The sequence below is a fragment of the Streptomyces sp. NPDC023527 genome (genome assembly GCF_055560115.1).
Window position 1 is genome coordinate 1 of record NZ_JBVHJJ010000022.1, and the last position, 52,294, is coordinate 52,294.

The 52,294-nt window shown below is 71.7% G+C and carries 57 protein-coding genes; 34 read left to right on the top strand and 23 right to left on the bottom strand.

Features of this window, described 5'->3' with window-relative positions; genetic code table 11:
• Positions 1-241: 241 nt before the first annotated feature.
• On the bottom strand, positions 242-649 hold the full coding sequence (locus ACZ303_RS31240; protein WP_467343859.1) for a VOC family protein: 408 nt from the start codon (positions 647-649) through the stop codon (positions 242-244).
• Between the two features lie 71 nt (positions 650-720).
• Positions 721-1,608, bottom strand: coding sequence for a KPN_02809 family neutral zinc metallopeptidase (gene ypfJ / locus ACZ303_RS31245; RefSeq protein ID WP_467343860.1), 888 nt, complete (start codon positions 1,606-1,608; stop codon positions 721-723).
• A gap of 240 nt (positions 1,609-1,848) precedes the next feature.
• Here ypfJ and ACZ303_RS31250 point away from each other — a divergent pair, with 240 nt between their 5' ends.
• The 3 genes from ACZ303_RS31250 to ACZ303_RS31260 all read left to right on the top strand — a co-directional run bounded on the left by ACZ303_RS31250 (position 1,849) and on the right by ACZ303_RS31260 (position 4,932).
• Positions 1,849-3,447 (top strand): ABC-F family ATP-binding cassette domain-containing protein, encoded by a 1,599-nt coding sequence (locus tag ACZ303_RS31250; RefSeq protein ID WP_467343861.1) that lies wholly within the window; start codon positions 1,849-1,851, stop codon positions 3,445-3,447.
• A 345-nt stretch (positions 3,448-3,792) separates the two neighbouring features.
• Positions 3,793-4,014 carry a helix-turn-helix domain-containing protein gene (locus ACZ303_RS31255; RefSeq protein WP_181143599.1) on the top strand — a complete coding sequence of 74 codons (222 nt, stop codon included), beginning with the start codon at positions 3,793-3,795 and terminating at the stop codon, positions 4,012-4,014.
• A 126-nt stretch (positions 4,015-4,140) separates the two neighbouring features.
• A complete protein-coding gene (locus ACZ303_RS31260) occupies positions 4,141-4,932 on the top strand; it encodes an enoyl-CoA hydratase/isomerase family protein (RefSeq protein WP_467343862.1) in 792 nt (263 codons plus the stop codon).
• A gap of 46 nt (positions 4,933-4,978) precedes the next feature.
• On the opposite strand, the gene ACZ303_RS31265 is transcribed toward ACZ303_RS31260, so the two are convergent.
• The 3 genes from ACZ303_RS31265 to ACZ303_RS31275 are packed head-to-tail and all read right to left on the bottom strand — an operon-like array spanning position 4,979 to position 7,314.
• Positions 4,979-5,743, bottom strand: a complete 765-nt coding sequence (locus ACZ303_RS31265; protein WP_467343863.1) for a hypothetical protein — start codon at positions 5,741-5,743, stop codon at positions 4,979-4,981.
• Positions 5,744-5,791: 48 nt separating this feature from the next.
• Positions 5,792-6,601 carry a hypothetical protein gene (locus ACZ303_RS31270; RefSeq protein WP_467343864.1) on the bottom strand — a complete coding sequence of 270 codons (810 nt, stop codon included), beginning with the start codon at positions 6,599-6,601 and terminating at the stop codon, positions 5,792-5,794.
• 44 nt (positions 6,602-6,645) lie between these two features.
• A complete protein-coding gene (locus tag ACZ303_RS31275; RefSeq protein ID WP_467343865.1) occupies positions 6,646-7,314 on the bottom strand; it encodes a hypothetical protein in 669 nt (222 codons plus the stop codon).
• Between the two features lie 202 nt (positions 7,315-7,516).
• Here ACZ303_RS31275 and ACZ303_RS31280 point away from each other — a divergent pair, with 202 nt between their 5' ends.
• Genes ACZ303_RS31280 through amaP form a run of 5 tightly spaced genes read left to right on the top strand, consistent with a single transcriptional unit; the run spans position 7,517 to position 9,742 of the window.
• Positions 7,517-7,939 (top strand): Asp23/Gls24 family envelope stress response protein, encoded by a 423-nt coding sequence (locus tag ACZ303_RS31280; protein ID WP_467343866.1) that lies wholly within the window; start codon positions 7,517-7,519, stop codon positions 7,937-7,939.
• Positions 7,940-7,949: 10 nt separating this feature from the next.
• The gene (locus ACZ303_RS31285; RefSeq protein ID WP_467343867.1) at positions 7,950-8,141 is read left to right on the top strand and encodes a hypothetical protein; all 192 of its coding nucleotides are present in this window, start codon (positions 7,950-7,952) and stop codon (positions 8,139-8,141) included.
• Between the two features lie 26 nt (positions 8,142-8,167).
• On the top strand, positions 8,168-8,509 hold the full coding sequence (locus ACZ303_RS31290) for an Asp23/Gls24 family envelope stress response protein (protein WP_467343913.1): 342 nt from the start codon (positions 8,168-8,170) through the stop codon (positions 8,507-8,509).
• On the top strand, positions 8,506-9,138 hold the full coding sequence (locus ACZ303_RS31295; RefSeq protein WP_467343868.1) for a DUF6286 domain-containing protein: 633 nt from the start codon (positions 8,506-8,508) through the stop codon (positions 9,136-9,138). Before ACZ303_RS31290 ends, ACZ303_RS31295 begins: the two co-directional genes overlap by 4 nt.
• 7 nt (positions 9,139-9,145) lie before the next feature.
• Positions 9,146-9,742 carry an alkaline shock response membrane anchor protein AmaP gene (amaP, locus tag ACZ303_RS31300; protein ID WP_467343869.1) on the top strand — a complete coding sequence of 199 codons (597 nt, stop codon included), beginning with the start codon at positions 9,146-9,148 and terminating at the stop codon, positions 9,740-9,742.
• Positions 9,743-9,757: 15 nt separating this feature from the next.
• Here amaP and ACZ303_RS31305 read toward each other — a convergent pair whose 3' ends face one another.
• Genes ACZ303_RS31305 through ACZ303_RS31315 form a run of 3 tightly spaced genes read right to left on the bottom strand, consistent with a single transcriptional unit; the run spans position 9,758 to position 13,469 of the window.
• On the bottom strand, positions 9,758-11,542 hold the full coding sequence (locus ACZ303_RS31305) for a glycoside hydrolase family 15 protein (protein WP_467343870.1): 1,785 nt from the start codon (positions 11,540-11,542) through the stop codon (positions 9,758-9,760).
• Positions 11,543-11,571: 29 nt separating this feature from the next.
• Positions 11,572-12,405, bottom strand: a complete 834-nt coding sequence (locus ACZ303_RS31310) for an SURF1 family cytochrome oxidase biogenesis protein (RefSeq protein WP_467343871.1) — start codon at positions 12,403-12,405, stop codon at positions 11,572-11,574.
• Between the two features lie 53 nt (positions 12,406-12,458).
• Positions 12,459-13,469 (bottom strand): DEDDh family exonuclease, encoded by a 1,011-nt coding sequence (locus ACZ303_RS31315; RefSeq protein ID WP_467343872.1) that lies wholly within the window; start codon positions 13,467-13,469, stop codon positions 12,459-12,461.
• Between the two features lie 406 nt (positions 13,470-13,875).
• Between ACZ303_RS31315 and ACZ303_RS31320 the strand changes: the two genes are divergently transcribed.
• Positions 13,876-14,763: a sterol desaturase family protein gene (locus tag ACZ303_RS31320; RefSeq protein WP_467343873.1), complete on the top strand. Its 888-nt coding sequence runs from the start codon at positions 13,876-13,878 to the stop codon at positions 14,761-14,763.
• Positions 14,697-15,473, top strand: a complete 777-nt coding sequence (locus ACZ303_RS31325; RefSeq protein WP_467343874.1) for a lysoplasmalogenase — start codon at positions 14,697-14,699, stop codon at positions 15,471-15,473. The genes ACZ303_RS31320 and ACZ303_RS31325 overlap by 67 nt, the downstream gene beginning before the upstream one ends.
• Here ACZ303_RS31325 and ACZ303_RS31330 read toward each other — a convergent pair.
• Positions 15,434-16,981 (bottom strand): S8 family peptidase, encoded by a 1,548-nt coding sequence (locus tag ACZ303_RS31330; RefSeq protein ID WP_467343875.1) that lies wholly within the window; start codon positions 16,979-16,981, stop codon positions 15,434-15,436. The genes ACZ303_RS31325 and ACZ303_RS31330 overlap by 40 nt on opposite strands.
• 549 nt (positions 16,982-17,530) lie before the next feature.
• On the opposite strand from ACZ303_RS31330, the gene ACZ303_RS31335 reads away from it, so the two are divergent.
• The 3 genes from ACZ303_RS31335 to moaA all read left to right on the top strand — a co-directional run bounded on the left by ACZ303_RS31335 (position 17,531) and on the right by moaA (position 20,668).
• The gene (locus ACZ303_RS31335) at positions 17,531-17,911 is read left to right on the top strand and encodes a DUF485 domain-containing protein (RefSeq protein ID WP_467343876.1); all 381 of its coding nucleotides are present in this window, start codon (positions 17,531-17,533) and stop codon (positions 17,909-17,911) included.
• Positions 17,908-19,551 carry a solute symporter family protein gene (locus tag ACZ303_RS31340; protein ID WP_467343877.1) on the top strand — a complete coding sequence of 548 codons (1,644 nt, stop codon included), beginning with the start codon at positions 17,908-17,910 and terminating at the stop codon, positions 19,549-19,551. Before ACZ303_RS31335 ends, ACZ303_RS31340 begins: the two co-directional genes overlap by 4 nt.
• 127 nt (positions 19,552-19,678) lie before the next feature.
• Positions 19,679-20,668: a GTP 3',8-cyclase MoaA gene (gene moaA / locus ACZ303_RS31345; RefSeq protein WP_467343878.1), complete on the top strand. Its 990-nt coding sequence runs from the start codon at positions 19,679-19,681 to the stop codon at positions 20,666-20,668.
• A gap of 22 nt (positions 20,669-20,690) precedes the next feature.
• On the opposite strand, the gene ACZ303_RS31350 is transcribed toward moaA, so the two are convergent.
• Entirely contained in the window at positions 20,691-21,473 is a 783-nt protein-coding gene (locus ACZ303_RS31350) for a LysR family transcriptional regulator substrate-binding protein (RefSeq protein ID WP_467343879.1), read from the bottom strand.
• 58 nt (positions 21,474-21,531) lie between these two features.
• On the opposite strand from ACZ303_RS31350, the gene ACZ303_RS31355 reads away from it, so the two are divergent.
• Positions 21,532-21,936 (top strand): DUF5997 family protein, encoded by a 405-nt coding sequence (locus ACZ303_RS31355; RefSeq protein ID WP_467343880.1) that lies wholly within the window; start codon positions 21,532-21,534, stop codon positions 21,934-21,936.
• A 26-nt stretch (positions 21,937-21,962) separates the two neighbouring features.
• On the opposite strand, the gene ACZ303_RS31360 is transcribed toward ACZ303_RS31355, so the two are convergent.
• Together ACZ303_RS31360 and ACZ303_RS31365 are read right to left on the bottom strand one after the other, a co-directional pair.
• On the bottom strand, positions 21,963-22,187 hold the full coding sequence (locus tag ACZ303_RS31360; protein WP_467343881.1) for a hypothetical protein: 225 nt from the start codon (positions 22,185-22,187) through the stop codon (positions 21,963-21,965).
• A 228-nt stretch (positions 22,188-22,415) separates the two neighbouring features.
• On the bottom strand, positions 22,416-22,802 hold the full coding sequence (locus tag ACZ303_RS31365; RefSeq protein WP_467343914.1) for a DUF3099 domain-containing protein: 387 nt from the start codon (positions 22,800-22,802) through the stop codon (positions 22,416-22,418).
• Positions 22,803-23,024: 222 nt separating this feature from the next.
• Here ACZ303_RS31365 and ACZ303_RS31370 point away from each other — a divergent pair, with 222 nt between their 5' ends.
• Entirely contained in the window at positions 23,025-23,303 is a 279-nt protein-coding gene (locus tag ACZ303_RS31370; protein WP_467343882.1) for a GlsB/YeaQ/YmgE family stress response membrane protein, read from the top strand.
• Between the two features lie 75 nt (positions 23,304-23,378).
• Here ACZ303_RS31370 and tyrS read toward each other — a convergent pair whose 3' ends face one another.
• The 3 genes from tyrS to ACZ303_RS31385 all read right to left on the bottom strand — a co-directional run bounded on the left by tyrS (position 23,379) and on the right by ACZ303_RS31385 (position 28,110).
• Positions 23,379-24,803, bottom strand: a complete 1,425-nt coding sequence (gene tyrS / locus ACZ303_RS31375; RefSeq protein WP_467343883.1) for a tyrosine--tRNA ligase — start codon at positions 24,801-24,803, stop codon at positions 23,379-23,381.
• 107 nt (positions 24,804-24,910) lie between these two features.
• A complete protein-coding gene (locus tag ACZ303_RS31380) occupies positions 24,911-26,320 on the bottom strand; it encodes a metallopeptidase TldD-related protein (protein ID WP_467343884.1) in 1,410 nt (469 codons plus the stop codon).
• A gap of 254 nt (positions 26,321-26,574) precedes the next feature.
• Positions 26,575-28,110, bottom strand: a complete 1,536-nt coding sequence (locus ACZ303_RS31385; protein ID WP_467343885.1) for a TldD/PmbA family protein — start codon at positions 28,108-28,110, stop codon at positions 26,575-26,577.
• A 206-nt stretch (positions 28,111-28,316) separates the two neighbouring features.
• On the opposite strand from ACZ303_RS31385, the gene fabG reads away from it, so the two are divergent.
• The 7 genes from fabG (at position 28,317) to ACZ303_RS31420 (ending at position 33,094) form a co-directional block, all read left to right on the top strand.
• Complete coding sequence (gene fabG, locus ACZ303_RS31390; protein WP_467343886.1) at positions 28,317-29,021, top strand: 3-oxoacyl-[acyl-carrier-protein] reductase; 705 nt, start codon at positions 28,317-28,319, stop codon at positions 29,019-29,021.
• Between the two features lie 5 nt (positions 29,022-29,026).
• Positions 29,027-29,797, top strand: a complete 771-nt coding sequence (gene fabI / locus ACZ303_RS31395; RefSeq protein WP_467343887.1) for an enoyl-ACP reductase FabI — start codon at positions 29,027-29,029, stop codon at positions 29,795-29,797.
• Between the two features lie 243 nt (positions 29,798-30,040).
• On the top strand, positions 30,041-30,379 hold the full coding sequence (locus ACZ303_RS31400; protein WP_467343888.1) for a hypothetical protein: 339 nt from the start codon (positions 30,041-30,043) through the stop codon (positions 30,377-30,379).
• Between the two features lie 130 nt (positions 30,380-30,509).
• Positions 30,510-31,799 (top strand): CynX/NimT family MFS transporter, encoded by a 1,290-nt coding sequence (locus ACZ303_RS31405; RefSeq protein ID WP_467343889.1) that lies wholly within the window; start codon positions 30,510-30,512, stop codon positions 31,797-31,799.
• A 20-nt stretch (positions 31,800-31,819) separates the two neighbouring features.
• The gene (locus ACZ303_RS31410; RefSeq protein WP_467343890.1) at positions 31,820-31,936 is read left to right on the top strand and encodes an SGM_5486 family transporter-associated protein; all 117 of its coding nucleotides are present in this window, start codon (positions 31,820-31,822) and stop codon (positions 31,934-31,936) included.
• A gap of 166 nt (positions 31,937-32,102) precedes the next feature.
• Entirely contained in the window at positions 32,103-32,315 is a 213-nt protein-coding gene (locus ACZ303_RS31415; protein ID WP_467343891.1) for a hypothetical protein, read from the top strand.
• Positions 32,316-32,575: 260 nt separating this feature from the next.
• On the top strand, positions 32,576-33,094 hold the full coding sequence (locus tag ACZ303_RS31420; RefSeq protein WP_467343892.1) for a SixA phosphatase family protein: 519 nt from the start codon (positions 32,576-32,578) through the stop codon (positions 33,092-33,094).
• Between the two features lie 77 nt (positions 33,095-33,171).
• Here ACZ303_RS31420 and serB read toward each other — a convergent pair whose 3' ends face one another.
• Both serB and ACZ303_RS31430 read right to left on the bottom strand, forming a co-directional pair.
• Positions 33,172-34,404, bottom strand: coding sequence for a phosphoserine phosphatase SerB (gene serB, locus ACZ303_RS31425; RefSeq protein WP_467343893.1), 1,233 nt, complete (start codon positions 34,402-34,404; stop codon positions 33,172-33,174).
• A 104-nt stretch (positions 34,405-34,508) separates the two neighbouring features.
• A complete protein-coding gene (locus tag ACZ303_RS31430) occupies positions 34,509-36,170 on the bottom strand; it encodes a streptophobe family protein (protein ID WP_467343894.1) in 1,662 nt (553 codons plus the stop codon).
• A gap of 233 nt (positions 36,171-36,403) precedes the next feature.
• Here ACZ303_RS31430 and ACZ303_RS31435 point away from each other — a divergent pair, with 233 nt between their 5' ends.
• Positions 36,404-38,992, top strand: coding sequence for an ABC transporter ATP-binding protein/permease (locus ACZ303_RS31435; RefSeq protein ID WP_467343895.1), 2,589 nt, complete (start codon positions 36,404-36,406; stop codon positions 38,990-38,992).
• Positions 38,993-39,065: 73 nt separating this feature from the next.
• Here ACZ303_RS31435 and ACZ303_RS31440 read toward each other — a convergent pair whose 3' ends face one another.
• Together ACZ303_RS31440 and ACZ303_RS31445 are read right to left on the bottom strand one after the other, a co-directional pair.
• Positions 39,066-39,773, bottom strand: coding sequence for a transglycosylase SLT domain-containing protein (locus ACZ303_RS31440; RefSeq protein ID WP_467343896.1), 708 nt, complete (start codon positions 39,771-39,773; stop codon positions 39,066-39,068).
• Between the two features lie 341 nt (positions 39,774-40,114).
• Positions 40,115-40,816 carry a nitroreductase family protein gene (locus ACZ303_RS31445; protein WP_467343897.1) on the bottom strand — a complete coding sequence of 234 codons (702 nt, stop codon included), beginning with the start codon at positions 40,814-40,816 and terminating at the stop codon, positions 40,115-40,117.
• Positions 40,817-40,978: 162 nt separating this feature from the next.
• On the opposite strand from ACZ303_RS31445, the gene ACZ303_RS31450 reads away from it, so the two are divergent.
• From ACZ303_RS31450 to ACZ303_RS31465, 4 genes are all read left to right on the top strand, one after another.
• Positions 40,979-42,187 carry a GAF domain-containing sensor histidine kinase gene (locus tag ACZ303_RS31450; protein ID WP_467343898.1) on the top strand — a complete coding sequence of 403 codons (1,209 nt, stop codon included), beginning with the start codon at positions 40,979-40,981 and terminating at the stop codon, positions 42,185-42,187.
• The gene (locus tag ACZ303_RS31455; RefSeq protein WP_467343899.1) at positions 42,180-42,833 is read left to right on the top strand and encodes a response regulator; all 654 of its coding nucleotides are present in this window, start codon (positions 42,180-42,182) and stop codon (positions 42,831-42,833) included. Before ACZ303_RS31450 ends, ACZ303_RS31455 begins: the two co-directional genes overlap by 8 nt.
• Positions 42,834-42,986: 153 nt before the next feature.
• Positions 42,987-43,226: a chaplin gene (locus ACZ303_RS31460; RefSeq protein ID WP_467343900.1), complete on the top strand. Its 240-nt coding sequence runs from the start codon at positions 42,987-42,989 to the stop codon at positions 43,224-43,226.
• Positions 43,227-43,402: 176 nt separating this feature from the next.
• Complete coding sequence (locus ACZ303_RS31465; RefSeq protein WP_467343901.1) at positions 43,403-43,642, top strand: chaplin; 240 nt, start codon at positions 43,403-43,405, stop codon at positions 43,640-43,642.
• Between the two features lie 76 nt (positions 43,643-43,718).
• Here ACZ303_RS31465 and ACZ303_RS31470 read toward each other — a convergent pair whose 3' ends face one another.
• Positions 43,719-44,525, bottom strand: a complete 807-nt coding sequence (locus ACZ303_RS31470; RefSeq protein WP_467343902.1) for a hypothetical protein — start codon at positions 44,523-44,525, stop codon at positions 43,719-43,721.
• A 104-nt stretch (positions 44,526-44,629) separates the two neighbouring features.
• On the opposite strand from ACZ303_RS31470, the gene ACZ303_RS31475 reads away from it, so the two are divergent.
• The 4 genes from ACZ303_RS31475 (at position 44,630) to ACZ303_RS31490 (ending at position 47,853) form a co-directional block, all read left to right on the top strand.
• Complete coding sequence (locus ACZ303_RS31475) at positions 44,630-45,439, top strand: ABC transporter ATP-binding protein (RefSeq protein WP_467343903.1); 810 nt, start codon at positions 44,630-44,632, stop codon at positions 45,437-45,439.
• A 70-nt stretch (positions 45,440-45,509) separates the two neighbouring features.
• Positions 45,510-45,932 (top strand): NfeD family protein, encoded by a 423-nt coding sequence (locus tag ACZ303_RS31480; RefSeq protein WP_467343904.1) that lies wholly within the window; start codon positions 45,510-45,512, stop codon positions 45,930-45,932.
• Between the two features lie 109 nt (positions 45,933-46,041).
• Complete coding sequence (locus tag ACZ303_RS31485) at positions 46,042-46,998, top strand: SPFH domain-containing protein (RefSeq protein WP_467343905.1); 957 nt, start codon at positions 46,042-46,044, stop codon at positions 46,996-46,998.
• A gap of 84 nt (positions 46,999-47,082) precedes the next feature.
• Positions 47,083-47,853: a sulfite exporter TauE/SafE family protein gene (locus ACZ303_RS31490; RefSeq protein WP_467343906.1), complete on the top strand. Its 771-nt coding sequence runs from the start codon at positions 47,083-47,085 to the stop codon at positions 47,851-47,853.
• Between the two features lie 47 nt (positions 47,854-47,900).
• Here ACZ303_RS31490 and ACZ303_RS31495 read toward each other — a convergent pair whose 3' ends face one another.
• Together ACZ303_RS31495 and ACZ303_RS31500 are read right to left on the bottom strand one after the other, a co-directional pair.
• Positions 47,901-48,416: an HNH endonuclease gene (locus ACZ303_RS31495; protein WP_467343907.1), complete on the bottom strand. Its 516-nt coding sequence runs from the start codon at positions 48,414-48,416 to the stop codon at positions 47,901-47,903.
• 384 nt (positions 48,417-48,800) lie between these two features.
• Positions 48,801-49,340 carry a YbhB/YbcL family Raf kinase inhibitor-like protein gene (locus tag ACZ303_RS31500; RefSeq protein WP_467343908.1) on the bottom strand — a complete coding sequence of 180 codons (540 nt, stop codon included), beginning with the start codon at positions 49,338-49,340 and terminating at the stop codon, positions 48,801-48,803.
• Between the two features lie 82 nt (positions 49,341-49,422).
• On the opposite strand from ACZ303_RS31500, the gene ACZ303_RS31505 reads away from it, so the two are divergent.
• Positions 49,423-49,875: a guanyl-specific ribonuclease gene (locus tag ACZ303_RS31505; protein ID WP_467343909.1), complete on the top strand. Its 453-nt coding sequence runs from the start codon at positions 49,423-49,425 to the stop codon at positions 49,873-49,875.
• Positions 49,872-50,303 carry a barstar family protein gene (locus tag ACZ303_RS31510; RefSeq protein ID WP_467343910.1) on the top strand — a complete coding sequence of 144 codons (432 nt, stop codon included), beginning with the start codon at positions 49,872-49,874 and terminating at the stop codon, positions 50,301-50,303. Before ACZ303_RS31505 ends, ACZ303_RS31510 begins: the two co-directional genes overlap by 4 nt.
• Positions 50,304-50,331: 28 nt before the next feature.
• On the opposite strand, the gene ACZ303_RS31515 is transcribed toward ACZ303_RS31510, so the two are convergent.
• Entirely contained in the window at positions 50,332-51,114 is a 783-nt protein-coding gene (locus ACZ303_RS31515) for a sporulation protein (protein WP_467343911.1), read from the bottom strand.
• A gap of 82 nt (positions 51,115-51,196) precedes the next feature.
• On the opposite strand from ACZ303_RS31515, the gene ACZ303_RS31520 reads away from it, so the two are divergent.
• Complete coding sequence (locus ACZ303_RS31520) at positions 51,197-51,859, top strand: DNA-3-methyladenine glycosylase (RefSeq protein ID WP_467343912.1); 663 nt, start codon at positions 51,197-51,199, stop codon at positions 51,857-51,859.
• Positions 51,860-52,294 lie beyond the last annotated feature (435 nt).

Sequence of the window (52,294 nt, forward strand, 5' to 3'; positions counted from 1 at the left end):
GGGGGGGGGGCGGGGGGGGGGGGGGGGGGGGGCCCCCCCCCCCCCCCCCCCCCCCCCCCACCCCCGCAGGCCCGACCCCGACCAGCCACAAGCCCCGCGCAGCGGACACGGCCCCGCGCAGCGGACACGGCCCCGCGCAGCGGACACGGCCCCGCGCAGCGGACACCGCAGCGGACCCCGCCCCGCGCAGCGGAAACCGCACCCGCACGAGGGCAAACAGAGGAACCCAGAACCGCGAAGCTCACCCCGTAGGGACATACGTGCCGAAGCTCCAGACGTTGCCCTCCGTGTCCCGCGCCATGTAATCCCGCGAGCCGTACTCCTGGTCCGTCGGAGGCGTGAGGATCTCCATGCCGGCCGCCAAGGCCCGCCCGTGGTGGGCGTCGACGTCCTCGACGACGACGTACACCCCGACCGGGCCGCTCTCGCGCATCGCCTCGGCGAAGACCCCGACCCGGCCCTTCGAACCGAGCATCACCGTGCCGTTGCCGTAGGAGAGTTCGGCGTGCAGGACCGTGCCGTCCTCGCCCTCGTACAGGGCGGTCTGGGTGAAGCCGAACGCCTCGGTCAGCTGCTTGATCGCCCCCTTGGCGTCGCGGTACAGCAGCGTCGGGTAGAAGCGCGGTGTCTCCGGCCGGATGCCTGCCATGACGGTCACTCCTTTGGATCGCGGTCCGGGGGGGAAGGGCTCAAGATCAGAGGCCAGGGCCAGGCGCGACGTCAGCGGAACGTGTCGCAGCGCGTCAGGTCGCCCGTGGTGTAGCCGGTGGTGAACCACTGCTGTCGCTGCGCGGCCGAGCCGTGCGTCCAGCTCTCCGGGGTGACCCGGCCCTGGAAGCGCTCCTGGATCCGGTCGTCGCCGACGGCGGCGGCCGCGGACAGGCCGTCGTCGATGTCCGCCCGCGTCAGCCGCTCGATCAGCGGCCGTCCGGTGGACTTCTCGGGGGTGGTGGTGGCGTGCTCGGCCCAGACCCCGGCGTAGCAGTCGGCCTGGAGCTCGACCTTGACGGAGTTGCTCTCCGCGCCGGTCAGCCGGTCCTGGGAGCGGCCGAGGGTGCCCATGAGGTTCTGGATGTGGTGTCCGTACTCGTGGGCGACGACATACGCCTGGGCGAAGGGCCCGCCGCTCGCCCCGAACTTGCTCCGCAGGTCGTCGAAGAACCCCAGGTCCAGATAGACCTTCCGGTCTCCGGGGCAGTAGAAGGGGCCGACGGCGGACGTCGCCGAGCCGCAGGCGGTGTCGACCCGGCCGGTGAAGAAGACGGTGGAGGCCGGCGTGTAGGTGCGGGAGCGGCGGGCGAATTCCTGGGTCCAGAAGGACTGGGCGCTGTTGACCACGGCGACGATCCGGCAGTCCTCCTTGGTGTTGGCGTCCCGGCCGGTGCGGCAGTGCTGGGAGACCTGAGCGTCCGAGGAGGACGTCGTCGTGGGGGCCGGACCGGAACTGAGCCCGAGCTCCTGGGGGCCGATGCCGAAGAACAGCCCGAGCACCAGGGCGACCAGGCCGACGATCCCGCCACCGATGGTCATTCCGCCGCCGGGAATGCCGCCACCACGGGCGTCCTGCACCTGGGAGGTGTCCAGCTCCGCGTCGTCGTCGAACTGCATACCCCACCGCCTTCCCCTCCCGAGTATCGGCGACCCCTCCGGCCGCCGCCCCCGGAAATCGGCTTGCGCTCCACCGTTAGACTGGTCCGTATGGCATTCCTCCTCGTGCATTAGACGGCGTCGGCCCTCCGGCGCCCCCGCCCCCTCGTAGGCCCAGGTCAGGCCATTACGGGGCGTGCCCGCGCGCCGCTGTGTTCACCCCTGTCCCCACCGCCGTCCCACCGCCCAGGAGTAATTCCCGTGATCACCGCCTCCGGCATCGAGCTGCGCGCCGGCGCCCGCGTCCTCATCGAGTCGGCCTCCTTCCGCATCGCCAAGGGCGACCGCGTCGGCCTCGTCGGCCGCAACGGCGCCGGCAAGACCACCCTCACCAAGTGCCTCGCCGGTCAGGGCATGCCCGCCGGGGGCACCATCACCCGCTCCGGTGAGGTCGGCTACCTCCCGCAGGACCCGCGCACCGGCGACCTCGACGTCCTCGCCCGCGACCGCATCCTCTCCGCCCGCGACCTCGACTCCGTCCTGCGCAAGATGCGGGAGAACGAGGAGCGCATGGCGAACGGCAAGGGCGCCACGCGCGAGAAGGCGATGAAGAAGTACGAGCGCCTGGAGACGGAGTTCCTGACCAAGGGCGGTTACGCCGCCGAGGCGGAGGCCGCGACCATCGCCGCCAGCCTCGGACTGCCCGACCGGATCCTCGGCCAGCCCCTGCACACCCTCTCCGGCGGTCAGCGCCGCCGCGTCGAGCTGGCCCGGATCCTCTTCTCGGACGCCGACATCCTGCTCCTGGACGAACCGACCAACCACCTCGACGCCGACTCGATCGCCTGGCTGCGGGACTACCTGAAGACCTACCGCGGCGGCTTCATCGTGATCTCCCACGACGTCGACCTCGTCGAGACCGTTGTCAACAAGGTCTTCTACCTGGACGCGAACCGCTCGCAGATCGACGTCTACAACATGGGCTGGAAGCTCTACCAGCAGCAGCGCGAGGCCGACGAGAAGCGCCGCAAGCGCGAGCGGCAGAACGCCGAGAAGAAGGCCGCCGCGCTGAACTCGCAGGCCGACAAGATGCGCGCCAAGGCGACCAAGACCGTCGCCGCGCAGAACATGGCCAAGCGCGCCGAGCGGCTGCTCTCGGGCCTGGAGGCGGTGCGCGCCTCCGACAAGGTCGCCAAGCTCCGCTTCCCGGAGCCCGCGCCCTGCGGCAAGACCCCGCTGACGGCCGAGGGCCTGTCGAAGTCCTACGGCTCGCTGGAGATCTTCACCGACGTCGACCTGGCCATCGACAAGGGCTCACGCGTGGTCATCCTCGGCCTCAACGGCGCGGGCAAGACCACGCTGCTGCGGCTGCTCGCCGGCGCCGAGAAGCCCGACACCGGCCAGGTCACCCCCGGCCACGGCCTCAAGCTCGGCTATTACGCCCAGGAGCACGAGACCCTCGACCCGGACCGCACGGTGCTGGAGAACATGCGTTCTTCCGCGCCCGACCTCGACCTCGTCGAGGTCCGCAAGACGCTGGGCTCCTTCCTCTTCTCCGGCGACGACGTCGACAAGCCCGCCGGTGTGCTCTCCGGCGGCGAGAAGACCCGGCTGGCCCTGGCCACCCTGGTCGTCTCCTCCGCCAACGTCCTCCTGCTGGACGAGCCCACCAACAACCTCGACCCGGCCAGCCGCGAGGAGATCCTGGGCGCGCTGCGCACCTACAAGGGCGCCGTGGTGCTGGTGACGCACGACGAGGGCGCCGTCGACGCGCTGGAGCCGGAGCGCATCATCCTGCTCCCGGACGGCGTCGAGGACCTGTGGGGCCCGGACTACGCGGACCTGGTCGCCCTCGCCTGACGGGTGCGTGATCAGTACCGTCCCGATCATTCGGCCGATGGGTGATCCATCATCTGAGTGAGTAGGGCTCGTACCCCACTGCCACCCCTCGCTCCGGCGCACGCCCCGTGCCATGCGCCGGGGCGTTCGTACCGAGAAGCCCCGGTGCCCCGCCTGACCTGCCGGTTCACCCGGCCACCCGTACGGCCGTACGAGCCGAACTCTTCGGAATTGCCTGTTCCAAGCCCTGCCGGCGCCGGAAATCGGCGAAACCTCATCCCATCGACCTTGTCGAATGGGTGGCCAGGAGGCCGTGTAGGGGTGATCATGAGAGACAAGAGGCGCATCTCCCATGAGGAGGCACGGGTGGCCGAGACTCTGAAGAAGGGCAGCCGGGTAACCGGCGCCGCGCGCGAAAAGCTCGCGGCAGACCTGAAAAGGAAGTACGACTCCGGTGCGAGCATCAGGGCGCTGGCCGAAGAGACCGGTCGCTCCTATGGCTTCGTACACCGGATGCTCAGCGAATCCGGCGTGATCCTCCGTGGTCGCGGCGGAGCGACGCGCGGCAAGAAGGCCGCCTCGGCCTGACGCCACGCACCCAAGGGCACCGTCGGTTATGGGCAGTGCCACCCGGTCGGTCGAGCAGGCGACCGGGTGGTTACTGTGCAGTAGTCAGCAAGCGACTGCAGCCGGTACCAGCCGATCGGAGCCCCGATGACCGCCCTCAAGACCCTGCTCGACCAGGACGGCGTACAGCTCACCGTGGATGACGCGGTGGCCACCGTCTCCCTCACCAACCCCGCCAAGCGCAACGCTCAGTCGCCCGCGCTGTGGCGGGCGCTGGCCGAGGCCGGGCGGCTGCTGCCGGGCAGCGTGCAGGTCGTGCTGCTGCGTGGCGAGGGCAAGTCCTTCTCCGCGGGACTCGACCGGCAGGCGTTCACCCCCGAGGGTTTCGAGGGCGAGCCGTCCTTCATCGACCTGGCGCGTGGCACGGACGAGGCCCTCGACGCCGAGATCGCCACGTACCAGGAGGCGTTCACCTGGTGGCGCCGCAATGACATCGTCTCCATCGCCGCCGTACAGGGCCATGCGATAGGCGCGGGCTTCCAGCTCGCCCTCGCCTGCGACCTGCGCGTCTGCGCGGAGGACGCGCAGTTCGCCATGCGCGAGACCAGCCTGGGCCTGGTTCCCGACCTCACCGGCACGCACCCCCTGGTGTCGCTCGTCGGCTACGCCCGCGCCCTGGAGATCTGTGCCACGGGCCGCTTCGTCCAGGCCCGCGAGGCCGAGCGCACGGGCCTCGCCAACCTCGTCGTACCGGCCGCGGAGCTCGACGCCGCCGTACAGGACCTGGCCGCCGCCCTGCTCGCCGCCCCGCGCGACGCCGTCATCGAGACCAAGGCGCTGCTGCGCGAGGCCGCGGGCCGGACGTTCGACGCCCAGCGCACCGCCGAACGCGCCGCGCAGGCACGCCGGCTGCGGGACCTGGCCGGGCTCGGCGAGTGACCCCCGGCGGGGGCCGTCCCGTACGGCCCCCGCGCGGCCCCGCCGCTCAGCCCCGCACGCGGACGCCGTAGCGGGTGCGCAGCACGTGCAGCTCCCAGACGGAGACGGCCGTGACGGACAGCGGTCCCCCGAGGAAAGCGGCCAACTGCACGAGCAATGGCCCGTTCGGCAGCCCGTCGCCGAGCTGGACCATGTTGAGCACCCATACGAGCACGGCGGTGAGGACGGCGGGCAGAGCGGCGTGGACGTCGGCCGTGTTGAAGGCGTAGCGGGCGGCGGCGCCGGAGGAGAAGACGAGGAAGGAAGCCGCCCAGATCGTGAACGGCACGCCCATGACGAAGATGGCCAGGGAGATCACCGCCTGGATGACGAAGACCCCCTGGAGGGCCTTGAGCAGCAGGGCCAGGACCGCGAATGCGGCGATCGTGCCGAGCGGTATGCCCAGGTACCAGCCGATGGCCTTGAGCGGGTAGCGCAGCCGGGAGCGCAGCGCGGGGCGGTGCTGCGGCGGCGCGTACCAGATGAAGCCGGCGATGACGAGCGGGCCGACGACTATCAGCACCAGCGGTGCCATGAACAGCTTGGTGAAGCCGTCCTCGAAGACGGCGCTCCAGCCGCCGTCGACCCCGTAGGTCGCGATCAGCAGGAATGTGGTGATGGCGCCGGTGATGGCCCGTGCCTTCTGGACGCGGCCGATGACCGGGTCGGTGACCCGGCCGGGGCTGGGAGCGGCGAAGATGCCGGTGGCGCGGTTGCGGGCGTTGCTTATGAGGCCCAGGCAGCCTGCGCTGCCCAGTTCTGCCAGTGACATGACACGTTCTCCCCGTTGAAGATCTTCGCGCGGAAGCTTAACCGGGCCTTATTCCGCGGTGTGACCGGTGCGGGGACCGCGGACGCGCACGCCGTAGCGGGTGCGCAGGAAGTACAGCTCCCAGGCGGAGACGGCGGTGACGGAGAGGGGACCGCCGAGGAGGGCGGCGATCTTTATGGAGAGGGGGCCGTTGGGGAGGCCGTCACCCATCGAGAGGAGGTTGAGCGTCCAGACGCAGATGACCGTGAAGACCGCGGGCAGCATGGGGTGGACGTGGCCGGTGTTGAACGCGTGTCGCGCGACGGCGCCGGAGGCGAAGAACATGAAGGTGACCAGCCAGAGGAGCGCCGCGAACAGGACGATCCTCAGCGCGATGCCGAGAAGCCAGCCCTTGATGCCGCCGACGGTGCGGGTGGAGAAGCTCCCCACCTCCAGTAGCGCTGTGAAGCAGCCGTACGCCGCCAGGGCGCCCAGGACCCAAAGGACGACGGCCTTCAGCGGATAGCCCAGGCGGGAGCGGAGCAGCGGGCGTTTCTCCCGGGGCGCGTACCAGATGAAGCCGACCAGTACGAGCGGTCCGGCCGCCAGCAGGACCACCGGCGCGAGGAAGAGCTTGCTGACGCCGTCTTTGAAGGCGGCGCTCCAGCCGCCGTCCACGCCGTACGTCCAGAGCATGAAGAAGGTCGCCACCGCGCCGAGGACTGCCCGGAGGACCTGGACGGCCGTGATGGCTTCGTCCTCGATGCGCTCGGTGGGGCTGGTGACGGCGAAGCGGGCCAGTGCGTGGGCGCTGGTCCAAAAGGCTCCCGCGCACCCGCCGTTGTCCTCCGTCTGTCCAGCCTGTCGGCCGTCTGCCACGAGGCCCCTCCCCGGGGACCTGCTGGTGCGTCCCGCTGTCTTGATCAGGTAGACGGGGATTCTATCGTTGTGACCATGACAGCCACCGTGGACGGTGGGCGTGTGACCTGCAACGATGCCGCACGTACGGCTCGGGCCACGTCCAGCGCGCGGCGCTCCGCCGTGACGGTGATGTCCACCTGGACGTGGTCACCCCGGGCCCGCGAGGTCGCGTGGGAGACACCCGGCACGGAGCGGGCCGCCCGGACGAGGGGGTCCTGGTCGGTCGGCGGAGGAGGGGCGGGGGCCTTCTTCTCCGGTTCGCCGCGGAGTGGCCTGGCTTCCAGCAGTTCCGTCAGGCGGAGGTCGGTCGACTCGACCAGCAGGCCCAGTCTCTCCGCGGCGGTGTGCCTCAGCACCGCCCGCAGCCGGGCCGCCGTCTCCAGGAACGGGACGTCTGCCGTCGTCGCCACGTCCGCCTCGATGCGGAGCGGGCCCGGCGGGAGCGCGCTCGGGGGCGGCGGCACCGCCGGCGGGGAGGTCGCCTCGACGAGGGCGATGCGCACCGCTTCCAGGCGCACCGCCGGAAGCGCGGCGTGCGCCGCCCGGCGCAACACGGCCGTGGCCGCCGACTCCGTGATCCAGGCGCCGTCCTCCGCGCCGCCCAGCGGCAGCAGCCTGCCGAGCGCGAGTTGCCGTCGTACGGTCTGTGCCCACTGGTCCGCGGCCACCACGGTCACCCCTCTACCGGTGCGGGGCAGGCGTTCGCCGCCCCTCCCCTTCAGCCTGCCCCGACCGGCGTGTTCCGGACGGCGGCTCACCCGGACGGCGGCCCGCTCCGGCCGCATCCCCCGAGCGGCCCGGGCGAAGCCCGCCTAAGGTGACAAAAGGAGCCGTAGACGTTTTTTCCTCCTCCTGGGAAAGAGGCGATCGACGATGACCGACACCGCGCATAAGGAGCCCCTGTCCACGCCCGCCGACCGCGGCCGGACCACCATCGCCGACGGCGTCGTGGAGAAGATCGCCGGGCTGGCGGCGCGTGACGTCGTCGGCGTGCACGCCATGGGCGGCGGTCTCGCCCGCACGTTCGGTGCCGTACGGGACCGGGTGCCCGGTGGGACCAAGGCCGTCGCCCGCGGGGTGAAGGCGGAGGTCGGTGAGGTCCAGACCGCGCTCGATCTGGAGATCGTCGTGGAATACGGGGTCGCGATCGCGGATGTCGCCCGCTCGGTGCGGGAAAACGTCATCTCGGCGGTGGAACGCATGACGAGCCTGGAGGTCGTCGAGGTCAACATCGCCGTCAGCGATGTGAAGCTGCCGGACGAGGAAGAGGACGAGCCGGAGCAGAGGCTCCAGTAGGGAGCGCACGATGAGCATGGCCGTGGTCGGCATGATCGCCGGCATGGTGCTCGCATTCGCCGGGTATTTCGGCGGGTTCGGAGCCTTTTTGCTGGTGGCGGCCCTGGGCGCGATCGGGTTCGTGGCAGGCCGCTTCCTGGACGGGGACCTCGACCCGGGTGAGTTCTTCCGCACGCGGGAGCGCGACGGACGGCGGCGATGAGGCGAGGGGGGCGGTGAGGGGCCGTGGTGGAACCGGCTGAGCGCGGTGCGACCCGGATCGCCGACCGCGTCGTCGCCAAGATCGCTTCCCAGGCGGCCCGGGAGGCGCTGAGCGACGTGCCCGCCGGGCACGCCGGGCACTCCGCTCCGTACGCGACGGTGGTGGTGCACGACGACTCGGCGCGCGTACGGGTCTCCGTGGAGCTCGGCTATCCGTCGGACATCGGCGCCGGCTGCGCCGCCGTGCGGCGGCGGATCGTGGAGCGCGTCGGGACGCTGGCAGGCATGGACGTACCGGAGGTGGCGGTCACGGTGGAGCGGCTGCACCCGGCGCGGACGCGGGCCACGAGCCGGGAGAGGGTGCGATGAGCGGCTCCGGGACCGACACCGGCCCACCGGTGCTCGACAAGGACGCGCCGGAACCGCCGCCCGCCGCCGGGGCCGAGGTCGGCACCGGCCGCGCCGGGCGGTTCTGGTCCGCGCGGCGGCTGCCCGCCCTGCTCGTCTCCGCCGCGGTGCTCGGCGGCGCCGGGATCCTCCTCTACGACGTGGCGGCCGTCCGGGCGCACCGGCCCGCGATGAGCTGGCGCCGTCGGCTCGCCCACGAGCTGGCCGCCCGGCCCCTGGACGACGCCTGGATCGGCGCGGGCGCCGCGGCCGCCGTGCTCGTCGGCCTGTGGCTGATCGCGCTCGCCCTCACCCCCGGCCTGCGGCGCCTGCTGCCGATGCGGCGCGAGAGCCCGGACGTCCGCGCCGGCCTGGAGCGCAGGACGGCCGCGCTGGTGCTCCGGGACCGGGCGATGGAGGTCTCCGGCGTGCAGTCCGTACGGGTCGAGGCCGGGCGCCGCCGCATCAGGGTCCGGGCGCGGTCGCACTTCCGTGACCTGGACGACGTACGGGCGGATCTGGACTCCGTACTGGCCGAGGGCGTAGGACAGTTGGGGCTGGCGCGGCGCCCGGCGCTGTCGGTGTCCGTGCGCCGTCCGGCGAAGAGGTGAGGGCGCGATGCTGAGGACGGTCAACCGGGTCCTGGTCGGGCTGGCCGGGGTGGTGCTGGTGGCGCTGGGCGCCGCCGTGCTGATCGGCTCCCTGGACCTCCAGCGGCGGTGGAGCTTCACCCTGCCCTCCGGCTGGCCCTTCGACGGGCCGCACGACGTGCTGCTCAGCCGCGCCGACCGGCGCAAGTGGCGCGGCGAGGACTGGTGGTGGCCGACGGTGATCGCGGCGCTCGCGGGCTTGGTGCTGCTGGCCCTGTGGTGGCTGCTGGCGCAGCTGCGGACGCGTCGGCTGCGCGAGGTGCTCGTCGACACCGGGGACGGCGAGTCGGCCTCCGTGCGGGGGCGGGCGATGGAGTCCGCGCTGGCCGCCGAGGCGGAGTCCCTGGACGGCGTCGACCGGGCGCTGGTCGCGCTGCGGGGGCGGCGCACCGCGCCGGAGACCCGGATCGTGCTGGCCCTCGCCCCGCACGCCGCGCCCGCCTCGGCCCTGCGCCGGCTGGACGCCGAGGCCCTCGCGCACGCCCGCGCCTCGGCGGGCGTGGAGCGGCTCCCCGCCGAGGTGCGGCTCGGCGCGGTGCGGCACCGCGCCGAGCGGGTGGGCTGAGGCCGACGGCCGGCGTCAGTGCGCCTTTTCCGGGTCGAGCAGGGCGAAGGCGGTGCCCACCAGGCCGATGTGGCTGAACGCCTGGGGGAAGTTGCCCAGTTGCCGCTGGGCCACCGTGTCGTACTCCTCCGACAGCAGGCCGACGTCGTTGCGCAAGGACAGCAGGCGCTCGAAGAGCTCCCCCGCCTCCTTGGCGCGGCCGGTCATCCGCAGGGCGTCGGCCAGCCAGAACGAGCACACCACGAAGACACCCTCGTGGCCGGGCAGCCCGTCGACGTGGCCGTCGTCGAGGGTGTAGCGGCGCACGAGCCCGCGGTGGGTGAGCTCGTCGCGGACGGCGTCCACGGTGCCCACGACGCGCGGGTCGTCGGGGGGCAGGAAACCCACGCGGGGGATGAGGAGGGTGGCCGCGTCCAGTTCGGTCGAGCCGTAGGACTGGGTGAAGGTGCCCCGGGCGGCGTCGTAGCCGCGTTCGCACACCTCCTGGTGGACCTCGTCCCTTATGGCCCGCCAGGTGTCGATCTCGCCCTCCAGCTCGGGATCGGCCTCCAACGCGCGGATCGCGCGGTCGGCGGCCACCCAGGCCATCACCTTGGAGTGGACGAAGTGGCGGCGCGGTCCGCGGATCTCCCAGATGCCCTCGTCGGGCTCGCGCCAGTGCTCCTTGATGAACTCCATGAGGCAGCGCTGGAGCCGCCAGGCGTGCGGCTTGGAGCCGAGCCCGCCCTCGCGCGCGACGTGGAAGGAGTCCATGACCTCGCCGTAGACGTCGAGCTGCAACTGCTTGACGGCGCTGTTGCCGATGCGGACGGGGGCGGAGCGTTCGTAGCCCGCGAGCCAGGGCAGTTCGATCTCGGGCAGCCGGCGTTCGCCCGCCAGCCCGTACATGATCTGGAGGTCGGCGGGGTTGCCGGCGACCGCGCGCAGCAGCCAGTCGCGCCAGGCGCCGGCTTCCTCGACATAGCCGGCGGAGAGCAGGGCGCCGAGGGTGAGGGTGGAATCGCGCAGCCAGCAGTAGCGGTAGTCCCAGTTGCGGACGCCGCCGATCTCCTCGGGCAGGGAGGTGGTGGGCGCGGCGACGATGCCGCCGGTGGGGGCGTAGGTGAGCGCCTTGAGGGTGATCAGCGAGCGCACGACGGCCTCGCGGTGCGGGCCGTCGTAGGTGCAGCGGGCGGCCCAGGCGCGCCAGTCCTCCAGGCTGTGGCGCAGCGATTCGCGCGGGTCGACGAGCCGGGGGCGCGGGTGGTGCGAGGGGTGCCAGGTCAGGACGAAGGAGACCTGTTCGCCGGTGGAGACGGTGAACTTCGAGCGGGTGCTGAAGCCGTGCCCGTAGGTGCGGACGGGCGGTTCGCTGCGCAGCCAGACCGAGTCGGGGCCGGCGACGGCGACACGGTGGCCGTCGGTGCGGCGGACCCAGGGGATGACGCTGCCGTAGTCGAAGCGCAGCCGGAGCACGCCGAGCATGTCGACAGAGCCGGAGACGCCCTCGACGATGCGGACGACATCGGGGGCGGTGTCGCGCTGCGGCATGAAGTCGGTGACCTTGACGGTGCCGCTGTCCGTCTCCCAGACGGTCTCCAGGACGAGGGAGTCCGTCAGATAGGAGCGCCGGGTGCAGTCCCCGGCACCTTCGGGGGCGATCCGCCAGTGCCCGTTGTCCTCGTCGCCCATGAGCGCGGCGAAGCAGGCCGGGGAGTCGAACCGGGGCAGACAGAGCCAGTCGATCGAACCGTCCCGGCCGACGAGGGCGGCGGTCTGGAGATCGCCGATGAGCGCGTAGTCCTCGATGAGTGGTGCCACGCGGAGCGTCTTCCCAGCAGGTGCGGGGGCTACTCCGGCGCGGCCGCTGTCCGGGCGACGTTCTCGTGCGCCGGCGCGTCGGGTGTGTCGGCCTCCGCGGCCCTGGCCGCCTTCGCCGCTTCGGCGGCCCGGTCGCGGCGCTCGCGGCGGACCAGGATGACCCAGCCGACGGGCACGAACGCGGCGAACAGCCACCACTGGACGGCATAGGCCATGTGCGGGCCGATGCTGCTGTGGTCCGGGGCGGGTACGAGCTCGGGGCCGCTGTCGCCGGGCTCGGGGCCGGTGAGTTCGAGGTAGCCGCCGAGGACGGGGCGGTTCAGGGACTTCGCCTGCCGCTCGCTGTCGATCCGCATGACCTGACGGGGCGGCAGGCCGGCGGTGTCCTTGATGCCGCTGGCGTCGGTCTCGTCGGCGCGCAGCCGGCCGGTGACGGTGACCTTGCCGGACGGCGGCGCGGGGATCTTCGGGAACTTCGTCAGCTCGCCGTCGGCGGGGATCCAGCCGCGGTTGACCAGGACGGCCCGGCCGTCGGCCAGCAGCAGCGGGGTGAGGACCCAGCGGCCCGACTTGCCGTCGGCGCTGGTCCGCATCCGGACGATGACCTCGTCCTTGGTGTCGTACGTACCGCTGGCGGTGACCCGGCGCCAGATGTCGTCGGGTGCCACGGCCCGGCCGGGCGCCGTCAGCTCGGTGACGGGCACGGGGTCGGCGGCCAGGCTGTGGGCCACCAGGTCGTTGCGCGCGACCCGGTGTTCATGGCGGTGGAGCTGCCAGAAACCCAGTTTGATCATCACCGGGATGAGGGCGAGCCCCACGAGCGTGAGGATCACCCACTGCCGGGACAACAGGAAGCGGTACACGCATTTGACGGTACCTGGCGTGGTTCGCCCCCCTGCCATCGGGTGGCGCGGCTTCAGCCGCCGGTGGCGCCGCGGCCGTCGCGCTGCGCCGGGATCACATGCTGGAGCAGCTGCATGAAGGCGGCCTCGTCGATCACCGGGGTGCCGAAGGAGCGGGCCTTGCTGGTCTTGGAGGTGGGGGAGTCGGGGTCATTGGTGACCAGGAGGCTGGTGAGCCGCGACACGCTGGTGGCGATGTGCAGGCCCGCGTCGATGGCACGGTCCTCCAGCAGCTCGCGGTCGACGGAGGTGTCACCGGAGAACGCCACCCGCATGCCCTGAATGAGCTGTTCGCCCGCTTTGTACCGACCGGGGTTGGGGTACGGGCAGGCGGGGCGCTTCCGGCTGGGCCGCCAGGTCGCCGCACGGTAGGACGGCTGATAGCCGACGGAGGCCGAACGCGTCGCCGAGGGCCCGTCGGACCACTCCGTCAGCGGTTGGCACGCCAGCAGCGGCAGCCGCAGCCCCGCCTCGGCGGCCAGGTGCAGGCTGGGCCGGAACGCCTCCGCGAGCACCCGGGCGTCGTCCAGCGCGTGGTGGGCGCGCTGCTGCACGACGCCGTAGTGCGCGGCCAGCGACTCCAGCTTGTGGTTGGGCAGCGGCAGGCGCAGCTCCTTGGAGAGCGCGATGGTGCACAGCCGCTGGCGCACCGGCGCGGTCACGCTCGCGCGCGCGTACTCACGGGCGAGCATCGACCAGTCGAAGGCGGCGTTGTGCGCGACGAGGACCCGGCCGTCGAGCCGCTCGGCCAGCTCGCCGGCGATCTCCGGGAAGAGCGGCGCGTCGGCGAGGACTTCGGTGGTGAGGCCGTGGATCCACACCGGACCGGGATCGCGCTGGGGGTTGACCAGGGTGTACCACTGGTCCTGCACCCGGCCGCGGGCGTCCAGCTGATAGACAGCGGCCGACACTATCCGGTCGTCGCGGGCGAGCCCGGTGGTCTCCACGTCGACGACCGCGTATCCCTCGGGATACGCGGCCGGCCACGGGGTCGGCGATGCGGCGGCGGCACGGTCTTCGAGCATGGTCACAGAGAATACGGGCCCCCACTGACAGCGCGGTTCCCGGCCGTGCCCGTAACGAGGGGTCAGGGCGGGCGCGGGCCGGGCCGGTGGGCGGCTCGCCGGACGTGATCCGCGCCACTTCCACGCATCCGTCGGCGGGTCCGGAGGAGAGCCGGCCGCTCGTGGGCGCGTGTGTGGTCCTCCACACCAGCCGGGCCCGGCCACGCACTCGCCGCGCCCCCCGACACCGCGGACACCCCGATCACCCGGAAGATGGACACCGGTCCACACCGCGCACCCGTCTGCCGGAACGCCCACCCTCGGCACAGCGGGAGGGGCGGTCTCCCGAACTCCCGGTAACGCCATACGGTACCCGGCGGTAACCCACCCCTAGCGGCACACCCGCCGACGCGCTTATGGTGCCGCCATGCCGCACCTTCCCGACGTCGTGCTGTGGTCCATACCCGCCTTCCTCCTGCTCACCGCGGTGGAGTTGGTGAGCTACCGGCTGCGCCCCGCCGAGGAGAGCGGGGCGGCCGGCTACGAGACCAAGGACGCGGCGACGAGCATCGGCATGGGGCTGGGCAGTCTCGTCTTCGACACCCTGTGGAAGATCCCGATCGTCGCCGTCTACACCGCCGTCTACGAGCTCACACCCCTGCGGGTGCCCGTCCTGTGGTGGACGCTGCCGCTGATGCTCCTGGCGCAGGACTTCTTCTACTACTGGTCGCACCGCGGCCACCACGTCATCAGGATCCTGTGGGCCTGCCACGTGGTGCACCACTCCAGCCGGAAGTTCAACCTCACCACCGCCCTCCGCCAGCCGTGGACGTCGTTGACGGTGTGGCCGTTCTACGTGCCGATGATCGCGGCCGGTGTGCACCCGGCGGCCGTGGCCTTCTGCTCCTCGGTCAACCTCGTCTACCAGTTCTGGGTCCACACCGAGCGGGTCGGGAAGCTGCCCAGACCGTTCGAGTACGTCCTGAACACCGCCTCCCACCACCGCGTCCACCACGCCTCGCAGGGCGGCTACCTGGACCGCAACTTCGGCGGCATCCTCATCGTCTGGGACCGGCTCTTCGGCTCGTTCGTCCCCGAGCGGGAGCGCCCTGTCTACGGCCTGACGAAGAACATCGACACCTACAACCCGCTGCGCGTGGCCACCCACGAATACGCGGCCATCCTGCGCGACCTGCGGGCCGCCCGGAGCTGGCGGGAGCGGGCCGGGCGGGTCTTCCGCGGGCCAGGATGGCAGCCGGCACCGCCACCGGCCGGTACGCGCGTGGAGGTCGCCGCCCACGAGCGGGCCGCGTGAGACGGCCCGGGGCGGCGCTCGCCGCCTTCGCCGTCGTCGCGACCGCCCACCTCTGCGCACTGCTCGCGGGCTCGACGCCCGTCGCCACGGCCACCAAGCCCGCGCTGATGCCGCTCCTCGCCGCGTACACCCTCGCCCGCGGCGGGCCCCGGCTGCTCGCCGTCGCGCTGTTGCTGGGCTGCGGAGGCGACACCCTCCTGCAAGTGGGCGGGGAGACGGCCTTCCTGCTGGGCATGGGGTCGTTCGCCGCCGGGCACGTCTGCTATCTGCTGCTCTGCGCCCGGCTCGGCACGGCCGGCGGCCGGCGCACGTACGGGCTCGCCGTCGTGTACGCGGCCGGCTGGCTCGGCACGGTGGCGCTGCTGTGGGCCGACCTGGAGGCGGGGCTGCGGGTGCCGGTCGCGCTCTACAGCCTGCTGCTGACCGCGATGGCGCTCGGCGCGAGCCGCGCCGGGGTGCGGACCGGCGCGGGCGGGCTGCTGTTCCTGGTGTCGGACACGCTCATCGCGAGCGGCATCGCCGACTGGCCGCAGGCGCCCCTGCCCCAGTTCTGGATCATGCTGACCTACCTGGCCGCCCAATTCCTGCTCGCGACCGGGCTGCTGCGGTGCGGCCGGACGACGGAAGGGGCCGGGCCGCGCCGGCCCGGCCCCCCTCGGTCCCCGGGACGTCAGTTCTGGACCGCGTCCAGGGCGTCGACGATGCCGTAACCGTAGAAGTTGTTCACGTGCTTGGTGCCGGTGCAGGTCGCGTCGACCTTGCCGTCACCGTCCGGGTCGTACGGGGTGGTCCCGCAGCCGGGGTTGTCCGCCTGGGCCTTGAGGAGCCACTGGATCTCCTGCGGGCTGGCCTTGGGGTGCGTGCTCTTCAGCAGCGCCGCCACACCCGCGACGTGCGGACCGGCCATCGAGGTGCCCTGGAGGTAGGCCCAGTCGCCGCCGGGCATCGTGGAGAGGATGCGGCCGTCCTTGGCGGGCAGCTCGGGCACCTGGTACTTGTCGCCGCCGGGCGCCGCCACGTCGATCACGTTCGAACCGTAGTTGGAGTAGAACGACTTCAGCGACTTCGGGCCGGTGGCCGAGACGGTGACGACGCCGGGGAGCTGCGCCGGGACGTCCAGGCACTTGGCCGGGTCGATCTTGCGCGAGCCCGGGGTGGTGTCGTTCGGGCTGGAGGCGTCGGTGATCTCCTTGGCCGCCAGGTCGAACGCGGAGTTGCCGGCGGAGGCGACGTTGACGATGCCCTTGTCCTGCGCGTACTTCGAGGCGCGGCCGACGGACTCGGCTATCGCCTTCTGGTCGGGGTCGTCGGCGCAGTTGAACAGCCACGGGTCGACGTAGTAGCTGTTGTTCGTCACCGCTATGCCGTGGTCGGCGGCGAAGACGAAGGCGCAGACGACGCTCTCGGCGTAGAAGAAGCTGTCCTTGGCCGTGGAGACCTTGATGCCGGAGACCTTCACGTTCGGCGCGACACCGGCCACACCGACGCCGTTGCGGGCCGCGGCTATGGTGCCGGCGACGTGCGTGCCGTGGTAGTCCGTCTCCCCGTTGAACGGACGCCAGGCGCCGGGCGAGGTGTCGGCCTTGCCGCTGACGCAGCTGGCCGACTGGCTCGCGGAGAAGTTGGGCGCGAGGTCCGGGTGGGTGTCGTCCACGCCCGTGTCGATGACGCCGACGGTGACCTTGCGGCTACCCGGGTTGATCTTCGCCGCCTGGTCCGCCTTGATGGCGGGCAGGTCCCACTGGAGACCCTCCAGGGGCTCCTGGCCGGAGGCGGCCGAGCGCTGCGCGGCGAGGGCGCTGCCCTTGGGCAGCTTCAGCTTCTCGGGCTTGCCGACGTCCGTGGTGGAGGCCGTGGAGATCGGCGCGGTGCGGGTGGCGCCCGCGGACTGCACGCCCGGGACGGCGCGCAGCGTCTTGGCGAACTCCGGGTTCTTCGAGTGGGCGACGATCACGCCTATCCGGTCGTGCGTCGTCACGATGGTGCCGCCGGCCGCGGTCACGGCCTTCTTCACCTTGCCGAGGGTGGCGCGGTCGGTACCGGTGTTGACCACGTACGACAGCAGCGGGCCGTCCGTGGTGACCGGGGCCTTCGCGGCCGTTCCGCTCTGCTGGGCGGCCGTCGCCGCGCCCGGCAGGAAGCCGAGCGAGGCGGTGAGGGCCAGTCCGACCGGGACGGCCAGCAGGGCGTGGCGCCGTCTTGAGCGCAGATGAGCCATGGGTTCTCCACATCATCCGAAAACCGCCGGGCGCAAAGGTGCGCGCGGACGGGTACATGACGAGTGAAGCTAGCGCCGATCACCGACCCGGAGCAATGAATTCCGGAACAAAGTCCGGTGGTGGCCGTCGTGTGCCCGAAAGTGACGGTTCGTCAGATGTGTGGTGCGCCCCCTGACCGGGGGCTTCGTCACGGCGGCAGACCGGCGTCGCGCAACGCCTCAATGCTCAGCGGCTGCAGCGGGACACGGGGTCCGTACCAGCGGCCGGCGCGCGGAATCACGGCCGGCCGCCCGGTCGGCACGGCCGCTATGGGCGCCGTCAACCTGACGATCCCGAACGGTCGTCGACCGGGGGGTGGCGGGGGAGAAGGTGGCGCGTCGCTCACACCAGGTCAACGAGGGCACCGGCGGGCGGTGTCGCCCGCAGGGCGGCTCGTGCGGAATTCGCCCACCGCCCCCCTGTCGCATACTGCGACCTGCCTCTACGATGCGTGATCCGGATCACAAGAAGACGGCTCGCGCCTCCGCACACCCTTGTCAGGAGAGACCGTGGACACCGCACCAACCGCCGCTCAGGGCCCGGACGAACCCGGCTGCCCCGCTCCGCCCGGCGCCTCGGCCGAGCCCGACCGCTTCAGCGAGGTGCACGCGAGCGCCGAATTCGGCGAACTGCGGCGCGCCCAGCGGTCGTTCGCCTTCCCGCTCACCGTTGCCTTTGTCGCCTGGTATCTGCTCTATGTGCTGCTCTCCAACTACGCGGGCGCGTTCATGGACACCGCGGTGGTCGGCAACATCAATGTCGCGTTCGTCCTCGGACTGGGCCAGTTCCTCACCACCTTCCTGATCGCCTGGTGGTACTCCCGGCACGCCGCTGCCAAGCTCGACCCCAAGGCCGAGGCCCTCCGCGCCCGTCTGGAGGCCGGCGAATGACCAGCGCCCTGTCCGCCGTTCCGCTCGGCCACCCGCTCGCCGCCGCCGCGGCCAGCGAGCACCGCACCCTGATCATCACGCTCTTCTCGGTCTTCGTCGCCGCGACCCTCGCCATCACCGTCTGGGCCGGCCGCCAGACCAAGGACGCCACCGACTTCTACGCGGGCGGCCGCTCCTTCACCGGCTTCCAGAACGGCCTCGCCATCTCCGGCGACTACATGTCCGCCGCGTCCTTCCTCGGCATCGCCGGCGCCATCTCCCTCTTCGGCTACGACGGCTTCCTCTACTCCATCGGCTTCCTCGTCGCCTGGCTCGTCGCCCTCCTCCTGGTCGCCGAACCGCTGCGCAACTCCGGCCGCTTCACCATGGCCGACGTCCTCGCCTACCGGCTCAGGCAGCGGCCCGTACGCACCGCCGCGGGCACGTCCACGATCGTCGTCTCGATCTTCTACCTGCTCGCCCAGATGGTCGGCGCGGGCGCGCTCGTCGCCCTGCTGCTCGGCGCCACCGGCGAGGGCTCCCGCCGCTGGATCATCGGGCTGGTCGGCCTGGTGATGGTCCTCTACGTGACCATCGGCGGCATGAAGGGCACCACCTGGGTGCAGATCGTCAAGGCCGTCCTGCTCATCGCGGGCACGCTGCTCATCACGGTCCTGGTGCTCAACAAGTTCAACTGGAACGTCTCCACCCTCCTCGGCGAGGCCGCCAGGGAGAGCGGCAAGGGCAAGGCGTTCCTGGAACCCGGCCTCCAATACGGCAAGGACGGCACCTCCAAGCTGAACTTCATCTCGCTCGGCCTCGCCCTCGTCCTGGGCACCGCCGGACTGCCGCACATCCTCATCCGCTTCTACACCGTGCCCACCGCCAAGGCCGCCCGGAAGTCCGTGAACTGGGCCATCGGCATCATCGGCGCCTTCTATCTGATGACCATCGCCCTCGGCTTCGGCGCCGCGGCCCTCGTCGGCCCCAAGGCGATCACCGCCTCGAACGAGTCCGGCAACACCGCCGCCCCGCTGCTCGCCCAGGAGATCGGCGGCGGCGCCGGATCCACCGGCGGCGCGATCCTCCTCGCCGTGATCTCGGCCGTCGCCTTCGCCACCATCCTCGCGGTGGTCGCGGGCCTCACCCTCGCCTCCTCCGCGTCCTTCGCCCACGACCTGTGGGCCAACGTCATCCGCAAGGGCCGCACCAGCGAGAAGGAGGAGATCCTCACCGCCAAGTGCGCGGCCGTCGTCATCGGCGCGATCTCCATCGTGCTGGGCATCTTCGCCCACCGGCTCAATGCGGCCGCCCTGGTGGCCCTGGCCTTCGCCGTCGCGGCCTCGGCCAACCTCCCGACGATCCTCTACAGCCTCTTCTGGAAGCGCTTCACCACCCAGGGCGCCCTGTGGTCGATCTACGGCGGACTGGGCTCCTCCGTCGCCCTGGTGATCTTCTCGCCGGTCCTCTCCGGCAACCCCAAGGCGCTCTTCCCCGGCATGAGCTTCGACTACTTCCCGCTCGCCAACCCGGGCCTGGTCTCCATCCCGCTCGGCTTCCTCCTCGGCTGGCTGGGGTCGCTGCTGTCCAAGGAGCTGCCCGACACCAAGAAGTACGCGGAGCTGGAGGTCCGTTCGCTCACCGGCTACGGAGCCCACTGACCCACCGCGCACCGGCGGCCCCTCCCGCGTACGCCCCCTTCAACGAACTGTTGAACGTCACAGGCATCGCGTACGCTGCGGAACACCGAACGCACCACCGTTCCAGTCCGCAGGAGGGGCCGCCACCGTGCTCATCGACACCTACGGTCGCGCCGCCACGGACCTGCGCGTCTCCCTGACCGACCGCTGCAACCTCCGCTGCACCTACTGCATGCCGGAAGAGGGCCTGAGCTGGCTCGCCAAGCCCGACCTGCTCACCGACGACGAGATCGTCCGCCTGGTCCGCATAGCCGTCACCGACCTCGGCGTCACCGAGGTCCGCTTCACCGGCGGCGAACCCCTGCTGCGCCCCGGCCTCGTCTCCCTCGTCGAGCGCTGCGCCGCCCTCGTGCCGCGCCCCCGGATGTCCCTCACCACCAACGGCATCGGCCTCGGCCGCACCGCCCGGGCGCTCGCGGACGCCGGCCTCGACCGCGTCAACGTCTCCCTGGACACCCTGCGCCCCGACGTCTTCCGGACGCTCACCCGCCGCAAGCGCCTCCAGGACGTCCTCGACGGCCTCGCCGCCGCCCACGCCGCCGGCCTCACGCCCGTCAAGGTCAACGCCGTCCTGATGCCCGGCCACAACGACGACGAGGCACCCGACCTCCTCGCCTGGGCCGTCGAGAACGGCTACGAGCTGCGCTTCATCGAGCAGATGCCGCTCGACGCCCAGCACGGCTGGAAGCGCGACGGCATGATCACTGCACAGGACATCCTCGCGAGCCTGCGCACCCGCTTCGAGCTGACCCCCGAGGGCGACACCGAGCGCGGCTCCGCCCCCGCCGAGCGCTGGCTCGTCGACGGCGGCCCCGCCCGGGTCGGCGTCATCGCCTCCGTCACCCGCCCGTTCTGCGCCGCCTGCGACCGCACCCGGCTCACCGCCGACGGGCAGGTGCGTACGTGCCTGTTCGCGCGCGAGGAGACCGACCTGCGCGGCGCGCTGCGCTCCGGCGCCCCCGACGAGGAGATCGCCGCCCTGTGGCGGCGGGCCATGTGGGGCAAGAAGGCCGGGTCCGGCCTCGACGACCCGGCGTTCCTCCAGCCGCAGCGCCCGATGTCCGCGATCGGCGGCTAGGGCCCCCCTGCGGCCGTGGCCGCTATCGGCCGCGGGGCTTGCCGCGCTTGGCTCCCTTGGGGCCGCCGGAAGCCTTCCGGGGGCCCTTGCCGGCCGGCTTGCCCCCGGACTTGCCGGCCGCGGGCTTCTGCCGTGCGCCGCCCTTGTCCGGACGCTTGGTCTTCGGCTGGGCCGGGGCGGCGGCCGGGCCGCGGCGCCCCCGCGAGCTGTTGACGGTCCGGCCGCGGACGATCCCGATGAATTCCTCCACCAGGTCGGGTGTGGTCTCCACCTCCGGCCACGACAGCGCGACACGCGACTCGGGGGTGCCCGTCACCGGCCGGTACGTGAGGTCCTTGCGGTGGTGCAGACGGGCGAGCGACTGCGGGACGACCAGGAGCCCCACCCCCGCCGCCACCAGCTCGATGGCGTCCGCCGTCGTGGCGGGACGCTCGTACGCGGGCCGGCCCGGCGGACGCTCCCAGTCGAGGGTGTCGTCGAGGGGATGCAGCAGGATCTCGTCGGCCAGCTCCTCGGCGGAGACCTCCTCGACCGCCGCCACGAGGTGGTCCTTCGGGACCACGACCACCGTCGTCTCGGTGTAGAGGGGGATCGCGCTGAGGTCCGTCCGGTCGACCGGCAGCCGCAGGAAACCGGCGTCGGCACCGCCGGCCCGCAGGACGTCGGGCGCCTCGGCGGGGGTCACCGGGACGAGGGTCAGGGGGACGTCGGGCAGGCGCTCGTTCCAGATCCGCACCCACTTGGTGGGCGTCACTCCAGGGACATACGCGAGCCGGAACGAAGGGGAATCTTCCGAGCCTGTCACTCCGCCAGGTTACCGGTCGTGGTCAGAGGTAGCGCACACGCTCGATACCCTTGACCCCATGACGTCGCACAAAACCACCCAGACCATGAAGCCCGCCACCGCGGCGAAGAAGCTGGGTGTGTACCTCGAGGCCACCCCCGCCGACTTCCAGGAGGGTGTCGTCTCGCGCACCGAGCTGAACGCCCTGCAGGCCGACCCGCCCCAGTGGCTGCAGGAGCTGCGACGCAACGGCCCGCACCCCCGGCCGGTGGTCGCGGCGAAGCTGGGCATCTCCATCGCGGGTCTCGCCCGCGGCGGGGTCACCGAGGCCCTCACCACGGAGCAGATCGACGCCCTGAAGGCGGAGGAGCCCGAGTGGCTGCGCAAGGAGCGCGCCACCCAGGCCGAGGTCCGCAAGGAAGCGGTGCGCATCAAGGAGAAGAAGGCGGAGCGGGCCGGCCAGTCCGGCGACAAGCGTTCCTGACCCTCCGCGCGGCCCGGCCCGGGCGCTCACGGCGCGGACCGGGCCTCCCACTCCTCCAGCGGCACCACGTCCTTGAGGAAGCCCCGCAGATCAAGGAAGTTGGACAGGTGCTCGCGGTGCTCCTCGCACGCGAGCCAGGTCTTGCGGCGCTCGGGGGTGTGCAGCTTCGGGTTGTTCCACGCCAGCACCCACACCGCGGCGGCGCGGCAGCCCTTGGCGGAACAGATCACGGTGGTATCGGGGGAGTTCACACCCCGGACTCTACGACGCGCGTCCCCGGCGGGCCCGTACACACGGCGACGCCGGGCAGCCACGGGGGGAGCCGCCCGGCGTCGGTCTGTCGCTCCGACGGGGGATGCGGAGCGCTTAGGAAGTATGTCACGGGGTGCCCGGCGTGCGGCACTGAATCCACATGATTGATCTGAGGTTTTCTTGAGCTTGGCGCAGTGCCCACGGGTGCGTTCCACCCCTCCGGCGCATCAGCCGTGGTCACGCGCCTGATCGTCGGATACGGGCCGCGAGGCGCCGCGGCCGGATTCCGCCGCTGATTCCGCCAGGTCCTGCTCGGCGGGGGGCGGCAGCATCAGCCGGGTGGGCGCGGGGACGAACGTACCGGGCAGCGAAGGGGCGTTCTCCCGGCCCGCGTTGGCGATCACCACGGCGACATAGGGCAGCAGTGCCCCGAGGACCAGCGTTCCTATGGCCACATAGCGCTCGACGTTCCACAGCACCACGGTCAGCACCACCGACAGGGTGCGGATCAGCATCGAGATGACATACCGGCGCTGGCGGCCGCGTACGTCCTCGGCCAGACCACGACGGGCCCCGGTGATCCTGAAGACCTCCGGCCCGCCCTGCTTCCGCATCACGTTCCACCACCTGATCGCCGCGACGACGCGCCTTTGTCCAGGACGTATCCCACGTTACGCCGGGCCCGGCCCCGCGACGAGACCGGGTCACCCGAAGACCCGCGCTCCGACCTGCGGCTCCGTCGTACATCCGGCGTACGGACCGGTCCGAAGTGCGGCGTAGCGGCGACGGCCCCAGAATGGCGGGGCACGCCATATCGCGCCGCACGAGGAGGCGACATGAGCTGGTTGTGGGCAATCATCGTCGGTCTGGTCCTGGGCCTGATCGCCAAAGCGATCCTGCCGGGCAAACAACAGATCCCGCTCTGGTTGACGGTCATCTTCGGCATGATCGGCAGCGTTCTCGGCAACTGGGCCGCCACCGGCCTCGGCATCAATGAGACCAAGGGCATCGACTGGGGCCGACACCTGCTGCAGCTGGCGGGCGCGGTCCTCGTGGTCGGCATCGGCGACCGGCTGTGGGTCGGCATGCGCGGGGAGCGGAGAACCCACGCCTGAGCCGGGCCGACCGGGCGGCCGGTACGCGCGTCACGCGTATCGACCGCCCGGCCGGCGTGCTCCTCGCGGAGCGCTTTACAGACCGCTCAGCTGGGCGATCTTACGGCCGGCCTTGAGGTAGACCCCGGTCGGCTCGGTCACCCCGGACCCGGCCGCCTTGGCCAGGATCTCCCTGACCACCTCGGCCAGCGGGCGGATGGCCTCGGCCTCGGCCAGCACGACCGACTCCTGACCACCGGCGTGCTCGACGATCAGCCGCAGGCCGTTCTGCTTGGCGACCCGGCGGGCGGCCGAGGCGCTCGGCTGGAAGCCCAGGACCTGGCTGAGCACCGTCGTCGCGGGCTCCGCGCCGTGCTCCGCCAGCTCCACCACGGGCAGCGTCTCCACGTCCGTGAAGCTCTTCTTCGAGAACTGCGCCACGAAACCGGCACGCGCCGCCATGGCCGCCTCGACGCCGTACAGCGCGGTGACGACCTCGCCCGCCAGGACCTTCTTCAGATCCATCGGGTGCAGCGACCGCTCCTCGACCCGGGCCAGCGCCTGGGCGATCTCCTGGTCCGTCCACTCGGTCCAGGCCTTGAGGTAGGGCTCCATCAGCCGGTCCGGCACCGACATGATCTTGCCGAAGACATCGTCGGCGGGCGCGGTCAGCCCGACGTAGTTGCCCTTGGACTTGGACATCTTCGCGCCCGTGCCGTCCGTGCCCTCGATCAGCGGCATCGTGACGACCAGCTGCGGCTTCTGCCCCCGCAGCTCCATCAGCTTGCGGCCCATCTGGAGGTTGAGCAGCTGGTCGGCGCCGCCCAGCTCGACGTCGCACTCCAGCGCCACCGAGTCGAGGCCCTGGGCGATCGGGTACAGCAGCTCCGACATCGTCAGACCCGAACCGGCGGCCAGCCGGGTGCGGAAGTCCTCGCGCTGGAGCAGCTGCGAGACCGGCACCTGGGAGAGCAGGCCGAGCAGCTCCGGGAAGGTGTACGGGGCCAGCCACTCGCTGTTCTGCCGGAAGCTGACCTTCTCGAAGTCGAAGAACGGCCGGACCTGCTCGCGGTAGCCCGCCAGGTTCCGCGCGATGTCGTCGTCCGTCAGGGGCGGGCGCTCCGCCGTACGGCCCGTCGGGTCACCGATCTTGGCGGTGAAGTCACCGATGAGCAGGGTGACGTCATGGCCCATGCGCTGGAAGCGGCTGAGGATGATCACCGGCACGGCGTGGCCGAGGTGCACATCGGCCGCGGTCGGGTCGATGCCCAGCTTGATGCCCAGGCCCTTGCCCTCGGCCCGGCGCTGGTCGATGCGCTCGGCGAGCTTCTCCACCCCGGGCAGCACCTCGACCGTGCGCGAGGCGATCAGCTCGGCCTGCTCCTTCGCCGACAGATCCGTCAGGTCGAGATAGCGCCGCGAGCCCGTCTCCGTGAGCAGCCGCTGGACGGTCTGGTCGGAGGAGAGGTCCTGCGCGAGGAGCTCGCCGGCGCGGGCGACGGATTCGCCGAGGCGTGTCATGACATTCCTGGGGATCGGTGGGACGGACAAGTGAAGGGTGAGGCGAAAAGGGAAAGGGACAGGACGGACGCGGACAGTCTATTCGGCCCGGTCACACGCCCTGCCTGTCACACCCCCTGGCTGACCGAGCTCATGTTGAAGTCCGGGACGCGCACCGCGGGCATCGCGGCCCGGGTGAAGTAGTCGCCCCACTCGCGCGGCAGCGTCCGCTCGGTGCGGCCCGCCTCGGTGATGCGGGACAGCACCGACACCGGGGACTCGTTGAAGCGGAAGTTGTTGACCTCGCCGACGACCTCGCCCTTCTCCACCAGGTAGACGCCGTCCCGGGTCAGCCCCGTCAGCAGCAGCGTCGCCGGGTCGACCTCGCGGATGTACCACAGGGAGGTCAGCAGCAGACCCCGCTCGGTGGCGGCGGCCATCTCCTCCAGGGAGCGGGTGCCGCCGCCGTCCAGGATGAGGTTGTCGGCGAGCGGGGCGACCGGCAGGCCGGTCAGCCCGGCGCTGTGCCGCGTGGTGATCAGGTGCTCCAGCACCCCGTCGCGGATCCACTCCGTGGTGCCGAGCGGCAGACCGTTGTCGAAGACCGAGGCGTCGTCGCCGGAGCTGGCGGTGAGGACGAACGGCGCGCACTCCAGGCCCGGCGCGGCCGGGTCGCTGCGCAGCGACAGCGGCAGTCCGGAGAGCTTCTCGCCGACGCGGGTGCCGCCGCCGGCCTTGGAGAACACCGTGCGGCCCTCGGCCGCGTCCCGGGCGCCGGCCGACCACTGCTGGTAGACCAACAGGTCGGCGACGGCGGTCGGCGGCAGCAGCGTCTCGTACCGCCCGGCGGGCAGCTCGATCCGTCGGCTCGCCCACGCCAGCCGCCGGGCCAGCTCGGCGTCCAGCTCCGCCGGGTCGACGTCGGTGAAGTCACGGGTGGCGCGGCCCGCCCACGCCGAGCGCTTGCCGTCCGGCGACTTGGCGTTCAGCTCCAGGGCGCCGGTGGGCTGGTCGTGGCGCAGCCGCAGCCCGGCGGAGGTGCCCAGGTAGTGCGAGACCATCTCGTGGCGGGCGAAGCCGTAGAGCTCGCGGCCCTCGGCGCGGGCGCGCGCGAAGGACTCGCCGAGCGCGGGCGCGAACGCGTCGAAGACCGCCGGGGAGGTCTCGGCGGGCGCGTCGGTGAAGTCGGCGGAGTGCGGCACGCCCGTCACCAGCGGCTGGGCGTCCTCGGCCGGCCCCGCCTCCCGGGCGGCGGCCTCGGCGGCCCGTACCAGCGGCTCCAACTCGGCCGCCGTCACCGCCGATCGGGAGACGACACCCGACGCGGTGCCCTCGGCGCCGTCGACGGTCGCGATCACGGTGACGGTACGGCCGCGGGTGACGCCGTTGGTGGTGAGCGCGTTGCGGGCCCAGCGCAGATTGGCTGTGGACTCCTCACCCGCGATCACCACACAACCGTCGGCCCGCGACAGCTCCAGGGCGCGCTCGACGATCTCGTGCGGCTGGTGCGCGCTGCGCTTGGTCGTACGAGGGCTCACTGACCCGCCTCCTGCGTCGTGTTGAGACTGTGCTGTCCCGGGGGACGCCCCCCGGGCCCCCGGCCGGATCGGTGGTCGCGGCTCACTGACCCGCCTCCTGCGTCGTGTTGAGACTGTGCTGTCCCGGGGGACGCCCCCCAGGCCCCCGGCCGGATCGGTGGTCGCGGCTCACTGACCCGCCTCCTGCGTCGTGTTGAGACTGTGCTGTCCCGGGGGACGCCCCCCGGACCCCCGGCCGGATCGGTGGTCGCGGCTCACTGACCCGCCTCCTGCGTCGTGTTGAGGATGTTCACACCCTGGAAGAGGGCCGACGGGCAGCCGTGCGAGACCGCCGCCACCTGGCCGGGCTGTGCCTTGCCGCAGTTGAACGCGCCGCCCAGCACATACGTCCGCGGACCGCCGACGGCCGCCATCGAGCCCCAGAAGTCGGTGGTCGTCGCCTGGTAGGCGACATCGCGCAGCTGCCCGGCCAGCCGGCCGTTCTCGATCCGGAAGAAGCGCTGCCCCGTAAATTGAAAGTTGTACCTTTGCATATCGATGGACCACGACCGGTCCCCGACCACATAGATGCCCTTCTCCACCCCGGAGATCAGCTCCTCCGTCGACGGTCCGTCCGGCGCCGGGCGCAGGGAGACGTTCGCCATCCGCTGTACGGGCACGTGCGCGGGTGAGTCGGCGAACGCGCAGCCGTTGGAGCGTTCGAAGCCCGTGAGGCGGGCGATGCGCCGGTCCAGTTGGTAGCCGGTCAGGATGCCGTCCTTGACGAGGTCCCAGGACTGGGCCGCCACGCCCTCGTCGTCGTAGCCGACGGTCGCCAGGCCGTGCTCGGTGGTCCGGTCGCCGGTCACGTTCATGATCTTCGAGCCGTACTTCAGGGTGCCCAGCTTGTCGAAGGTCGCGAACGACGTGCCCGCGTACGCCGCTTCGTAGCCCAGCGCCCGGTCCAGCTCGGTGGCGTGGCCGATCGACTCGTGGATCGTCAGCCACAGGTTGGACGGGTCGACCACCAGGTCGTACGTGCCCGCCCGCACGCTCGGCGCGCGCATCTTCTCCGCCAGCAGCGACGGCATCTCCGCCAGCTCGGCGTCCCAGTCCCAGCCGGTGCCCGTCAGGTACTCCCAGCCCCGGCCGGCCGGGGGCGCGAGCGTGCGCATGGTGTCGAAGCCGCCCGTCGCCGGGTCCACGGCCACCGCCGTCAGCTGCGGGTGCAGCCGGACCCGCTGCTGGGTGGTGGTCGTACCGGCCGAGTCCGCGTAGAACTTGTTCTCCTGCACCGTCAGCAGCGACGCGTCCGCGTGCGCCACCCCCTCGCCCGCCAGCAGCCGACCGCTCCACTCCGTCAGCAGGGCGGTCTTCTCCGCGTCCGGCACGTCGAAGGGGTTGACCTCGTAGGAGGAGACCCAGGTGCGCTCGGCGTGCACCGGCTCGTCCGCGAGCTCCACGCGCTCGTCCGAGCCCGCCGCGGCCAGGATCTTCGCCGACAGCTTCGCCATCGCGACCGCCTGCCCGGCCACCCGCGCCGCCGCGTCCATCGTCAGCTCCACGCCCGCCGCGAAGCCCCAGCTCCCGCCGTGCACCACACGCACCGCGTAACCGACGTCGGTGGTGTCCTCGGCGCCCGCCAGCCGGGCGTCACGCAGCCGCCAGGAGGCGCTGCGCACCCGCTCGAAGCGGAAGTCCGCGTGCTCGGCGCCCAGCGCCCGGGCGCGGGCGAGCGCCGCGTCGGCCAAGGGGCGCAGGGGCAGGGCGAGAAATGACTCGTCGATGGAATGGGACGTGGATTGTGGCACAGAGTCCTCCCGGGAGTCGTCGCTGTGAATCATGTCGCGTCCGATCCGTCACTGCCCACCGTTTTCTGTAGGGACTCCACAGGGACCGAGATCGGCTCCTGTTAGAGGTGGGCTGCACGTAACGGCCCTCGGACAGATAGCTTTCGTACGGTACAGACGACCAATGGCAGCACTACGCGAGCTATACGTGAAGGAAGGGTGGTCCCTTGAGCCGCTCGGTTCTCGTCACCGGAGGAAACCGGGGCATCGGCCTCGCCATCGCCCGCGCCTTCGCCGAAGCGGGCGACAAGGTCGCGATCACCTACCGCTCGGGTGAGCCGCCGGAGGGCTTCCTCGCGGTCAAGTGCGACATCACGGACCCCGAGCAGGTCGAGCAGGCTTACAAGGAGATCGAGGAGAAGCAGGGCGCGATCGAGGTGCTGGTGGCCAACGCCGGCGTCACCCGCGACCAGCTGCTGCTGCGCATGTCCGAGGAGGACTTCACCTCGGTCCTGGACACCAACCTCACCGGCACTTTCCGGGTCGTCAAGCGCGCCTCCCGGCTGATGCTGCGCGCCCGCAAGGGCCGTATCGTGCTGATCTCCTCCGTGGTGGGCCTGCTGGGCTCCGCGGGCCAGGCCAACTACGCCGCCTCCAAGGCCGGGCTGGTCGGCTTCGCCCGCTCGCTCGCCCGCGAGCTGGGCTCCCGCAACATCACCGTCAACGTCGTCGCCCCCGGCTTCGTCGACACCGACATGACCCGGGTGCTCAGCGACGAGCAGCGGGAGAACATCACGAAGCAGGTCCCGCTGGCGCGCTACGCCCAGCCCGAGGAGATCGCCGCCTCGGTCCGCTTCCTCGCCTCGGACGAGGCCGCATACATCACTGGAGCCGTCATTCCTGTCGACGGCGGATTGGGCATGGGTCACTGAACGTCATGAGTGGAATCCTCGCAGGCAAGCGCATCCTCGTCACCGGCGTCCTCACCGAGTCGTCGATCGCCTTCCAGGCCGCGAAGGTGGCCCAGAACGAGGGCGCCGAGGTCATCCTGACCGGCTTCGGCCGGCTCTCGCTGGTCGAGCGCATCGCCAAGCGCCTGCCCAAGCCCGCCCCGGTCATCGAGCTGGACGTCAGCAACCAGGAGCAGCTCGACGGGCTGGCCGACAAGGTCCGTGAGCTCCAGGGCGACGACGCCCGTCTCGACGGCATCGTGCACTCCATCGCCTTCGGTCCGCAGGGCGCCTTCAACTTCCTGGAGGCGAGCTGGGAGGACGTCTCCACGGCCGTCCAGGTCTCGGCGTACTCCTACAAGTCGCTCGCCACGGCCCTGCTGCCGCTGATGCCGCAGGGCTCCGCGATCGTCGGTCTGACCTTCGACGCGCAGATCGCCTGGCCGAAGTACGACTGGATGGGCGTGGCCAAGGCCGCTCTGGAGAGCACCAACCGCTACCTCGCCCGCGACCTCGGCCCCAAGGGCATCCGCTGCAACCTGGTCTCGGCCGGCCCGATCAAGTCGATGGCCGCCAAGTCCATCCCGGGCTTCGAGGAGCTCGCGGACGTGTGGAACCACCGCGCCCCGATCGGCTGGGACCTGGCCGACCCGGAGCCGGCCGGCCGCGGCGTCGTCGGCCTGCTGTCGGACTTCTTCCCGCGCACCACGGGTGAGATCGTCCACGTCGACGGCGGCGTGCACATGATGGGCGCCTAGCAAGCCCACGCGCCGGACGGAGTCCGGCGCAGCCGCCCGAAGCCCGTGCGGCCCCCCGGGGCCGAACGGTGCGAGGGCGGCGTGCGGGAGGGTCGGCGGCGTGCACATGATGGGCGCCTGACGCCCGTAACGCCTTCACCGATGCCCGCCCCGGCACCCGCCGGGGCGGGCATCGCGCGTTCCCGGGTCGTGCGGTGGGCCGGGCGCCCGCACACTGGGGGAGGAGGGAGGAGGTGTACGGGTATGCGCTCCCCATTCCGCCGTACGGCCGCGCTGCTGTTCGCAGCCGGTGCCCTGGTCGGGACCGCGAGCCCGGCAGCCTTCGCCGAACCCACCGCCGCGCGCGAGGCGCCCCGCGAGGCCGAGTGCCGCACCCGCGTCCAGGGCTCCCACGCCACGGCCGACTGCTTCAACGGCAACTCCGACCCCGACCGCGTCCAGCTGCACATCGAGTGCGACCGCTGGTGGGACCCGGACATGGACACCGCCCCGGCCACGGTCGGGCCGGCCCAGCACATATCCTTCAGCGAGCGCTGCTGGCTGGGGATACGCCACGCCTGGGTGACCCACACGCCGGGATGACCCCGTCGCCGGATTCCCGCCGCCGGGTCCCCGCAGCCGGGCCGTGTCGGCCGAACGGGTGAAGCGGCTCCGCCGGTTCGCCGGGCCGCCGCCCGCACGGCGCCCCGCCCGTTCAGTGCATGATGCAGACATGTCATCCACCGCAGACGACGACCTCTCACCTCCCGGCACCACCCCGGCCCCCACCGCAGCGCCGCAGGCCCCGCCGCCGGCCGCCCGGCAGCGCCGGCTGCTGATCGTCGGTCTCGTCATCGCCGCCCTCAACCTCCGCCCCGCCGTCACCAGCCTCAGCCCGCTGCTGAAGGAGGTCCGGGCCGGCCTCGGGATGAGCGGCGCCGTCGCCGGCCTGCTGACCTCGGTGCCCACCCTGTGCTTCGCCGCCTTCGGCCTCGCCGCCCCCCGGCTCGCCCGCCGCTGGGGGCCGGCCGCCGTCGTCGGCGCGGGCATGGCGGCCATCGCCGTCGGCCTCGTCCTGCGGCCGTTCTCGGGCGGCGTCCCCGGCTTCGTCGCCCTCAGCGCGCTCGCGCTGGCCGGCATAGCGGTGAGCAACGTCCTCATGCCCGTCGTCGTCAAGCACTGGTTCCCCGACCGGATCGGCCCGATGACCGGCCTGTACTCCATGGCCCTCGCCGCCGGTACGACCGCCGCCGCGGCCGCCACCGTCCCGCTGACCGACGCGCTCGGCGGCGCGTGGCGGCTCGGCCTCGCCGCATGGGCCGCCCTCGCCGCCGCCGCGGCCGTCGTCTGGGCCGTGATCACCGTCCGCGAACGTACGGACGGTGCCGAACGAACCTCCGGCGCCCCGCGGGACGAGCCGCGCACCGGCATCACCCGCAGCCCCACCGCCTGGGCCCTCGCCGTCTACTTCGGCCTCCAGGCCACCGCCGCCTACATCGTCATGGGCTGGATGCCGGCGATCTTCCGCGACGCGGGGGTCTCCGCCTCCACCGCCGGGGTGCTGCTCGCGGTGACGGCGCTGATGGGCGTGCCGCTCGCCTTCGTCCTGCCGCGCCTCGCCGCCCGACTGCCCCGCCAGGGTGTCCTGGCCGTCGCCCTCGCCGCCTTCGGGCTGACCGGGTACGCCGGGCTGTGGCTCGCCCCGGCCGCCGGTGCCTGGGTCTGGGCGATCCTGCTGGGCATCTCCACCTGCGCCTTCCCGCTCGCCCTGACCATGATCGGGATGCGGGCGCGGACCGGTACGGGCGTGGTGCGGCTCTCCGCGTTCGCCCAGAGCACCGGCTACCTCATCGCCATCCCCGGGCCGCTGCTGGTGGGCTGGCTCAACGAGAGCACCGGCGGCTGGGACGCGCCGATCGCCCTCATGGCGGCCCTGATGGTTCCTCAGGTCGCGGCGGGCGTCCTGGCCGGGCGCGACCGGACCGTCGAGGACGAGCTCCGACCCGGCCGCCCGCCCCGTTGAGCGGATGGGACACTGGAGGCATGCCCGTCCTCGAACCGAACCCCAAGAACGGCCAGAAGATGCTGGTCACCATCCTCGGCGCGATGCTCGCCATCACCGTCGTCATCGGTGTGATCGCCACGCTCGCCGCACCCTGACCCGCCGGCGCACACCCCCGGGGGGTGGGGTCAGCCCCCCTGTCCCCTAGGGGGCTGGGCTCAGGGTGAAGTCGGTGGTTCACCGGATGGGAGCGGGGCGCCGCTCTCCGTAGGTTCGTAGTACACCGCGACAGGGCGGTGCACCGGACCACTCGGAGGAGACCCCATGTCCGCCGGTACGAAAGCCCGGACCCCCGGCACCGTGCAGACCAGGCTGCCCTGGTGGGCCCTCGCGCTGCCCGTCGTGGCCTTCGCGACCCTGCTCGCCCTGCTGACCGCGCCCGCGTCCGCCGAGCCGGGCGCCGGGCGCGCCACCCCGGGCCCTGTCGCCCGCGTCGTCGAGTTCGTCCAGGCGTCCTTCGCCCAGCCGGCACCCTGACCGACACGGCGGGCGCGGCGCGCCCCGGCCGTCGGCGGTGCAGCCTCCCGCCCCTCGCCCGAAAGCCTCCGCGCCGGAGACGCGGCGCTCGGAAGCGGATCGCCGCCTCCCGCCCCTCGCGGTGAAGCCCCTGCCCCCGGAGACGCGTCGCCGGAACCGACATGCAGCCTCTCCGCCCCTCGCGGAAGCCTCCCCGGCCTCGTGAGGAAGCCTCCCAACACCCCGCGCCCCGCCGTGCGTTTCATGCGAAGCTGGGAAACATGAGCGCCGAACCGACCCGCAGGATCGTCCTTTTCCGTCATGCCAAGGCCGAGTGGTCCGACGTGGACGACCATGAACGTCCGCTCGCGGAGCGCGGCCGCAGGGACGCCCCGATCGCCGGACGCCGGCTCGCCGGCGCCGGGATCGTTCCCGACCTTGCCCTGTGCTCCACTTCCGCCCGGACCCGCGAGACCTGGAAGCTCGCCGTCCATGAGCTGCCGCAACGCCCCCGGACGGTCTACGAGGACCGGCTGTACGAGGCATCCCTCGGCGAGCTCATCGCGGTGGTCAGCGAGACCTCGGAGGAGGTCCAGGACCTGCTGCTCATCGGACACAACCCCGGCATGCACGCCCTGGCCGACGCCCTGGCGGGCGAGAGCGAGGGCGATCTGCTCCCCCGGGTGAACCGCTCCGGTTTCCCCACCGCCGCGTTCGCGGTGCTCACCCTCGCGGGCCCGTGGAAGTCCGTCGAGCACGGTGTCGGCCGCCTGGTCGACTTCTGGGCGCCGCACGAGTAGTCGCCGACCGGCCGCCACACGGGGTGCGGGGCCCGGATGCCCGGTCCCGTACCCCGCGGGCGCTCACTCGCGGGCGCTCACTCGTGGGTGTTCGCCGCCTCGACCTCTTCGCGGGTGACCCCCAGCAGATAGAGCACGGTGTCCAGGAACGGCACGTTCACGGCGGTGTGCGCCGCCTGCCGCACTATCGGCTTCGCGTTGAACGCGACCCCCAGGCCCGCCGCGTTGAGCATGTCCAGGTCGTTGGCGCCGTCACCGATCGCCACGGTCTGCGCGAGCGGAACGCCCGCCTCGGCGGCGAACCGCCGCAGCAGCCGGGCCTTGCCCGCCCGGTCCACGATCTCCCCGGTGACCCGGCCGGTCAGCTTGCCGTCCACGACCTCCAGCGTGTTCGCGGAGGCGAAGTCCAGCCCCAGCCGCTCCCGGAGGTCGTCGGTGACCTGGGTGAACCCACCGGAGACCACGCCCACCTGATAACCCAGCCGCTTCAGCGTCCGGATCAGGGTCCGGGCGCCCGGCGTGAGCCGGACCTCCGCCCGCACCTTGTCCACCACCGACTCGTCCAGCCCCGCCAGCAGCGCCACCCGCGCGTGCAGCGACTGCTCGAAGTCCAGCTCGCCGCGCATCGCCCGCGCGGTGACCTCCGCGACCTCGGCCTCACAGCCCGCGTGCGCCGCGAACAGCTCGATGACCTCGTCCTGGATCAGCGTCGAGTCGACGTCCATCACGATCAGACGCTGCGCCCGCCGCTGGAGCCCGGCCGCCACGACCGCCACATCCACCCCGCGCGCCGCCGCCTCGGTGGCCAGCGCCGGGCGCAGGACCTCGGTCTCCACACCCGACACCGCGAACTCCACCGCCGTCACGGGGTACTTGGCGAGGCGGAAGATGCGGTCGATGTTGCCGCCCGTACCGGTGATGAGCGCCGCGATGGCCGCCGTCGACTCGGCGGTCAGCGGGTGTCCGAGCACGGTGACGTGGGAGCGCCCGGTGCCGCGCGGCCGGTTGTCGCCCAGGCCCGAGATGATCTCCGCCTGGAGGTGCAGGGAGTCCGCCCAGCTGTGCACGGTGGCCCGCAGCTCGCCCTCCGCGATGGCGCCCCCGGCCGGGGCGGTGACCAGCGCGCACAGGGTGATCCGGCCCCGGGTGACGACCTGCTCGATGTCGACGACGTCGACCGCGTAGGCGGCGAGCGTGTCGAACAGCCCGGCGGTGATGCCCGGCCGGTCCTTCCCGAAGATCTTGACGAGGAGGGTCGGTACGTCGTCGCCGGTGACGGCGGTGGCAGGCGAGGTCTGCGATGCGCTCATGGTGCTCTAACCGTATCCGCCCCCGGAGCCGGACCGTACAGGTGTCCCGGGGGCTGGACAGCGAAGAGAAGCGGACGGAATGGGAGATTCCGTATGAACGTCGCTCAACGCCGCCCCGGAGGCGGCCCCGGAGGCGGCGGCGGACCGTCCCCCGGTATGCCGCCGTACCGCTGCCCGCGCCGGGGCCGTGGCGGGGGCAGCGGACGGCCCGGCTGGGTGGGCGCGCTGTAGCGATCGTCGAACAGCGGCCGCTTGTACGGATTCGTCGCGTCGTGCGCGGGCCGGTGCACCGGCGAGGGGTTGTACGGACCCGGCAGATACGCCAGGTCGGGGTACGTACGAGCGTCCCCGCGCCCCGGCGGGGCACCCCGGGCGCGCCGCCCCGCCGTACCCGCCGCGCACGCCAGCAGCGCCCCGGCCGCCCCCGCGACCGCGCCCCACGCCGCCCCCAGCGCCAGTGCGACGGGCGCGTCACCCCGCAGCTCCAGCCCCGCCCCGAAGGCGTCGAAGCCCAGCACGGACAGCCCGGCGTCCACCTTCACCCGGGTCAGCAGCACCAGCAGCGGCAGGGCCACGGCCGTCGCCGCCCCCAGCCCCAGCGCGCACCGCCAGGCGAACGCCACCGGCCGCAGCCCGCCCCGCGGCGTACGGACCGCGGCGAGCACCCCCGCCGCGAGCAGCATCAGCGCGCACGCCAGGGCCAGCAGCCACACCCGCCCGTCGAGCCCCGCGAGCCGCCCGAGCGACACCTGCTCGTCGGCCCTGGTGCTCAGCAGCCGGTCGAGCGGGAAGGGCAGCACATCCGCCAGCGCCCCCGTGGCCGTACCGCGCCAGGGGACGAGGAGGCCCAGCGGCAGCGCCAGCCACACCCCGTTCGGCGCCCCCAGCAGTGCGGCCCCCAGCACCCGCTTCGGATGACCGTCGCCCACCGCCGCGTACGCCGCCGCAGCGACGCCCGCCCCGACCGCGAGCACCAGCACCGCGCACAGCGCCGAGACCGCCGGGCGCACGCGCCGGTGCACCACCTCCCAGCCGCGCGGCAGCGGCGCCCGGCGCGCGGCCAGCAGCGTGATCAGCAGGACGCCCAGCACCCACACGGTGGCGCCCGCCAGGGAGCGCCCGGTCTCCACCGAGAAGCCGACGGCGGCCTTGGCGTCGGCCAGCCCGCCGAGCCGGTCGGCCGGCCCGCCGCCGATGCTCCCGATGTCGCCGAGGCCGGGGATCTCCAGGTGGGGGCCGTCGGCGGCGCCCCCTCCGCCCTTTCCGCCCCCGACGCCGAGGCTCGCCCCGTCGATCGTGACCGTGTCCTTGCCGGCCCAGGCCAGGCCGCCCAGGAGCAGCGGGAAGAGCACGGCCACCGCGCCCACCCGCGCGGCGAGCTCCGCCGCGCGCAGCGTCGCGCCGGCCGCCCGCAGCGAGCGCGCGAAGACGACCCCCAGCAGCAACGCCCCCACCAGGCTCACCCCCAGTGGCGCGATCTCGATGGCGGTGTGCGCCGCGGCACCCTGGAGACCGAATGCCTCCACGGCACCCGATGGGGTGACGGAGCCGCCGACCGCGAGCACGACCACCGCCGCCGTCATCGGGCCGAGCGCCCCCGCCGCATCCGCCCCGAGCAGATGCAGCCCCAGTGCCGCGACGCCGGCCATCGCAAGAAAAGACCAGCTCACAGCGGCTATCGAGCTGAGCAGCAGCTCGACGAGGCGTATGTGGCCCCGTGCGCCCCGTGCCCCTTGTGTCCCGCGCCCGTCGTCACCCACGGTCATCACGGCCCCCCCGAATCCGACCCCCGATGCCCGGATCCGCATGATCCATACGTATCCGTGCCGGTAACCACTCTCCGGGCGTGTTTCGCCGCCGTCAACGGCGCCTGTTACAGGGTTGCGTCAGTCCCGAGTTTCGGTTCGGCGACTGTGCCTGAAATAGTTCCTCCCGATGTTCGCCATCCCTAGACTCCCTCTGCAGGGGGCTCATCGGGGGACAAGTAGTGGGGCATGGAGTGCCGGAACTCGTACTGGAATTGAATGGACAGACCTGGACGCTCGATCCGTCCAGGTCCTACACCCTCGGGCGTGACCCGCAGGGCGACATGGTGCTGCAGGACGCCCGCGTCTCATGGCGGCACGCCACCGTGCGCTGGGGCGGCCGCAGTTGGGTCATCGAGGACCACGGCAGTACCAACGGCACCTATGCGCAAGGTCAGCGGATCCACCAGTTGGAGATCGGCCCCGGCGCGACCGTGCACCTGGGCAACGCGACGGACGGCCCGCGGCTGACGCTCGCGGCCGCCGGCGCCGGTATCGGCGCCCCCGCCGGCGACCTGTACGGCGCGCAGACCGCGATGGCCACGCCGCAGGTGCAGCCGCAGGCCCCGCAACACCACCAGCCGCCGCAGCACCAGCAGCCCGGTGCCGGCTGGCAGCAGCACCAGCAGCCCCCGTACCAGCAGCAGACGCCGGAACCCTGGCAGCAGCAGGCGCAGCAGCAGGCGTACGTTCCCCAGCAGTCCTCCGACGCGCAGCAGCCCCCCGCGCACGGAGGCGCCCCCGGCCACGGCTCACCGGCCGGCGCCCCGCCGGTCTACGGCGACCGCAGCCCGACCAGCTTCCACCAGATGGCGGTCGGCCGGGTCATGCGCATCGGTCGTGCCCTGGAGAACGAGCTGGTCGTCTCCGACCTCCAGGTCTCCCGCCACCACGCGGAGTTCCGGGCCACCGGCGACGGCCGCTTCGAGATCGTCGACCTCGGCAGCCACAACGGCACCTACGTCAACGGTCAGCCGGTCCGCCAGCAGATCATCGGCCCCCACGACATCGTCGGTGTCGGTCACTCCACCTTCCGCCTCGTCGGCGACCGGCTGGAGGAGTTCGTCGACACCGGCGACGTCTCCTTCTCCGCCCGCCACCTCACCGTCACGGTCGACGGCGGCAAGCAGATCCTCAAGGACGTCTCCTTCGGCGTCCCCGAGAAGTCGCTGATCGCCGTCATCGGCCCGTCCGGCTCCGGCAAGTCGACCCTCCTCAAGGCGCTCACCGGCTACCGCCCCGCCAACGAGGGCGACGTCCTCTACGACAACCGAAACCTCTACAAGCAGTTCGCCGAGCTGCGCCAGCGCATCGGTCTGGTCCCGCAGGACGACATCCTGCACAAGGAACTCACCGTCCGTAAGGCGCTGCGCTACGCCGCCAAGCTGCGCTTCCCCGGCGACACCGCGGCCTCCGAGCGCGAGGCCCGGATAGGCGAGGTGCTGACCGAGCTCAAGCTCGACATCCACGCCGAGAAGAAGGTCACCTCCCTCTCCGGCGGCCAGCGCAAGCGCGTCTCCGTCGCCCTGGAGCTGCTCACCAAGCCCTCGCTGATCTTCCTGGACGAGCCCACCTCCGGCCTCGACCCGGGCATGGACCGCGACGTCATGCAGCTGCTGCGCGGCCTCGCCGACGACGGCCGCACGGTCCTGGTGGTCACCCACTCGGTCGCCGAGCTGGCCATCTGCGACAAGCTGCTGGTGATGGCGCCGGGCGGCTCGGTCGCGTACTTCGGCCCGCCCGAGGAGGCGCTGAACTTCTTCGGCTACGAGACCTGGGCGGATGTCTTCTCCGCCTTCGAGAACTACCGCGACTACGACTGGTCCGGCCGCTGGCGCGGCTCGCAGCACTACCAGATGTATGCCGCCGACATCGACGCCGTCGCCCCGCAGTCGGTGCACGTGCAGCCGCAGATGGTCCAGCCGCCCAAGGCCCAGAGCTGGGGCTCCCAGCTGTGGACCCTGATCCGCCGCTATGTCTCGGTGATCGCCTCCGACCGCGGCTTCCTGGCCCTGATGGTGATCCTGCCCGCCGTGCTCGGCGCGGTGAGCACGGTCATCCCCGCCGACTCGGGCCTCGGCCCCGGCCCGGCGAAATCGGCGTTCCAGAACCGCGACGCCGGCACGATCCTGCTGATCCTCGCGGTCGGCGCCTGCTTCGCGGGCGCGGCGAACTCCGTCCGTGAGCTGATCAAGGAACGGGTGATCTACGAGCGCGAGCGGGCGACCGGCCTGTCCCGCTCGGCGTACCTGATGTCGAAGGTCGTCGTCCTGGGTGTGATCACGGCCTTCCAGGGCGCGCTCATCAGCGTGATCGGCTTCGGCGCCCGCGGGGAGAAGTTGCCCGAGGAGGGTGTCATCCTCAGCAACCTGCCGACGGTCGAGATGGCCCTGGTGATCATGGCGCTCGGCTTCACCTCGATGATGTTCGGCCTGATCATCTCCGCGCTGGTGAAGACCGCCGAGAAGACCATGCCGCTGCTGGTGATGTTCGCGATCGTCCAGGTCGTCTTCACCGGCGTGCTCTTCCAGATCTTCGACAAGATCGGCGTCGAGCAGGTCGCCTGGCTGATGCCGTCCCGCTGGGCGATCGGCGCCGCCGGAGCCACGGCCAACCTCAATGTGCTCATGCCGTGGCCGGGCGCCGGCAAGGACCCGCTGTGGGAGCACACCGCGAGCCAGTACATCGTCGACATGGGCGTCCTGCTCGGCATCGGCGTGCTCTGCGGCTTCATCGTCGTCCGGCTGCTGCGCCGCCACGAGCCCGAGGTCATGCGCAAGTAGCGCGCCCCGCACACGCGCCGAAGGGCGGCACCCGGTCCGGGTGCCGCCCTTCGGCGTCGCTGTCCGCGCTCGATCAGTAGGCGGAGTTCACGTTGTCCATCGAGCCGTAGACCTTCCACGCGTAGTTGCACGCGGCGGTGATGTTGGCGACCGGGTCGTAGATGTCCCAGGAGGTGCCGTCGACGTGGTACGCCTTGAAGGTCGGGTCGATCACCTGGAGCAGACCCTTGGAGGGGATGCCGGCGGCGGCGTTGGAGTCCCAGTTGTTGATCGCCTTGGGGTTACCGGTCGACTCGCGCATGATGTTGCGGTAGATGCCGTCGTACGAGCCGGGGATGCCCTTGGCCTTCATGATGTCCATGGCCTCGCGGATCCAACCGTCCAGGTTGTTCGCGTAGGTCTTCGGGGCCGGGGCAGGGGCCGGAGCGGCCTGGACCGGCTTGCGCTCCTCGGAACGGCTCGCGGCCTGCTTCTCGGCGCGCTCCTTGTCGGCCTTGGCCTTCGCCTCGGCGTCGGCCTTCTTCTTGGCCTCGGCGTCGCGCTTCGCCAGCTTGGCGGCGTTGTCCGACTGCTTGCCCAGCTGGTCCTGCTGGTCCTGGACACCCAGGGAGGTGGCGGTCCACGCGACCGGCTTGACCGCGATCGACTGGGTCTCGGCGTCGGCCGAGCCACCGGGAACGACGGCGAACGCCAGGGCGGCGACACCGGCCGCGGCGATGCCGGCGGCGGAGAACTTGTGGGCCTTGGTCAGGCGGCTATAACCAGAGATGGGGGAGCGCATGCTGAGCTGAACCTCTTCCAATCGCGTGAGTCGCAGAGCCCGGATCGGCGCGTACAAATAGCGCCGCGTCTCGATCGACGGCGCCATGCGACTCGGCAATTGTTAGCGGCTGCGAAAACACCTGGCAAAGGTGTGACGTACTACCCGGCTTCGTTGCGACGGGCCCCGCGGACCGGCCCGCAAACACGGCGGAATCGGCCCGGCTACCCGTTTACGACACCCTTATGCGTCCACTAGGCCGGATCGTAGGTGATCTGGGTCCTATGCCCGGGCTCACACCGGTCGGTACTCCCCCTCACCCGGTGTGAGCGCCCTCGTGCTTTGCGTGTGTGATCGTTTGCTCAGATCTCGACGAGCACCTGGTCCAGGCTCTTGCGCACCAGGTCCGGCACCTGGCAGTCCGCCGCCGGATACCCCACCGGGATCACCGCGAAGGCCTTCTCGTTCGCCGGCCGCCCCAGCACCTCGGACAGGAACCGCATCGGGCTCGGCGTGTGCACCAGCGCCGCCAGCCCGGACAGGTGCAGGGCGGAGAGCAGCATCCCGACCGCGATGCCGACCGACTCGTCCACGTAGTAGTGCTTGCGCTTCTCGCCGTCCTCGCCCAGCCAGTACCGCTGCTGGAAGACCACGACCAGTGCCGGGGCGTCCGTCAGGTGCGGCTTCACCTCGTCCGTGCCCAGCGGCCGCAGCGCCGCCAGCCACTCCTCGCCCAGCCGCCCCTCGTAGGAGACGCGCTCCTCCTCCTCGGCGGCCTGCCGGATCCGCCGCCGCACCTCGGCGTCCTTCACCAGCACGAACGTCCACGGCTGCTGGTGCGCCCCGGACGGCGCCGTGGCCGCGCACGCGATCGCGTCCCTGACCACCTGCTCCGGCACCGGGTCGGCGGAGAACTGCCGCACGGTCCGCCGCCGGTCCATCCGCTCCCGCAGCTCGGCGGCGCGGGCGAGGGACTCGGCGGCGGGCATCCGCTCGGGACGGTAGGGAACCGGCCGGTAGGGGTCGCCGTGGGTAGGTGTCCACTGAGTCGTTGGTATAGACATGCTCCGAGTCTGGTCCCCGGCCGGCCGCCATGAGGGCCACATCGCGGAACTCGTCGCGGCCCGCGCAGGGCCCTCCGGGCCGTACGACCTAGGCCGCAGGGCGTAAGCACCTGCCGCCGCCGGTCCGATACGCCCCCGCGGTGACCTCGGTACCGTGACGGCATGACTGCACCGCCCGACGGCCCACGCTCCGGTCTGACCGCCGTGAGCACCGCGCTCCTCGCCATGAGCCGGCATCTTCAGGTGCGCGACGTCCTCAAGACGATCGTCGTCTCGGCCCGGGAGCTGCTGGGCGCCGAGTACGCGGCCCTCGGCGTCCCGGACGATCACGGTGGCTTCGCCCAGTTCGTCGTCGACGGTGTCAGCGAGGAACAGTGGAAGGCCATCGGCCCGCTGCCCCGCCAGCACGGCATCCTCGCCGCGATGCTCCAGGACGCCACCCCGCAGCGCCTCGCCGACGTCCGCGAGGACCCCCGCTTCGGCGGCTACCCCGCCGCGCACCCCTCGATGACCGACTTCATCGGGATGCCGGTCGCCGACGGCGACGAGATCCTCGGAGCGCTCTTCCTCGCCAATAAGAGGACACACAAGAAGAAGGGGAGCAAAAGGGGGAAAGAGGAGGAAGATGCCCCGACATGCCCCGTCGGGGCACCCGCCTGCGGCTTCACCGCCGAGGACGAGGACCTCCTCCGCGTCCTGGCCCAGCACGCCGCCATAGCCCTCACCAACGCCCGCCTCTACGAGCGCAGCCGCGAGCTGACCATCGCGGGGGAGCGGGCCCGGCTCGCCCACGAGCTGCACGACGCCGTGGCCCAGAAGCTCTTCTCCCTGCGCCTGACCGCCCAGGCCGCCACCGCGCTCGTCGACCGCGACCCCGCCCGCGCCAAGGACGAGCTGCACGAGGTGGCACGGCTCGCCGCCGAGGCCTCCGACGAGCTGCGCGCCGCCGTCGTCGAGCTGCGCCCCGCCGGTCTCGACGAGGACGGGCTCGTCGCCACCCTGCGCACCCAGATCCAGGTCCTGGACCGGGCCCACAGCGCCCGGGTCACCTTCGCCTCCCACGGCGTACGGGCGCTCCCGGCCGCCCAGGAGGAGGCGCTGCTGCGCGTCGCCCAGGAAGCCCTGCACAACGCCCTGCGCCACGCGGAGGCCGAGCGCGTGGAGGTCTCCCTCGTCCGCCGGGGCCAGGGCGCGGTGCTGCGGGTCGCCGACGACGGGTGCGGATTCGAGCCCGCCGCGATCCGCCGGGCGGGCCGCCACCTCGGGCTCGTGTCCATGCGCGACCGGGCCGGTGGTGTCGGTGGTGTTCTGACCGTTGCCTCGGAGCCCGGGAAGGGCACCGAGGTCGAGATGGAGGTGCCCGGTGGCTGACAACAAGGACGCCAAGATCCGTGTGGTGCTGGTGGACGATCACCAGGTGGTCCGCAGGGGCCTGCGCACCTTCCTGGAGGTCCAGGACGACATCGAGGTCGTGGGGGAGGCCGCGGACGGCGCCGAGGGCGTCGAGCGGGCCGAGGAGCTGCGCCCGGACGTCGTCCTCATGGATGTGAAGATGCCGGGCACCGACGGCATCGAGGCGCTGCGGCGGCTCCGGGAGCTGGCCAACCCCGCCCGGGTGCTGGTCGTCACCAGCTTCACCGAGCAGCGCACCGTGATCCCGGCATTGCGCGCCGGAGCCGCGGGGTACGTCTACAAGGACGTCGACCCGGATGCCCTGGCCGGCGCGATCAGGTCCGTGCACGCGGGACACGTCCTGCTCCAGCCCGAGGTGGCCGGTGCCCTGCTGTCCCAGGAGGAGGCCGGAAGCGGCCAGGGGCGGGGCAACGCCCTCACCGAGCGGGAGCGCGAGGTGCTGGCCCTGATCGCGGACGGGCGGTCCAACCGGGAGATCGCCCGCGCGCTCGTGCTGTCCGAGAAGACTGTCAAGACCCACGTCTCGAACATCCTGATGAAGCTGGACCTCGCCGACCGCACGCAGGCGGCGCTGTGGGCCGTGCGACATGGGATCGGAGCATGATCGCGGTCATACCGGAATGTCGTCTTCAGATCTGAGATTCATACGGTCGTGTAGTCGTGGACCTGGGCCCGCAACCTGACCGAGCGTGACCCGTTTTCCATGGCGTACCGCGGCGGCTGGCCGTGGCAACGCTCCAGGAAGGCAAATAGAAGAGTGAAGAACATGAAGAAGGCCGCGGCCATCACGATCGCCGTCGGCGGTCTCGCCCTCGCGGGCGCCGGTGCGGCCACCGCCCACGGTCAGGCGGACGGCAAGGTGTCGAACTCCCCGGGTGTCGCCTCCGGCAACGTCGTCCAGGTCCCGGTCAAGGTTCCGGTCAACCTCTGCGGCAACACCGTCACCGTGGTCGGCGCTCTCAACCCGACCCACGGCAACGTCTGCGTCAACGAGTAGGACCAGTGCGCTGCGCCCGCCCGGCTTTGATGCCAGTAGCCGGGCGGGCGGGGGGTGAGTAATCGCCCGAATGAGGGCAAACACCGTCGATGGCCGTGCCGTCGGCGGTGTGCTGGCGTTCATCAGTGCGCGACCCCGCGGCTGGGGCCGCCTGGACCAGCAGAAGGAAGACCCTCATGAACAATGCCAAGAAGGCCGTCCTCGTCATGGCCGCGGCCGGCGTGGCCGCAGGCGCCTCCGCCGGCGCCGCGGTCGCCGACAGCGGCGCCGTCGGTGTCGCCCAGGGCTCACCCGGCCTCGTCTCCGGCAATGTCATCCAGGTGCCGATCCACGTGCCGGTGAACCTCTGCGGCAACACCATCGACATCGTCGGGCTCCTCAACCCGACCTTCGGCAACACCTGCGTCAACAGCTGACGCTCCGCACAGCAGAGGGGGAGGCCCCGCGGACGAGGTCCGCGGGGCCTCCCCCTCTGCTGTGCGCGCGCCCGGCTCAGCGCTGCCCGCGCTCCCGCTCCTCCACCATGGCGTTGTACGCCGCGACCTGTGCCCGCCGGGCCGTCCGCTCCACGGGCCGCAGCGCCAGCGCGCGTGCCGTCATCTCCGACGCGCTCACCGCGCCACCGTGCTCCCGGCCCCGGCCGTCCCCCGGCTCGTAGGCGATCGCGATCAGCGCGCCGACCCGCTGCGCCAGCTCCAGCACGCGCACCGCCCGCGGCGGATAGCCGGGGGCGAGCACCTCGCGCCCGGCCTCGGCCCGTGCCCGGTACGCCTCCAGCGCGGCCTGCGCCATGGGCCCCGAGCCGGCCACGTCCAGCCGGGTGAGCACCTCGGTCGCCTCGCGCAGCGCCTCCGCGAGCTCCCGCTCGGCCTCACCGAGCGAGGGCACGTCCGCCGGCGGCGCGTCCCGCACGGCCGAGCAGTGCCACACCACCTCCACATGCACATCGCCCTCGGGCCCGGCCTCGTGGATCTCCGGTACGAGCCCGAGCGCGGCCCCGGTGGCGATGACCGCCTCCTCGGCCTCCAGCGCCCGGGCGTTGAACTCCGGCGGTCCGCTCAGCCCCAGCGGATGACCGGGCGCCGGCAGCGCGAGCCGCAGCCCGGTCGCGCCGAGCGCCCGCAGCCGGCCGAGCGCCAGCGTGAGGCCGACCGGCCCGGTCTCCCCGGGCAGGCCGGTGACGCGGTGCACCGCGTCGTCACCCGTAATACGGTGTGCGGCGTCATCGGGTGACGTGAATCCGGCAATGAGGGCATTTCCCCACGCGGTGAGGCGTCCTGAGCGGTGTTCATCCAGCATGGCCCCAGCCTAAGGACTGGCACCGACAGCCGGTGGCGTAAGTTTTTCCCTTGGGGCTGTCCCTGGGGGCTTCACCTACAGGCGCAAGCGACGACGAGACTGCAATGGGAGACAACGCGCTCATGAGCGAAGTGCTGGAACTGGTGGACGTATCCGTGGTCCGCGAGGGCCGGGCTCTGGTGGACCAGGTCTCCTGGTCGGTCAAGGAAGGTGAGCGCTGGATCATCCTCGGCCCCAACGGCGCCGGCAAGACCACCCTCCTGAATGTCGCCTCCAGCTACCTCTTCCCGACCAAGGGCTCCGTGAGGGTCCTGGGTGAGAAGCTCGGCGCGGTCGACGTCTTCGACCTCCGCCCGCGGATCGGCATCGCCGGCATCGCCCTCGCCGACAAGATGCCCCGCAGCCAGACCGTCCTGGAGACCGTGCTGACCGCCGCGTACGGCATGACGGCCACCTGGCAGGAGAACTACGAGGAGGTCGACGAGCAGCGCGCCCGCGCCTTCCTCGACGTCCTCGGCATGACGGACTACCTGGACCGGAAGTTCGGCACCCTCTCCGAGGGCGAGCGCAAGCGCACCCTGATCGCCCGCGCGATGATGACCGACCCCGAGCTGCTGCTCCTCGACGAGCCCGCCGCCGGCCTCGACCTCGGCGGCCGCGAGGACCTCGTCCGCCGCCTCGGCCGACTGGCCCGCGACCCGCTGGCCCCCTCGATGGTCATGGTCACCCACCATGTCGAGGAGATCCCCGCGGGCTTCACCCACGTGCTGATGATCCGCCAGGGCAAGGTCCTCGCGGCCGGCCCCGTCGAGCTCGAACTCACCTCCCGCAACCTCTCCCACTGCTTCGGCCTCCCTCTGATCGTCGAGCGCAACGGCGACCGCTGGACCGCCCAGGGCCTGCCCCTCTCCTGACCCCCGGCCACCCCCGACGGCGCGCCCCGCGCACTGTCGGGGGGCGGCCACCGCGCCCTACCATGAACGCGTGGACACATGGGTGTGGTGGCTCGTCGCCGCCGTCGGACTGGGTATCCCGCTGGTCGTCACCGCGATGCCCGAGTTCGGGATGTTCGCGGCCGGAGCCGTCGCCGCCGCCGTCACCGCCGCCGCCGGCGGTGGCACGGTCGCGCAGTTCGTCGTCTTCGCCGCCGTCTCGGTCGCCCTCATCGCCGTCGTACGCCCCATCGCCAACCGGCACCGCTCCCAGCGGCCCGAGCTGGCGAGCGGGGTCGACGCGCTCAAGGGCCGCCAGGCCGTCGTGCTCGAACGGGTCGACGGCCAGGGCGGCCGCATCAAGCTCGGCGGCGAGGTCTGGTCGGCGCGCTCCCTGGACACCGAGCGGGTCTTCGAGGCCGGCCAGCAGGTGGACGTCATCGAGATCGACGGCGCGACGGCCGTCGTCATGTGAGCGGCCGTCATGGCGAGCGGGCGTCATATCGGCCCAATCCCTGCACGGCGCCGCCGCGTTCTGAAAGACTCGGGAACTCGATCAACCACAACAGGCACGGGGAGCCACGATGGAACCGATCATCATCGTCCTGATCATCTTGGTGGTGCTGGTCTTCATCGCCCTCATGAAGACCGTGCAGGTCATCCCACAGGCCAGTGCCGCCATCGTCGAGCGCTTCGGCCGCTACACCCGCACCCTGAACGCCGGCCTGAACATCGTCGTCCCGTTCATCGACTCCATCCGTAACCGCATCGACCTCCGCGAGCAGGTCGTCCCCTTCCCGCCGCAGCCGGTGATCACCCAGGACAACCTGGTCGTCAACATCGACACCGTCATCTACTACCAGGTCACCGACGCCCGAGCCGCCACCTACGAGGTCTCCAGCTTCATCCAGGCCATCGAGCAGCTCACCGTCACCACCCTGCGCAACATCATCGGCGGCATGGACCTGGAGCGGACCCTCACCTCCCGCGAGGAGATCAACGCCGCCCTGCGCGGCGTCCTCGACGAGGCCACCGGCAAGTGGGGCATCCGCGTCAACCGCGTCGAGCTCAAGGCCATCGAGCCGCCGACCTCCATCCAGGACTCGATGGAGAAGCAGATGCGCGCCGACCGTGACAAGCGCGCCGCGATCCTCACCGCCGAAGGCATCCGCCAGTCGCAGATCCTCACCGCCGAGGGCGAGAAGCAGTCCGCGATCCTCCGCGCCGAGGGCGAGGCCAAGGCCGCCGCCCTGCGCGCCGAGGGCGAGGCCCAGGCGATCCGCACGGTCTTCGAGTCCATCCACGCCGGCGACGCCGACGAGAAGCTGCTCGCCTACCAGTACCTCCAGATGCTGCCGAAGATCGCCGAAGGCGACGCCAACAAGCTCTGGATCGTGCCCAGCGAGATCGGTGACGCCCTCAAGGGACTGAGCGGCGCCGTCGGCAACTTCGGCCCCATGGGCCCCCCGCGCCCCGGCAGCGGCTCCGGCTCGAAGACCACCAAGGAGACGCCCCGGCGCGAGCAGCCCCCCATCGACTGACACCGGCCCCCTCCTGCATGATCAGTACGGCCCCTCGACCTCTCATGGCGGGGAGGCGTCACACTGACCATGAAGGAGATGGCCTTGTCCATCTGGGAAGCACTCGCGGTCTTCGCCGCCGGCATCGGCGCGGGCACCATCAACACCATCGTCGGCTCCGGCACCCTCTTCACCTTCCCCGTGCTGCTCGCCATCGGCCTCCCGCCGATCACCGCCAACGTCTCCAACACCCTCGGCCTCGTCACCGGCAACATCAGCGGCGCCATCGGCTACCGCCGCGAACTGCGCGGCCAGCGCCGCCGCATCGTCCGCTTCGGCACCACCGCGCTGATCGGTGGCCTCACCGGCGCGATCCTGCTGCTCGCGCTCCCCTCGAAGGCGTTCGACGCGATCGTGCCGGCCCTCATCGGCCTCGCCCTGGTCCTCGTCATCCTCCAGCCCCGGCTCGCCAGGGCCCTCGCCCGCCGCCGCGAACGCAACGGCACCACCGACACCCCCACCGACGGCGGCCCCGGCCTGCTCGCCGGCCTGCTGCTCTCCAGCGCCTACGGCGGCTACTTCGGCGCGGCCCAAGGAGTCCTCTACCTCTCCCTCATGGGCCTGCTGCTCCGCGAGGACCTCCAGCGCGTCAACGCCCTCAAGAACGTCCTCGCGGTCGTCGTCAACGGCGTCGCCGCGCTCTTCTTCGTCTTCGTCGCCGACGTCGACTGGATCGCCGTGCTGCTCATCGCCGTCGGCTCCACCCTCGGCGGCCAGATCGGCGCCAAGGTCGGCCGCCGGCTGTCACCCACCGCCCTGCGCGGCGTCATCGTCGCGGTGGGCGTCGTCGCCATCGTGCAGATGCTGCTCAGATAGCCGGAACGACGACGGGGGCCGCCTCGACGAGAGGCGGCCCCGGGGTCTCAGGCCGGGGCGGGCGCGGGCAACGCCAGCCACTCCGGCAGCGGCTCACGCCCGTACGCCCCCAACGCCAGCAACAGGGCATCGGACGGGGTCGGCTCGAAGGGCCGGCTCAGCAGCCGCATCCCCGCCTGCTCGGGCGTACGGTCCGCCTTGCGGTGATTGTCCTCCGCGCACGCCGCGACCGTGTTCAGCCAGCTGTCCGCACCCCCGCGCGAACGCGGCACCACGTGGTCCACCGTCGTCGCCTTCCGCCCGCAGTACGCGCACCGGTGCCGGTCCCGCACCAGCACCCCCCGCCGCGACCACGGCGCCCGTCTTCGGAACGGCACCCGTACGTACCGGCAGAGCCTGATCACCTGCGGCACCGGCACATCGACCGTCGACGCCCGGACCCGCAACCCCGGCCTGGCCTGCTCGACGACGGCCTTGCCCTGAAGGACGAGCACCACCGCCCGCCGCAGCGACACCGTCGCCAGCGGCTCGAAGCTCGCATTGAGCACCAACGTCTCCCGCATCCCGTCCACCTCCCGGACCGTCCCCGCCCCAGCGGCAAAGATGGCTCAACTCTGCCCCTGGACGCGGCCGGAAAACAATGCGATTTCCGCAGGCGGCAAGGGAGTTGAGGACAGGCGCGATGAAGTGCGGGGAGGGAAGGGGGTAACGCTCCGGGCCCTTCCCCCGTGGCGAATCACGGGCCCGGAGCGTACGGCAGCGGACGCGGCCACCCGGCCCAACACCGGGCTCCGGCAGACGGCCGGCGCGCGCGCGCCCCGCCGCCCCCGCCACTGCGGTGTCCACTGCCCGACGGCCATGCGAAGCCGTCAGCCATGCACCACTGTGCGATCCGGGGCGACGGGGCGCAACGGAATTTCCGGTCGGCTCCCCCGTGCCTACGGGCCTCAGCCCTCGGCGGGCACCTCGTACTCGGCGACCGACTGCGCCCGCCCCAGGGAATGGAACCGCAGGTTGAAGCCCACCACGGCCGGCGAGACGTCCGCGTCCGGCCCCAGCTTCTCCTGGTCGACCGCGTACACCGTGAACACGTAGCGGTGCGGCCCGTCCCCGGGCGGCGGCGCCGCGCCACCGAAGTCACGTGTGCCGTAGTCGTTGCGGACATGCACCGCCCCGTCGGGCAGCCCCTTCATGTCCCCGCTGGCCGCCCCGGCCGGGAGCTCCGTCACCGACGCCGGGATGTCGAAGAGCACCCAGTGCCAGAAACCGCTGCCCGTCGGCGCGTCGGGGTCGAAGCACGTCACGGCGTAGCTCTTCGTCCCCGCCGGAGCGCCCTCCCAGCGCAGGTGCGGCGAGAGGTTGCCCTTGCTGTGCACCTGACCGTCGGCGAGCGTCCCACCGTCCGTCAGGTCATCGCTCACCACCGTGAACGAGGCCACCGGCGGATGGAAGTCATGGGGGAGCGGCGGTCGCTTCTGCTCGGGCACTTCGGCGCCTCCTGTACGCGGGGAACAGTGAAAGCGCCAGCCTAACCAGGCCGCGACCGCTCGGACTGAGACCATACGAAGCGTGCTTCGACAGCTTGGACCAATCGGACGACGCCCGGCCGGCCGCGCCCTGCGCGCGCTGACCGCCGTGCTCGCCACCCTTCCTCTGCTCCTCCTGCCCGCCTGCTCTTCCGGCGGCCACAAGGACGGCAGCACCACCACGACCGCCACACCCGTCCCGGCCTGGGCGAAGGGCATGAAGACGGTCACTCCGACCCGGCTGCCGGCCGAGGCCCGCAAGACCCTCGAACTCATCGAGCGCGGCGGCCCCTTCCCGTACGAGAAGGACGGCACCGTCTTCGGCAACTACGAGAACCGGCTGCCGAAACAGGCCCGCGGCTACTACCACGAGTACACCGTCCCCACCCCCGGCGCCCACAACCGCGGCGCCCGCCGCATCATCACCGGCGACCACGCCGAGCGCTACTACACCGGCGACCACTACCAGACCTTCGAAGCGGTGGTACAACCATGACCGGCCTGCTGCCCGCCCCCGGACTCACCGGACTCCTCCTCGGCACGACCCCGCCGGGGATCTACCGCCTGCCGCCCACCGACACCACCGCCCGCGCCGTGTCCATCGCCGCGGAAGCCGACTGGCGGGCGGCCGTGCTGCGCCTCGGCGGAGTGACGGACAAGGCCGGCTTCCTCGACCGCTGCGCGACCGACCTGGAGTTCCCCGAGTGGTTCGGCCGCAACTGGGACGCCCTCGCGGACTGCCTCACCGACCTCTCCTGGTGGCGCGAGGAGGGCAAGGCCCGCGGTTATCTCCTGCTCGCCGAGGGCTGGGACACCTTCCACAAGGCGGCCCCGCGCGACGCCCGCACGGCCGAGGCGATCTTCGGCGACGCCGTCGACCACTGGGCCGACGGCGAGTCGCCTCTGGCCGTGCTGCTGGGCTGACGCGCGTACGGCCGGCGGACCGGACCCGTCAGAACCAGTTGCGCCGGCCGCCGACCTCCGCGAGCCACTGGTTGAGGTACGCGGCCCAGTCGGTCTGTCCGTACGAGTGGAGGTCGACCGTGAACGAGCGGTAGGTGTCGCTGCCCTCGGTGAACAGCCCCGGCTTCTTGTCCATCTCCAGCACCACGTCCATCTCACGGTCGTCCGCGACGAACGACAGCTCGACCTCGTTCAGCCCCCGGTACTGCGACGGGGCGTGGAACTCGATCTCCTGGTAGAACGGCAGCCGCTGGCGCGTCCCCTGAATGCGACCGCGCTCCAGGTCGGCGCTCTTGAAACCGAAGCCCAGCTGCCCGAAGGCATCGAGGATCGCCTGCTGGGCGGGCAGCGGGTGCACGTTCACCGGATCGAGGTCACTGGAGTCCACGGCCCGTGCGATCGCGAGCTCGGTGGTCACCCCGATGTTCATGCCGGTGAGGTGCCGACCCAGGAACGTCGTGATCGGCGTCTCCCAGGGGATCTCCAGCCCGAACGGCACCGCGTGCACCGCCCCGGCCTGCACCTCGAACGCCCCGCCGACCTGTAGGCGCGTGAACTCCACGTCCTGCTTGTACTCGTTCTCACCGCCCTCGACCTCCACGCGCGCCTGGAGCCCGACCGACACCCCCTGGATCTGCTGGGCGACCGACCCGCCCTGGATGCGCACCTCACCCTGGACGACGCTGCCCGGGACGACGTTCTCCTCGAACAGCACCGTCTCGACGGAAGCGCCCCCGGCACCCAGGCTCGCCAGCATCTTCTTGAAGCCCATGCTCCCTCTTCCTCCTCGGGCCCGTGTGCGGACCCTTCTTGTACCGCGCATCTACCGCGCCACTGCGTTACGCTCGATCGGCATGATCGCCGCGCCTGACCGTATGCCAATCGCCCGCGACTTCTTCGACCGTCCCGTCCTGGAGGTCGCCCCCGAGCTGCTCGGCCGCACCTTGGTCCGCAACTCGCCGGACGGGCCGATCGAACTCCGCATCACGGAGGTGGAGGCCTACGCGGGCCAGGCGGACCCCGGCTCCCACGCCTACCGCGGCCGGACCGAGCGGAATGCCTCGATGTTCGGACCGCCCGGCCACGCCTATGTGTACTTCATCTACGGCATGTGGTTCAGCCTCAACCTGGTGTGCGGCCAGGAAGGCACGGCGAGCGGTGTGTTGTTGAGGGCCGGCGAGGTGATGCGGGGAGCGGAGCTCGCCCGCGCGCGACGCCCAAAGGCGCGAAGGGACCACGAGCTGGCCCAGGGTCCGGCCCGCCTGGCCACTGCCCTGGACGTCGACCGGAGCCTGAACGGCACCGACCTCTGCGCCGGCCCGAAGTCCCCGCTCACCGTCCTCACCGGCCACCCGATCCACCCGGACCGGGTGCGTAACGGCCCGCGGACAGGGGTAGGAGGCGAGGGCGCGACCCACCCGTGGCGCTTCTGGGCGGACGGCGACCCCACGGTCAGCCCTTACCGCGCCCATGTGCCGCGGAACCGGGGCAAGAAGACGCGCCCGGCCGGTGCTTGACTCCGGAGCGCCGAGGACCTAACGTAGCCCGAGCCGCTTGAGACGGACGGCGCCATGTGCGCGAACCGTGGAGCGGCAACAACCACTACTACTGAGGTCGCCCCCTGACCGGGTCATATTTTCGCTGTGCGAAATATGGCGTCGATCGGCTCGATTAGGAGCCGACAGGGAAAACCGCTAAAGTAGTGAACACCCCGCCGACGGGGATCGGAAACAAAATTCCAGCCGGAAACGGCACGGAAAAGGATCTGATAGAGTCGGAACACGAAATACCGAAGGGAAGCGCCCGGAGGAAAGCCCGAGAGGGTGAGTACAAAGGAAGCGTCCGTTCCTTGAGAATTCAACAGCGTGCCAAAAGTCAACGCCAGACTATAAAATACCCCGTCTCCGGCCTTCTGGTCGGGACGCGGTTCCTTTGAAAGTCCTGGTCACCTC

Excerpts from the sequence above, each read along its gene's own strand:
- ACZ303_RS31240 (WP_467343859.1), bottom strand. The coding sequence starts at position 649 with ATGGCAGGCATCCGGCCGGAGACACCGCGCTTCTACCCGACGCTGCTG.
- ypfJ (WP_467343860.1), bottom strand. The coding sequence starts at position 1,608 with ATGCAGTTCGACGACGACGCGGAGCTGGACACCTCCCAGGTGCAGGAC.
- ACZ303_RS31260 (WP_467343862.1), top strand. The coding sequence starts at position 4,141 with ATGACCGCCCTCAAGACCCTGCTCGACCAGGACGGCGTACAGCTCACC.
- ACZ303_RS31265 (WP_467343863.1), bottom strand. The coding sequence starts at position 5,743 with ATGTCACTGGCAGAACTGGGCAGCGCAGGCTGCCTGGGCCTCATAAGC.
- ACZ303_RS31280 (WP_467343866.1), top strand. The coding sequence starts at position 7,517 with ATGACCGACACCGCGCATAAGGAGCCCCTGTCCACGCCCGCCGACCGC.
- ACZ303_RS31285 (WP_467343867.1), top strand. The coding sequence starts at position 7,950 with ATGAGCATGGCCGTGGTCGGCATGATCGCCGGCATGGTGCTCGCATTC.
- ACZ303_RS31295 (WP_467343868.1), top strand. The coding sequence starts at position 8,506 with ATGAGCGGCTCCGGGACCGACACCGGCCCACCGGTGCTCGACAAGGAC.
- amaP (WP_467343869.1), top strand. The coding sequence starts at position 9,146 with ATGCTGAGGACGGTCAACCGGGTCCTGGTCGGGCTGGCCGGGGTGGTG.
- ACZ303_RS31315 (WP_467343872.1), bottom strand. The coding sequence starts at position 13,469 with ATGCTCGAAGACCGTGCCGCCGCCGCATCGCCGACCCCGTGGCCGGCC.
- ACZ303_RS31320 (WP_467343873.1), top strand. The coding sequence starts at position 13,876 with ATGCCGCACCTTCCCGACGTCGTGCTGTGGTCCATACCCGCCTTCCTC.
- ACZ303_RS31325 (WP_467343874.1), top strand. The coding sequence starts at position 14,697 with ATGGCAGCCGGCACCGCCACCGGCCGGTACGCGCGTGGAGGTCGCCGC.
- ACZ303_RS31330 (WP_467343875.1), bottom strand. The coding sequence starts at position 16,981 with ATGGCTCATCTGCGCTCAAGACGGCGCCACGCCCTGCTGGCCGTCCCG.
- ACZ303_RS31340 (WP_467343877.1), top strand. The coding sequence starts at position 17,908 with ATGACCAGCGCCCTGTCCGCCGTTCCGCTCGGCCACCCGCTCGCCGCC.
- ACZ303_RS31355 (WP_467343880.1), top strand. The coding sequence starts at position 21,532 with ATGACGTCGCACAAAACCACCCAGACCATGAAGCCCGCCACCGCGGCG.
- ACZ303_RS31365 (WP_467343914.1), bottom strand. The coding sequence starts at position 22,802 with ATGCGGAAGCAGGGCGGGCCGGAGGTCTTCAGGATCACCGGGGCCCGT.
- ACZ303_RS31370 (WP_467343882.1), top strand. The coding sequence starts at position 23,025 with ATGAGCTGGTTGTGGGCAATCATCGTCGGTCTGGTCCTGGGCCTGATC.
- tyrS (WP_467343883.1), bottom strand. The coding sequence starts at position 24,803 with ATGACACGCCTCGGCGAATCCGTCGCCCGCGCCGGCGAGCTCCTCGCG.
- fabI (WP_467343887.1), top strand. The coding sequence starts at position 29,027 with ATGAGTGGAATCCTCGCAGGCAAGCGCATCCTCGTCACCGGCGTCCTC.
- ACZ303_RS31400 (WP_467343888.1), top strand. The coding sequence starts at position 30,041 with ATGCGCTCCCCATTCCGCCGTACGGCCGCGCTGCTGTTCGCAGCCGGT.
- ACZ303_RS31405 (WP_467343889.1), top strand. The coding sequence starts at position 30,510 with ATGTCATCCACCGCAGACGACGACCTCTCACCTCCCGGCACCACCCCG.
- ACZ303_RS31410 (WP_467343890.1), top strand. The coding sequence starts at position 31,820 with ATGCCCGTCCTCGAACCGAACCCCAAGAACGGCCAGAAGATGCTGGTC.
- ACZ303_RS31415 (WP_467343891.1), top strand. The coding sequence starts at position 32,103 with ATGTCCGCCGGTACGAAAGCCCGGACCCCCGGCACCGTGCAGACCAGG.
- ACZ303_RS31420 (WP_467343892.1), top strand. The coding sequence starts at position 32,576 with ATGAGCGCCGAACCGACCCGCAGGATCGTCCTTTTCCGTCATGCCAAG.
- serB (WP_467343893.1), bottom strand. The coding sequence starts at position 34,404 with ATGAGCGCATCGCAGACCTCGCCTGCCACCGCCGTCACCGGCGACGAC.
- ACZ303_RS31430 (WP_467343894.1), bottom strand. The coding sequence starts at position 36,170 with ATGACCGTGGGTGACGACGGGCGCGGGACACAAGGGGCACGGGGCGCA.
- ACZ303_RS31440 (WP_467343896.1), bottom strand. The coding sequence starts at position 39,773 with ATGCGCTCCCCCATCTCTGGTTATAGCCGCCTGACCAAGGCCCACAAG.
- ACZ303_RS31445 (WP_467343897.1), bottom strand. The coding sequence starts at position 40,816 with ATGTCTATACCAACGACTCAGTGGACACCTACCCACGGCGACCCCTAC.
- ACZ303_RS31450 (WP_467343898.1), top strand. The coding sequence starts at position 40,979 with ATGACTGCACCGCCCGACGGCCCACGCTCCGGTCTGACCGCCGTGAGC.
- ACZ303_RS31465 (WP_467343901.1), top strand. The coding sequence starts at position 43,403 with ATGAACAATGCCAAGAAGGCCGTCCTCGTCATGGCCGCGGCCGGCGTG.
- ACZ303_RS31470 (WP_467343902.1), bottom strand. The coding sequence starts at position 44,525 with ATGCTGGATGAACACCGCTCAGGACGCCTCACCGCGTGGGGAAATGCC.
- ACZ303_RS31475 (WP_467343903.1), top strand. The coding sequence starts at position 44,630 with ATGGGAGACAACGCGCTCATGAGCGAAGTGCTGGAACTGGTGGACGTA.
- ACZ303_RS31485 (WP_467343905.1), top strand. The coding sequence starts at position 46,042 with ATGGAACCGATCATCATCGTCCTGATCATCTTGGTGGTGCTGGTCTTC.
- ACZ303_RS31495 (WP_467343907.1), bottom strand. The coding sequence starts at position 48,416 with ATGCGGGAGACGTTGGTGCTCAATGCGAGCTTCGAGCCGCTGGCGACG.
- ACZ303_RS31510 (WP_467343910.1), top strand. The coding sequence starts at position 49,872 with ATGACCGGCCTGCTGCCCGCCCCCGGACTCACCGGACTCCTCCTCGGC.
- ACZ303_RS31515 (WP_467343911.1), bottom strand. The coding sequence starts at position 51,114 with ATGGGCTTCAAGAAGATGCTGGCGAGCCTGGGTGCCGGGGGCGCTTCC.
- ACZ303_RS31520 (WP_467343912.1), top strand. The coding sequence starts at position 51,197 with ATGATCGCCGCGCCTGACCGTATGCCAATCGCCCGCGACTTCTTCGAC.